General features: G+C 53.0%; 51 protein-coding genes (1 of these 51 running past the window's edge). 25 read left to right on the plus strand and 26 right to left on the minus strand.

Features of this window, described 5'->3' with window-relative positions; translation table 11 throughout:
• From sanA to J1782_RS11165, 9 genes are all read right to left on the minus strand, one after another.
• On the minus strand, nucleotides 1-524 hold the 5' portion of the coding sequence (gene sanA / locus J1782_RS11125) for an outer membrane permeability protein SanA (protein ID WP_217153158.1). It extends 400 nt beyond the left edge of the window; only the first 524 of its 924 coding nucleotides appear in the window; it begins with the start codon at nucleotides 522-524; its stop codon lies beyond the left edge, outside the window.
• Between the two features lie 228 nt (nucleotides 525-752).
• Nucleotides 753-2,450 (minus strand): NAD-dependent malic enzyme, encoded by a 1,698-nt coding sequence (locus J1782_RS11130; protein ID WP_152324224.1) that lies wholly within the window; start codon nucleotides 2,448-2,450, stop codon nucleotides 753-755.
• A gap of 158 nt (nucleotides 2,451-2,608) precedes the next feature.
• Nucleotides 2,609-3,493, minus strand: a complete 885-nt coding sequence (gene cdd, locus J1782_RS11135) for a cytidine deaminase (protein WP_152324223.1) — start codon at nucleotides 3,491-3,493, stop codon at nucleotides 2,609-2,611.
• Between the two features lie 350 nt (nucleotides 3,494-3,843).
• The gene (locus J1782_RS11140) at nucleotides 3,844-4,578 is read right to left on the minus strand and encodes an arginine ABC transporter substrate-binding protein (RefSeq protein ID WP_165058129.1); all 735 of its coding nucleotides are present in this window, start codon (nucleotides 4,576-4,578) and stop codon (nucleotides 3,844-3,846) included.
• 225 nt (nucleotides 4,579-4,803) lie between these two features.
• Complete coding sequence (artM, locus tag J1782_RS11145; protein WP_013574752.1) at nucleotides 4,804-5,472, minus strand: arginine ABC transporter permease ArtM; 669 nt, start codon at nucleotides 5,470-5,472, stop codon at nucleotides 4,804-4,806.
• Nucleotides 5,472-6,188, minus strand: a complete 717-nt coding sequence (artQ, locus tag J1782_RS11150) for an arginine ABC transporter permease ArtQ (protein ID WP_152324221.1) — start codon at nucleotides 6,186-6,188, stop codon at nucleotides 5,472-5,474. Before artQ ends, artM begins: the two co-directional genes overlap by 1 nt.
• A 12-nt stretch (nucleotides 6,189-6,200) precedes the next feature.
• Entirely contained in the window at nucleotides 6,201-6,932 is a 732-nt protein-coding gene (gene artJ / locus J1782_RS11155; RefSeq protein ID WP_101075960.1) for an arginine ABC transporter substrate-binding protein, read from the minus strand.
• Between the two features lie 48 nt (nucleotides 6,933-6,980).
• Nucleotides 6,981-7,709 carry an arginine ABC transporter ATP-binding protein ArtP gene (artP, locus tag J1782_RS11160; protein WP_152324717.1) on the minus strand — a complete coding sequence of 243 codons (729 nt, stop codon included), beginning with the start codon at nucleotides 7,707-7,709 and terminating at the stop codon, nucleotides 6,981-6,983.
• A gap of 211 nt (nucleotides 7,710-7,920) precedes the next feature.
• Nucleotides 7,921-8,502 carry a lipoprotein gene (locus tag J1782_RS11165; protein WP_152324220.1) on the minus strand — a complete coding sequence of 194 codons (582 nt, stop codon included), beginning with the start codon at nucleotides 8,500-8,502 and terminating at the stop codon, nucleotides 7,921-7,923.
• Between the two features lie 176 nt (nucleotides 8,503-8,678).
• On the opposite strand from J1782_RS11165, the gene J1782_RS11170 reads away from it, so the two are divergent.
• A complete protein-coding gene (locus J1782_RS11170) occupies nucleotides 8,679-9,005 on the plus strand; it encodes a heavy metal-binding domain-containing protein (RefSeq protein ID WP_013574757.1) in 327 nt (108 codons plus the stop codon).
• Nucleotides 9,002-9,847, plus strand: coding sequence for an N-acetylmuramoyl-L-alanine amidase (locus J1782_RS11175; RefSeq protein ID WP_152324219.1), 846 nt, complete (start codon nucleotides 9,002-9,004; stop codon nucleotides 9,845-9,847). The genes J1782_RS11170 and J1782_RS11175 overlap by 4 nt, the downstream gene beginning before the upstream one ends.
• Before the next feature lie 20 nt (nucleotides 9,848-9,867).
• Here the strand turns inward: J1782_RS11175 and J1782_RS11180 are convergent, their stop codons facing one another.
• The 7 genes from J1782_RS11180 to J1782_RS11210 form a co-directional block, all read right to left on the minus strand.
• Nucleotides 9,868-10,902 (minus strand): NAD(P)-dependent oxidoreductase, encoded by a 1,035-nt coding sequence (locus J1782_RS11180; RefSeq protein ID WP_152324218.1) that lies wholly within the window; start codon nucleotides 10,900-10,902, stop codon nucleotides 9,868-9,870.
• A gap of 267 nt (nucleotides 10,903-11,169) precedes the next feature.
• Nucleotides 11,170-12,606, minus strand: a complete 1,437-nt coding sequence (locus tag J1782_RS11185) for a DUF2867 domain-containing protein (RefSeq protein WP_254303048.1) — start codon at nucleotides 12,604-12,606, stop codon at nucleotides 11,170-11,172.
• 81 nt (nucleotides 12,607-12,687) lie between these two features.
• Nucleotides 12,688-13,701, minus strand: coding sequence for a low-specificity L-threonine aldolase (gene ltaE, locus J1782_RS11190; RefSeq protein ID WP_152324216.1), 1,014 nt, complete (start codon nucleotides 13,699-13,701; stop codon nucleotides 12,688-12,690).
• A 90-nt stretch (nucleotides 13,702-13,791) separates the two neighbouring features.
• On the minus strand, nucleotides 13,792-15,513 hold the full coding sequence (poxB, locus tag J1782_RS11195) for a ubiquinone-dependent pyruvate dehydrogenase (protein ID WP_152324215.1): 1,722 nt from the start codon (nucleotides 15,511-15,513) through the stop codon (nucleotides 13,792-13,794).
• 213 nt (nucleotides 15,514-15,726) lie between these two features.
• Nucleotides 15,727-16,740, minus strand: coding sequence for an NADH oxidoreductase (hcr, locus tag J1782_RS11200; protein ID WP_217153159.1), 1,014 nt, complete (start codon nucleotides 16,738-16,740; stop codon nucleotides 15,727-15,729).
• A 7-nt stretch (nucleotides 16,741-16,747) separates the two neighbouring features.
• Complete coding sequence (hcp, locus tag J1782_RS11205; protein ID WP_217153174.1) at nucleotides 16,748-18,400, minus strand: hydroxylamine reductase; 1,653 nt, start codon at nucleotides 18,398-18,400, stop codon at nucleotides 16,748-16,750.
• Nucleotides 18,401-18,569: 169 nt separating this feature from the next.
• Nucleotides 18,570-19,469: a lysine exporter LysO family protein gene (locus tag J1782_RS11210; protein WP_152324213.1), complete on the minus strand. Its 900-nt coding sequence runs from the start codon at nucleotides 19,467-19,469 to the stop codon at nucleotides 18,570-18,572.
• 189 nt (nucleotides 19,470-19,658) lie between these two features.
• Between J1782_RS11210 and J1782_RS11215 the strand changes: the two genes are divergently transcribed.
• Nucleotides 19,659-21,392 (plus strand): ATP-dependent endonuclease, encoded by a 1,734-nt coding sequence (locus tag J1782_RS11215; RefSeq protein WP_152324212.1) that lies wholly within the window; start codon nucleotides 19,659-19,661, stop codon nucleotides 21,390-21,392.
• On the opposite strand, the gene J1782_RS11220 is transcribed toward J1782_RS11215, so the two are convergent.
• A complete protein-coding gene (locus J1782_RS11220) occupies nucleotides 21,389-22,378 on the minus strand; it encodes a VirK/YbjX family protein (RefSeq protein WP_217153160.1) in 990 nt (329 codons plus the stop codon). The genes J1782_RS11215 and J1782_RS11220 overlap by 4 nt on opposite strands.
• Nucleotides 22,379-22,685: 307 nt before the next feature.
• Nucleotides 22,686-22,907, minus strand: a complete 222-nt coding sequence (cspD, locus tag J1782_RS11225) for a cold shock-like protein CspD (RefSeq protein WP_152324210.1) — start codon at nucleotides 22,905-22,907, stop codon at nucleotides 22,686-22,688.
• Nucleotides 22,908-23,301: 394 nt separating this feature from the next.
• Between cspD and clpS the strand changes: the two genes are divergently transcribed.
• Both clpS and clpA read left to right on the plus strand, forming a co-directional pair.
• Nucleotides 23,302-23,622, plus strand: coding sequence for an ATP-dependent Clp protease adapter ClpS (clpS, locus tag J1782_RS11230; protein ID WP_104924673.1), 321 nt, complete (start codon nucleotides 23,302-23,304; stop codon nucleotides 23,620-23,622).
• Nucleotides 23,623-23,649: 27 nt separating this feature from the next.
• Nucleotides 23,650-25,932 carry an ATP-dependent Clp protease ATP-binding subunit ClpA gene (gene clpA / locus J1782_RS11235; RefSeq protein WP_152324209.1) on the plus strand — a complete coding sequence of 761 codons (2,283 nt, stop codon included), beginning with the start codon at nucleotides 23,650-23,652 and terminating at the stop codon, nucleotides 25,930-25,932.
• Nucleotides 25,933-26,152: 220 nt separating this feature from the next.
• Here clpA and infA read toward each other — a convergent pair whose 3' ends face one another.
• The 5 genes from infA to trxB all read right to left on the minus strand — a co-directional run bounded on the left by infA (nucleotide 26,153) and on the right by trxB (nucleotide 31,860).
• Entirely contained in the window at nucleotides 26,153-26,371 is a 219-nt protein-coding gene (gene infA / locus J1782_RS11240) for a translation initiation factor IF-1 (protein WP_002211347.1), read from the minus strand.
• A 93-nt stretch (nucleotides 26,372-26,464) separates the two neighbouring features.
• On the minus strand, nucleotides 26,465-27,199 hold the full coding sequence (gene aat, locus J1782_RS11245) for a leucyl/phenylalanyl-tRNA--protein transferase (RefSeq protein ID WP_165058117.1): 735 nt from the start codon (nucleotides 27,197-27,199) through the stop codon (nucleotides 26,465-26,467).
• A 52-nt stretch (nucleotides 27,200-27,251) separates the two neighbouring features.
• On the minus strand, nucleotides 27,252-28,973 hold the full coding sequence (gene cydC, locus J1782_RS11250; RefSeq protein ID WP_217153161.1) for a cysteine/glutathione ABC transporter ATP-binding protein/permease CydC: 1,722 nt from the start codon (nucleotides 28,971-28,973) through the stop codon (nucleotides 27,252-27,254).
• 2 nt (nucleotides 28,974-28,975) lie between these two features.
• A complete protein-coding gene (cydD, locus tag J1782_RS11255; RefSeq protein ID WP_152324206.1) occupies nucleotides 28,976-30,742 on the minus strand; it encodes a cysteine/glutathione ABC transporter permease/ATP-binding protein CydD in 1,767 nt (588 codons plus the stop codon).
• Nucleotides 30,743-30,891: 149 nt separating this feature from the next.
• On the minus strand, nucleotides 30,892-31,860 hold the full coding sequence (trxB, locus tag J1782_RS11260; protein ID WP_120161190.1) for a thioredoxin-disulfide reductase: 969 nt from the start codon (nucleotides 31,858-31,860) through the stop codon (nucleotides 30,892-30,894).
• 270 nt (nucleotides 31,861-32,130) lie between these two features.
• On the opposite strand from trxB, the gene J1782_RS11265 reads away from it, so the two are divergent.
• The 13 genes from J1782_RS11265 (at nucleotide 32,131) to J1782_RS11325 (ending at nucleotide 49,446) form a co-directional block, all read left to right on the plus strand.
• A complete protein-coding gene (locus tag J1782_RS11265) occupies nucleotides 32,131-32,295 on the plus strand; it encodes a hypothetical protein (protein WP_165058113.1) in 165 nt (54 codons plus the stop codon).
• Between the two features lie 285 nt (nucleotides 32,296-32,580).
• Entirely contained in the window at nucleotides 32,581-33,075 is a 495-nt protein-coding gene (lrp, locus tag J1782_RS11270) for a leucine-responsive transcriptional regulator Lrp (RefSeq protein ID WP_013574775.1), read from the plus strand.
• A 122-nt stretch (nucleotides 33,076-33,197) separates the two neighbouring features.
• A complete protein-coding gene (locus tag J1782_RS11275) occupies nucleotides 33,198-36,692 on the plus strand; it encodes a DNA translocase FtsK 4TM domain-containing protein (RefSeq protein ID WP_217153162.1) in 3,495 nt (1,164 codons plus the stop codon).
• A 194-nt stretch (nucleotides 36,693-36,886) separates the two neighbouring features.
• Nucleotides 36,887-37,498: an outer membrane lipoprotein chaperone LolA gene (lolA, locus tag J1782_RS11280; RefSeq protein ID WP_208950637.1), complete on the plus strand. Its 612-nt coding sequence runs from the start codon at nucleotides 36,887-36,889 to the stop codon at nucleotides 37,496-37,498.
• A gap of 7 nt (nucleotides 37,499-37,505) precedes the next feature.
• Complete coding sequence (locus J1782_RS11285; protein ID WP_129638968.1) at nucleotides 37,506-38,849, plus strand: replication-associated recombination protein A; 1,344 nt, start codon at nucleotides 37,506-37,508, stop codon at nucleotides 38,847-38,849.
• 107 nt (nucleotides 38,850-38,956) lie between these two features.
• Nucleotides 38,957-40,249 (plus strand): serine--tRNA ligase, encoded by a 1,293-nt coding sequence (serS, locus tag J1782_RS11290; protein WP_217153163.1) that lies wholly within the window; start codon nucleotides 38,957-38,959, stop codon nucleotides 40,247-40,249.
• A 201-nt stretch (nucleotides 40,250-40,450) separates the two neighbouring features.
• Nucleotides 40,451-42,907: a selenate/tellurate reductase subunit YnfE gene (gene ynfE, locus J1782_RS11295; RefSeq protein ID WP_217153164.1), complete on the plus strand. Its 2,457-nt coding sequence runs from the start codon at nucleotides 40,451-40,453 to the stop codon at nucleotides 42,905-42,907.
• Between the two features lie 83 nt (nucleotides 42,908-42,990).
• The gene (dmsA, locus tag J1782_RS11300) at nucleotides 42,991-45,438 is read left to right on the plus strand and encodes a dimethylsulfoxide reductase subunit A (RefSeq protein ID WP_217153165.1); all 2,448 of its coding nucleotides are present in this window, start codon (nucleotides 42,991-42,993) and stop codon (nucleotides 45,436-45,438) included.
• 11 nt (nucleotides 45,439-45,449) lie between these two features.
• A complete protein-coding gene (locus J1782_RS11305; protein ID WP_104921445.1) occupies nucleotides 45,450-46,067 on the plus strand; it encodes a DMSO/selenate family reductase complex B subunit in 618 nt (205 codons plus the stop codon).
• Nucleotide 46,068: 1 nt separating this feature from the next.
• Complete coding sequence (locus J1782_RS11310) at nucleotides 46,069-46,926, plus strand: dimethyl sulfoxide reductase anchor subunit family protein (protein ID WP_217153166.1); 858 nt, start codon at nucleotides 46,069-46,071, stop codon at nucleotides 46,924-46,926.
• A gap of 61 nt (nucleotides 46,927-46,987) precedes the next feature.
• On the plus strand, nucleotides 46,988-47,599 hold the full coding sequence (gene dmsD / locus J1782_RS11315) for a Tat proofreading chaperone DmsD (protein WP_217153167.1): 612 nt from the start codon (nucleotides 46,988-46,990) through the stop codon (nucleotides 47,597-47,599).
• Nucleotides 47,599-48,168 carry a ferredoxin-type protein NapF gene (locus tag J1782_RS11320; RefSeq protein WP_208950633.1) on the plus strand — a complete coding sequence of 190 codons (570 nt, stop codon included), beginning with the start codon at nucleotides 47,599-47,601 and terminating at the stop codon, nucleotides 48,166-48,168. Before dmsD ends, J1782_RS11320 begins: the two co-directional genes overlap by 1 nt.
• Before the next feature lie 132 nt (nucleotides 48,169-48,300).
• Complete coding sequence (locus J1782_RS11325) at nucleotides 48,301-49,446, plus strand: MFS transporter (protein ID WP_208950651.1); 1,146 nt, start codon at nucleotides 48,301-48,303, stop codon at nucleotides 49,444-49,446.
• Between the two features lie 90 nt (nucleotides 49,447-49,536).
• On the opposite strand, the gene pflA is transcribed toward J1782_RS11325, so the two are convergent.
• The 3 genes from pflA to J1782_RS26375 form a co-directional block, all read right to left on the minus strand.
• Nucleotides 49,537-50,277: a pyruvate formate lyase 1-activating protein gene (gene pflA / locus J1782_RS11330; protein ID WP_015689580.1), complete on the minus strand. Its 741-nt coding sequence runs from the start codon at nucleotides 50,275-50,277 to the stop codon at nucleotides 49,537-49,539.
• A gap of 97 nt (nucleotides 50,278-50,374) precedes the next feature.
• Entirely contained in the window at nucleotides 50,375-51,361 is a 987-nt protein-coding gene (locus J1782_RS11335) for a tyrosine-type recombinase/integrase (RefSeq protein WP_152324196.1), read from the minus strand.
• 102 nt (nucleotides 51,362-51,463) lie between these two features.
• Nucleotides 51,464-51,763, minus strand: coding sequence for a helix-turn-helix transcriptional regulator (locus tag J1782_RS26375; RefSeq protein ID WP_254303049.1), 300 nt, complete (start codon nucleotides 51,761-51,763; stop codon nucleotides 51,464-51,466).
• A 92-nt stretch (nucleotides 51,764-51,855) separates the two neighbouring features.
• Between J1782_RS26375 and J1782_RS11340 the strand changes: the two genes are divergently transcribed.
• The 7 genes from J1782_RS11340 to J1782_RS11370 are packed head-to-tail and all read left to right on the plus strand — an operon-like array spanning nucleotide 51,856 to nucleotide 55,721.
• Nucleotides 51,856-52,209, plus strand: a complete 354-nt coding sequence (locus J1782_RS11340) for a Cox family DNA-binding protein (protein WP_371819772.1) — start codon at nucleotides 51,856-51,858, stop codon at nucleotides 52,207-52,209.
• Nucleotides 52,210-52,223: 14 nt separating this feature from the next.
• Nucleotides 52,224-52,391 (plus strand): hypothetical protein, encoded by a 168-nt coding sequence (locus J1782_RS11345; RefSeq protein WP_217153168.1) that lies wholly within the window; start codon nucleotides 52,224-52,226, stop codon nucleotides 52,389-52,391.
• The gene (locus J1782_RS11350) at nucleotides 52,388-52,888 is read left to right on the plus strand and encodes a replication protein B (RefSeq protein WP_217153169.1); all 501 of its coding nucleotides are present in this window, start codon (nucleotides 52,388-52,390) and stop codon (nucleotides 52,886-52,888) included. The genes J1782_RS11345 and J1782_RS11350 overlap by 4 nt, the downstream gene beginning before the upstream one ends.
• 59 nt (nucleotides 52,889-52,947) lie before the next feature.
• A complete protein-coding gene (locus J1782_RS11355) occupies nucleotides 52,948-53,190 on the plus strand; it encodes a DUF2732 domain-containing protein (RefSeq protein WP_217153170.1) in 243 nt (80 codons plus the stop codon).
• Nucleotides 53,191-53,201: 11 nt separating this feature from the next.
• Entirely contained in the window at nucleotides 53,202-53,408 is a 207-nt protein-coding gene (locus J1782_RS11360; protein WP_371819773.1) for a TraR/DksA C4-type zinc finger protein, read from the plus strand.
• Between the two features lie 2 nt (nucleotides 53,409-53,410).
• Entirely contained in the window at nucleotides 53,411-53,689 is a 279-nt protein-coding gene (locus J1782_RS11365) for a DUF5405 family protein (RefSeq protein WP_217153172.1), read from the plus strand.
• A 7-nt stretch (nucleotides 53,690-53,696) separates the two neighbouring features.
• Nucleotides 53,697-55,721, plus strand: a complete 2,025-nt coding sequence (locus J1782_RS11370; RefSeq protein ID WP_254303055.1) for a replication endonuclease — start codon at nucleotides 53,697-53,699, stop codon at nucleotides 55,719-55,721.
• Nucleotides 55,722-55,877: the final 156 nt, after the last annotated feature.

Here is a 55,877-nt window from a genome sequence, read left to right on the forward strand (position 1 = left end):
ATATTTTTCGGTGAAGGCACGGCAAAACACTGCGCCTGAATACCCATGTGCAGTGCGATAAACAACGCACGTTCACAATGGAAACGCTGGGTAATGATGATGAAATCGTTGGTGTCGAAAACTTTACGGGTGCGCACGATGGAGTCGAGCGTCCGGAACCCGGCATAGTCGAGCACGATGTCACTGGCTGGAATGCCGGCGGCGATCAGATCCCGGCGCATGGTGCTCGGTTCGTTGTAGCTTTGCTGTGCATTGTCGCCGCTCAGCAGCAGGTATTTCACTTTGCCGCTGTTGTAGGCGTTGATCGCGCCCTGAATGCGGTAAAGGTAATACTGATTGATGACGCCGGTACGGTAATACTTGGAAGTGCCGAGAACGACGCCAACCTGGCGGTGAGGCAGGGTCTGCACTTCGTCATAAATGTAAGGCTGGGTGCGCAGGCTTATCCACTGATCAAGCCCGATAGCGACCGCCAGCATCAGAATAACGATGCCGGTAACGCCAGCTATAAGTCGCTTAATCATAGGTATCCCTGTTTATGATCGGATTGAAAACGGATCCAAGGCTACTTTACCTGTTTAGGGGACGCAATACGTCGCACTCTGTAACCACCGGCATCGCGGGTTTTTTCAGCACTTTTCAGGCAATTACTTTCGAATCTGCGTAACGGGCTGCAATTTAGACGAAAAATAAGACCAATGCACAAGGCATTGGTCTGGATCATGGTCAGTCAGCTTATGACCTAAACGCTATCAGAATGAAGTGCGTTTATAACTGCGATATTGCGGTGCCCAGAAGTTGTGTTCAATCGCTTTCGACAGCGTATCTTCCGATGTCACCATCGCCACACCCTGCAACTGCGCGGCTTTACCCACTTCCAGCGCGATGCATTTGGACACGCCCTGAATATCATCGACGTCCGGCAGCAGCGAGCCTTTACCTTCGGTTGCCAGCGGTGAACATTCGGCCAGCGTTCGGCTAGCGGCCATCAGCATACCGTCAGTCACGCGCGTTGCGCCTGAGGCAATGACACCCAGACCGATGCCCGGGAAGATAAAGGAGTTGTTGCACTGGGCGATAGGGTAAAGCGTGCCTTTATGGCTTACCGGCGCAAACGGGCTGCCGGTGGCGACGAGCGCCGCACCGTCCGTCCAGTTGAGGATATCGGCGGGTGTCGCTTCTACGCGTGATGTCGGGTTACTCAGCGGCATCACCACCGGACGTGCACAGTGTTTGTGCATTTCACGGATGATTTCTTCGGTGAACAGACCCGGCTGGCCGGAAACCCCGATAAGCACCGTCGGCTTGGCATGACGCACCACGTCCAGCAATGAAATGCTGTCGTTAGCCATGCCCCAGTTTGCCAGTGCGCTGCTTTTCTGCACCAGTTTGCTCTGGAAATCCAGCAGGTTAGGCAGTTTGTCGGTTAGCAGGCCGAAGCGGTCAACCATGAAGACTTTCGCACGGGCTTCTTCTTCACTCAGGCCTTCGGATTTCATCTGTGCAACAATTTGCTCTGCGATACCACACCCGGCAGAACCTGCACCGAGGAAGGCAACGGTCTGGTCACTCAGCTTACCGCCGGCGGCTTTGCTGGCAGCAATCAGGCTGCCCAGTGCCACGGACGCTGTGCCCTGAATATCATCGTTAAAGCAGCAAAGTTCGTCGCGGTAACGTTCGAGGATCGGCATGGCGTTCTTCTGCGCGAAATCTTCGAACTGCAACAGCACGTTCGGCCAGCGGATTTTTACCGCCTGAATGAACTGGTCGACAAAGGCTTCGTACTCTTCGCCGGTGATGCGCGGGTGACGCCAGCCCATGTACAGCGGATCGTTGAGCAGTTGCGGGTTGTTGGTGCCTGCATCCAGCACAACCGGCAGGGTATATGCCGGGCTGATGCCGCCGCACGCGGTATACAAAGACAATTTACCGATAGGAATGCCCATACCGCCGATACCCTGATCGCCCAGGCCCAGAATACGTTCGCCGTCAGTCACCACGACCACTTTGACGTGTTGTTTGGTGGCGTTTTGCAGCATGTCGTCGATGTGCGCGCGGTTCGGATAAGAGATAAACAGGCCACGGGCGCGGCGGTAGATATCAGAGAAATGCTCGCAGGCTTCGCCGACGGTCGGAGTATAAATCACCGGCATCATTTCGCTGAGATGGCTGTCGAGAAGGCGGTAAAACAGCGTCTCGTTAGTGTCCTGAATATTACGCAGATAGATATGTTTATCGATGTCAGTTTTGAAATTCTGGAACTGGCGGTAGGCGCGATCGGCCTGTTCTTCAATCGTTTCAACGGCTTCAGGCAACAGGCCGTGAAGGTTGAAATTGCTGCGCTCTTCTTCGGTAAAAGCGCTGCCTTTATTCAGTAACGGGAATTCTAACAGGATTGGGCCAGCGTGAGGGATGTACAGGGGACGTTTGCTTTCGTATTCAAGTTCCATCGTTTTACTCTTCCGGTGCTCAGAATGTTAATTTTTATAGTTTAGAGACGAAAGGGTAACAGAGAGGAAACGGGGAATTCAAATCAGACAATGTTATGTAACTAATGACTACAGGAACGTAGTCATTAGTGTTAGGTAGATCACGAAACCCGGTAGTTTCAGCAGTTCAGTGTGGTGACGTCTTCGCAGCCGATGGCTTTCAGCGTGGCGCGGGTGGCGTCATTTTGGGTGATCAATGCGCCTTCCTGTTCGACCAGCACGGCGCGACGGACTTTCAGGCAGTCTTCGCCGGACAGGTTCAGCAGGATTAATGCCGCCTGTAGCGGAGGCAGGCTTGGGTTGAAAGCGGCGTTTTCCGCGTAACGCCCGGCAAACTGTTTGCCGTTAAGCGTTTCCAGTGCCACGCCGCTGTGCGATTTGCTGTACGGTGCATGGCTCTGGTTGCAGGCATCCAGCGCATGCGCAGCCAGCGCATCGTGGGTTTTCAGCGTGTAACCGTGATCGACTTTATCCATCAGCAGCGTGGTGATATCCAGATCCTTCGGCCCGAACGAATGCGGCAGATAGTCGCCGAGCGTGGCGACATCGCGATCCGGCAGATGGATATCCAGCGCCGTGCCGCTGGTCAGTTCATTCATAAACTGACGGCAATGGCCGCAAGGCGTGTAATTGACGGTGATTGAGGCCAGACGCGTTTCGCCACGCAGCCAGGCGTGTGTGACCGCAGATTGTTCGGCATGAACGGTTTGCTGCATCGGCGCACCGGCAAATTCCATGTTGGCACCGAAATACAGATTACCGGAGATTCCGCGGGCAATTGCGCCCACGTTGAAATGCGAAATCGGCGTGACGGAACAGGCTGCTGCCAGCGGTAACAGGGCGAATGCCAGCGCGTCGTCATTCAATCCTGTCTCTTGTTTTATCTGTGCAACATCCGCCGCAGAGAACATTGCCGGAAAGTCGTCATGTCGCAGAAATGGCTCAAGCGCGGAGGATAAATTTTCAGTGAGTGCCGCAAAGGCGGTATGAAAACGTGCGTGCATAAACATTCGATCTCGACAGTGATTACGGTTGAACAGTGTAAAAGTCATTCCATGAATGTAGTGTGATGAATGTCACTTTTTCGATGTAATAAGTTCTGAGTCATTACATTTTTGAGAGATGTTACGCAGAACAGTCGCCTTTTTATTCCTTTCCCCAACATCATCCGAGTTGAATCCAGGTGGCAACTGAGTGAACCCCGGGAGCATACATCAGTATGTGACCGGGGTGAGTGACCCATCTGCCGGGAGCAGACTGGAACGCTGCTTTGAGCGGCTCCTTCAGGAGCGAGGCCCATGGATGGGCCGGGTAACGCGGCCAAGGCAGAGTCAGCTCGAAGGATGACGGGGAATCAGTGGGAAGGGAACCACTTGTCATTGATCTTCTGGAATTCGCCGTTGGCTTTAATACCTTCCAGCGCCGTATTCAGTTTCGCCAGCAGTTCCTTATTATCAGGACGCACTGCCATACCCACGCCGGTACCAAAGTATTGCGGATCTTTAATCAGTTCGCCGACTTCACCGAGATTCGGGTTGGATTTCAGCCAGCCATTCAGCACGGCGGTATCGCCCAACAGTCCGTCCAGACGACCACTTTTCAGATCCAGAATCGCATTCTGATAGCTGTCATACCCGACGGTGGTGATCTCAGGATGTTTTTCCATCAGGTATTTCTGGTGGGTAGTGCCGTTTTCAAGACCGACACGTTTGCCTTTCAGATCGGCGATGGAAGAGTATTTTCCTTTTGGCCCGATGATCATCGCGGTATTGGCGTAGTAAGGTCGGGTAAACGTGACCTGCTTGCTGCGCTCTTCGGTGATGTCCATGCCGGAAATAATCACATCGAAACGACGGAATTTAAGCGCCGGGATCAGACCGTCGAACGGCTGATTGGTAAAGGTGCAGGTTTCCTGCATCTGCTTACACAGCGCATTAGCCAGATCGATATCAAAACCGATAATCTGGTTATCAGCACCGATCGATTCAAACGGCGGATACGTAGCGGAAGTCCCGAAACGAAGGGTATCCGCAGCGGTGGCAGCAAAAGCAGTGGCAGACAAAAGGGCAGCGAGGATCAGCTTTTTCATGCAATACATTCCTGTTTAAAAAATGACATTCCCTTCACGGTACAGTTTACTGATTTTATTAATGTAATCGGGTAACTGGCAGGAAGTGAGACCGGTAATTAAATTGCCATCAAATGAATTTATATGCAATTAATTTGATTAAAAAATTATAAATCGGCGCGGGAACGGTTTTACAGGCACAAAAAAAGGGACGATTTCTCGTCCCTTCAGATATTTTCTGCTTAATCAGTTGCGGCGTTCAAATGCCAGCGCGCGGCGTTCAATCAGACGCATCATCAGGGTCAGCAATCCGTTGACGCACAGATAAACCACACCGGCTGCGCCGAAGACCATCACGTCATAAGTCCGGCCATACATCAGCTGGCTGTGGCCCATCACATCCATCAGCGTAATGGTGTAGGCCAGCGAGGTACTTTTAAAGACCAGCACCACTTCGTTGGAATACGACGACAGTGCGCGCTTAAACGCGTACGGCAGCAGAATGCGCAGGGTCTGCGGTTTGGACATGCCCAGTGCTTCGCAGGACTGCCACTGGCCGGAAGGAATAGCGCGAACCGCACCGGTAAAAAGCTGCGTGGTATACGCGGCACTGTTGAGCGCCAGCGCAAACATCGCACAAAGCCACGGCTGCGACAGCACTTCCCACAACCACGGGATTTCACGAATAGACGGAAACTGACCCGGCCCGTAATAAATCAGGAAGATTTGCACCAGCAGCGGCGTACCGGTAAACAGCGTGATATAGCCTTTCACAATCTGGCTGGCGACCGGCACTTTCAGCGTCAGAATCACGGTGAAAATCATCGCCAGCAGCAGCGCAACAATCAGCGCCGCCACGGTCAGTGTCAGGCTGGTGTGCAATCCTTTCAGGACTTCAGGTAGATATTCCCACATCAGGAAGCACTCCGTTCAAAGCGGGTGGTACGCAGTTCGATGCGCTTAATTACGAACTGGCTGAACAGGGTGACAATCAGATAAATGCAGGCCGCAATCACGTACCAGGTAAAAGGTTCTTGTGTCCGCGTGGCGATGCTTTTGGTTTGCAGCATCAAGTCATTCACGCTGATCAGCGACACCAGCGCGGTGTCTTTGAGCAGAACCAGCCACTGATTGCTCAGGCCCGGCAGCGCGTGACGCCACATTTGCGGCATGATCAGGCGGAAGAAAATCGCCGATTTTTTCATGCCCAGCACCTGACCGGATTCCCACTGGCCTTGAGGGACGGCTTTCAGCGCTCCTCGCAGTGTCTGCGAAGCATAAGCGGAATACAGCAGCGAAAGGGCGATGACACCACAGACAAACGGGCTGACTTCAAAGTTTTCGATGGGCAGCTTTATCGGCACTGAGAACAGGCCGAGGTTAAGGCTAAAGCCATCCGCGAGCACCATCAGCAATTGTGACGACCCGAAGTAGATGAACAGCACCACCAGAATTTCCGGCAGACCGCGCAGCACAGTGACCCACGCCGTACCGAGCCAGCTAAGTGGCTTCCACGGCGCAGATTCCCAAACTGCGAAGATCATCGCCAGAATCAGGCCGAGGACCAGCGCACAAACGGCAAGGCCGACGGTCATCCCGGCGGCGCTTGCTAAAGGTTGGAATTCAGTCATTGATAGGCAAACTTATTGCTGGAACCATTTTGAATACAGCGTCTTGTAAGTGCCGTCTGCTTTCACTTTTGCCAGAGCATCATTGAGTTTAGTCAGCAGTTCGGTGTTGTTCTGACGAACGGCAACACCCAGACCGGTACCGAAGTAAGTTGGATCAGTGATTTTGTCACCTACAGCGGCCAGATTTTTGTTCTGCTTCAGCCATTCGTTGACTACGGCGGTATCACCGAACACAGCGTCCAGACGACCATTTTTCAGATCCAGCACGGCATTTTGATAGCTGTCGTAAGGCACGGCAGTAATTTCCGGATGTTTATCCATCAGGAATTTCTGGTGAGTGGTGCCGTTTTGCATCCCGACGCGTTTGCCCTTCAGCGCCGCAACGTCAGCGAACTGGCCAGCGTGAGCGATGAAAATAGCGGAGTTATCATAGTAAGCGTTGGTGAAAGACACTTGTTTTTCACGTTCTGGCGTGATGTCCATACCGGAAATAACCGCATCAAAACGACGGAATTTCAGGCTTGGGATCAGACTGTCGAAGGCCTGGTTTGTGAATGTGCAGGTAGCCTGCATCTCTTTACACATGGCGTTGGCCAGATCGACATCGAAGCCCTGAATCTGATTGCTGGAGTCTACAAACTCAAACGGAGGATAAGACGCTTCCATCGCGAAACGGATGGTATCAGCAGCGCTGGCAGACAAACTGACGGTCGCCAGAACCGCGGCAATTACTAATTTTTTCATCGCTTACTCCGTAGAAAACATCAATCAATATGTTGATAGGAAACAGTTTTAGTGGGAAAGATAGCTCGCAAACTCTTTGGTTTTCGGCTGAGCGAAAATCGACGCGTCACCTTGTTCCACGATGCGGCCATTCTCCATGTACACCACGCGGCTGGCGGTTTTACGTGCCACTTCCACTTCGTGGGTCACAATCACCTGAGTAATCCCGGTGCCTGCCAGTTCGCGAATAATACTGACGATCTGGGCGGTAATTTCCGGGTCAAGCGCGGCGGTCGGTTCGTCAAACAACAAAACCTGAGGCTCCATCATCAGCGCACGGGCAATCGCCACACGCTGCTGCTGGCCACCGGAAAGGTGCAGCGGAAAACGATCGGCGTAATCGGTCAGGCGCAGACGGGTCAGCAATTTCTGGGCACGTTGCATCGCGACATCTTTTGTCAGACCCAGAACACGCATCGGGGCTTCCAGTAAGTTGTCGAGCACGGTGCGGTGCGGCCACAGATTGTATTGCTGGAAAACCATGCCGACGTTCTGACGCAGCTCGCGGATCGCTTTTTCATCCGGTTTGCGGGTGAAATCGAAGGTGTTACCGGCGATTTGCAGAGTGCCTGAACGGGGCATTTCCAGCAGGTTCAGAACACGTAACAGAGAGCTTTTACCTGCACCACTGGGACCCAGTAAAACGAGGGTTTCACCGGCAGGGCAGTCGAGCTGAATGTCAAAAAGCGCCTGATGCACGCCATAGAAGCAGTTGATGCTATTAAGTTGAATACTCATGCGCAAATAGTGAATAGCCATTGATGCCGCAGATGGTAACTTCCACAGCATAGTTATGCAACGATCACGGCTTAAAAATTATGTGTTGCCGCAGGAAGGCTAAAGTCTAGCACAACATATTGTTAACTATCTGTGACAGGGGTGTTGGTCAATGACGTTATTCATCACTGACCAACCGTTTTTGCGTGGTTTTTTTAGAAAGCCGGGCGCGTTACTGGTGTTCCAAAACCTGGCGTAATGTGCCGCTGGAAGCAAAATCAAGATTCGCCATGTAGCGGACATCATCGACTGTCCAGCATTTGCCTTCGCGCACCATTAACACTTCATCTTTCCAGCTCGTGGATGCGCCTTTGTCTTTCTCATGCGTGAAGGTTACGCGCAGAGGAATATTGCGGGCGTCGGTGTTTGGAATGGTCGATGCGCTGTCCACGGAGGCTGACGTCGGGCCATCAAACAGGCTGGAGAAAATGTCGCCATCGCCTGAACCTGCACCGGCTTTCTCATTTGGTGAGGCCGCGATATCGACTTTTGGCTGCGACTGCGCTTTAAGCAGCGCCGCGTAAAGTGCGGTGCTCAGATAAGGCCGGTAAGCGGCGAGCTGGCCGGAGTTCGGGATCCCGCTGCCGCCCTGTTTGATACGAAAATCATAGAATTGTTGGGCGACGCTGTCGGGGCCACCGTCGATACATGGCGCGCTGCGGCTACCAATATCCTTATAGGCAGGGTCGACCGTGGTACAGGCATTTAACATCAATACCAGAGGGATGGCGGCGACAAGAATTTTCTTTTTCATCGTATTCCTTACTGAAAGATTGAACGTTTTCACCATGACTTTCTTAATCCTACAGTATAAAACCGATTTGGCTTAATGCATGGCACAGAGAAATGATACGTTCAGGCGGGATACATCGTTTATGCTATCCGGGTGCTTTTCTCCGACATGTGGACGACAACTGATAAGGAATACTCATGCAAATTTCAACGACTCCGACCCTGGAAGGTTTTACCATCGCGGAATATTGCGGTGTGGTCACAGGCGAAGCGATTTTAGGTGCGAACATTTTTCGTGATTTCTTCGCAGGCGTACGCGATATCGTCGGTGGCCGTTCCGGCGCGTATGAAAAAGAACTGCGTAAAGCGCGTGAGATTGCCTTTCGCGAGCTGGAAGAACAGGCGAAAGAACGCGGTGCTAACGCCGTGGTCGGCATTGATATCGATTATGAAACCGTGGGCAAAGACAGCAGCATGCTGATGGTGAGCGTCTCCGGTACGGCTGTTATTGTGCATCGCAAATGACGCGTTCGGGCATCAGAAGCGGCGTCATTGCTGCGCTTTTTCTGGCCCTGACGGGCTGTCAGAGCAGTGATCAGGCGAAAAATTTACCTTACCGGCTGGAAACCACGCGGCAGGCGCAGGGCATGGATCAGCGGGTGCGCTTTCTGGTCATCCACTACACGGCTGAAGATTTCCACAACGCATTAAATACGCTTACCGATGAACACGTCAGTGCGCATTACCTGATCCCGGCGCAACCGCCGCTTGAAAACGGCAAACCGGTCGCGTGGCAACTGGTGCCGGAAAACATGCGTGCCTGGCATGCGGGAGCCAGCGGCTGGCGCGGACGCACCAATCTGAACGATACGTCCATCGGTATTGAGCTGGAAAACAAAGGCTACAGCACGACGCTGCTGGGAAAAAAATTCTATCCGTTCCCGCCCGCGCAAATCGATTTGCTGGCTGAACTGAGCAAAGGCATTGTCGCGCGCTATCAGATTGAGCCGCGTAATGTGGTCGCTCACAGCGATATCGCACCGCAGCGTAAAGACGATCCGGGGCCTTTATTCCCGTGGCAACAGATGGCGGAGCGGGGGATTGGTGCCTGGCCGGATGCGGCGCGGGTCAGCCATTTTCTGGCGGGCAGAAATCCGCAGCAGCCGGTAGATCAGGCGCATCTTCTGAATTTGCTGAAACAGTACGGTTATACCGTGACGGAAAACATGACGCCTGAGCAGGCGCGCCGTGTGATTTCGGCGTTCCAGATGCATTTCAGGCAGAGTGATTATCGCGGGAATGCGGATGCGCAGTCAGAAGCCATTGTTCTGGCGCTGTTGCAGCAATTCCCGGATTCGAATAACTGAGTAAGCGGCTGACCCGGCGGTCAGTCGCGTTTCGGGCCGATGCCGTGCAGGCCCTGAAGTTTACCGTGGTCGCGCAGCCAGGTGGCGGTGCGGATAATTCCCTGATCCAGCGAAATCACCGGCACATATCCCAGCTCTTTCTGTGCGCGCTGTGTGTCGAGCGTGAGATCGAAATTCAGTTTCGCGACGCTGTAATGTGTCAGCACCGGTTCTTTGTGTGAGCTTTTGCTGATCCGCTCCATGCCGCGCGCCATCATATCCAGCAGCGGATAAGGCACGGAGCGGATGCGGTATTTGATGTCCAGACTTTCCATCAGCTGTTTCACCATGGTGCGCAGCGGGCGTGGTTGCTGATTGGTGATGTTAAACGCGCGCCCGGATTCTGTAGATTCGGACTGCGTCGCCAGCCACATCGCGTGAACCGCGTTTTCCACGTAGGTCATGTCGACCAGCGCTTCGCCACCGCGTGGCAACATCAGCGTGCCGCCGTATTTCAGCATTTGCAGCAGACGGGGCAGCAACACGTTATCGTGCGGCCCGAACAAACCCTGCGGGCGTAAAATGGTGAAATGCGTTTGCGGGTTGGACATCGCCAGCGTGTGGATCACCTGTTCACCGGCGGCTTTGCTTCGGGCGAAGGAGTTGGCGAAACGGTGAGGGCGGAAGTCTTCCGGAATGTCGCGGTGATGATGGAAATCGAAATAAATCGCCGGTGACGAAATATGCACGAAATTTTCCACGCCGTACGCTGTAGACCATTCACCCAAACGACGCGTCGCGCGGACGTTCGCCAGTTCAAATTCCTGTTCGCTGCCCCACGGCGACATCAGCCCGGAACAGTGCCATACGGTATCGACATCGGCGAGCAAGGCTTTGGCCTGTGCCGATACCAGCGTGGTGAGATCGGCATGAATGAATTCCGCGCCCATTTTTTGCAAAAGTGAACCCATGGCGGCATTGCGACCCGTCGCCCGGACTTTAATCCCTTTATTTCGCAAAAACTCGACCGCATTGCGCCCTAAACCGCTGCTAGCGCCGGTAACCAAAACTCTCATAACTACTCTTCATCCTTCACGTTGCAGCGGTGTTCGCTGCTCTCATTCACCCGAATCACTGACTCCAGTCAGCTCATCGGGATTCATTCGTTTGCTGCCTTGCTGCAACCCGAATGATTTTGAGTACATCCCAATGAGTGAAATTACTGAGGCTGGGGCGCCTCTCAGCAATAAGCGCGCCATTCTTTCGTGAAATTGTGCGGGTTGCAATGGGAAAGGGGGGCAGCAATGTCTGAAACTGTGCGATTGCGCTTTAAATAAACCCTTTCAGCTTCCGCAGCGGTCTTTCTGACGGGCCAGACTGGCGATGCGTTTCGCCATGCCTCGAAAAATAAACTGATGAGCGGGCATCATACTGAACCAGTAGAGCAAACCGCTGAACCCGGCCGGATGCCACCACGCGCGAACGTCCAGACTGCGGCTTTCGCCGTGATCGGTGATCGTGAACGTCAGCCGCCCGAGCCCCGGCGCTTTCATCCCGAATAACAGCGCCAGTTCGCGCTGGGGTTTCAGGCTGATCACTTTCCATCCGTCAATTTTATCGCCGATTTTCAGCGCATCCCGGTCAGGGCGTCCATACTGCACGCCACCGCCGAGCAGATCGTCGATGCGTGCCCGCGTCTTCCATAATCCGTTAGCGTAAAAATAGCCTTCCGCGCCACCGAGTTTCTGCACCACTTTCCACAGAGATGCTTTTGATGCCGACGTTTCCAGCGTAAAGCCTGCCTGTTTCGGGTAGTAACCGTAGCCTGGCCGCCAGCGCGCACGTGCGTCCGGGTCATAGCCCCAGTCGGGCGAATCCATGACCTGCTGTTGTTCCTTTTTCAGCGTACGGCGAATCGCCTCATCAATCGAAATCAGCTCCTGCGGGATCAGCGCCTGAAGCGCATCACTGTCGGCGGGCAGATCGTGGTTCAGCCCCTGAATCAGCGCTTTAGCGAGCGATGTGGGCACTGAGGTAATGAGGCTGAGGAAATACACCGAAACAAAAGAGGTCGGCAGCGGAACGGGGATCAGCCAGCGACGTTTCCCGCTCAGGGCAATAAAGCGCTCGAACAGCGTCTGATAGCTAATGTACTCCGGCCCGGCGGCGTCAAAAATACGGTTTCCGCTGGCAGGTAAAGTCACCAGACCCTGCAAATAATTCAGCAGATTTTCCAGCGCCACCGGCGAGGATTTCGAGCGAACCCACTTCGGCGGCGTGAGAACGGGCAGGTTGTACACCATGTCGCGCATGACTTCGAACGCCGCTGAACCTGCGCCGATCACAATGCCGGTACGCAGTTCGGTGACCGGAATATTGCTCATCCGCAGCAAATCACCGGTCAGTTTACGCGCCTGCAAATGGGGGGAATGGTTGCCTTCCGGCTGCATGGAACCGAGATAAACAATGTGTCTGATGGAGGAGTCGCGCAGCGCCAGCAAGGTGTGCTGCGCGGCCTGGCGCTCTTTTTCCAGCAGGTCGTCATCTTCTGACATCGCGTGAACCAGATACACCAGCACGTCGGCACCTTCGAAGGCGCGGGCCAGCGTTTTACTCTGGTAGACATCCGCAAAACAGCAACGGACGTGAGGCCATTTTTGTTGTTGCAGCCATTCGATGCGCCGCGCAGCCGCAGTGACCTGAAAACCGTGCTGGCTCAGGTGGGCAGTCAGATGTTGTCCGATATATCCGCTGGCGCCGAGGACGACAATTCTTGGCATAATCCGTTTGCTCTGAGTGTAGGGGAAATCCTGAAAATACGGCGGCAGCCGGAGGGCTTGCCGCCGCAGACAGGTTGACTGTCAGGCGTGCTGGTGCAGGAATTCCTGCCACAGGGCGACGACTTTTTGCAGGTCATCACGGCTGATGTTGATGTGAGTCAGCACGCGGGTCAGCGGTCCGGCGCTGATGATGACACCGCGCTCACGCATCCACGGGCCCATTTTTTCGGCCAGTTCTGCGCTCTGTTTGATGTACAGAACGTTGGTCTGCGGGCCGGGCTCAGCGATTTCTACGCCGATATTGCTCAGCTGTTCAGCCAGCCATTGCGCGTTGTCATGGTCATCTTTCAGACGCGCTACGTTGTTTTCCAGCGCATAAATGGCCGCTGCGGCCAGAATACCGGACTGGCGCATCCCGCCGCCGGTCATCTTGCGCCAGCGGTTCGCACGATGGATGTACTCTTTGCTGCCGACCAGCAGGGAACCAATGGGTGCGCCCAGACCTTTTGACAGGCAAATGGTCAGGGTGTCGCAATATTGGGTGATTTCGCTCAGCTCAACGTTCAGCGCTACTGCGGCATTCATGATGCGCGCGCCATCAATGTGCAGCGCCAGCCCTTTTTCGCGGGTAAACGCGTAAGCTTTTTGCAGATAATCGAGCGGAAGCACTTTGCCGCTGTGCGTATTTTCCAGGCTCAGAAGACGGGTGCGGGCAAAGTGAATGTCATCGGGTTTGATGGCAGCGGCGACTTTATCCAGCGGAATGGAACCGTCGGCGGCCATATCTAGCGGCTGCGGCTGAATGCTGCCGAGAACGGCGGCACCGCCGGCTTCATACATATAGTTGTGGGCTTTCTGGCCGACAATATATTCTTCTCCGCGCTGACAGTGCGTCAGCAGGGCAACCAGATTGGCCTGTGTGCCGGTCGGTAAAAACAGCGCGGCTTCTTTGCCACACAGTTTCGCGGCCAGGTCCTGCAAAGCATTTACCGTTGGGTCATCGCCGTAGACATCATCGCCGACTTCAGCGCTGGCCATCGCCTGACGCATAGCTTCGCTGGGGCGGGTTACAGTATCACTGCGTAAATCGATCAACGTAATAATCCTTCTACCAGGTGAATGTTAAGTGGAGGAAAAAGCGGGCAACCTGTGCCCGCCTGACTCTCCACTATATCCCTGTCGGGGTTACCGCAGCCAGTTGGTTTTTGCCAGTTCGATGACTTCGTCACCCCGGCCGCTGATCACCGCCCGCAGCATGTAGAGGCTGAAGCCTTTTGCCTGCTCAAATTTAATCTGCGGCGGCATCGCCAGTTCTTCGGTGGCGGTGATGACATCCACCAGCACCGGCCCCTGATAAGCAAACGCGTCCTGCAATGCCGCGTCCACGTCGGAAGCTTTTTCCACGCGGATCCCTTTGATCCCTGCCGCTTCGGCAATGGCCGCAAAATCCGGGTTCTTCAGCTCGGTGCCGTCGGTCAGATAACCGCCGGCTTTCATCTCCATCGCCACAAACCCCAGCACGCTGTTGTTGAATATGACAATTTTCACCGGCAGTTTTTGCTGCGCCAGCGTCAGGAAATCGCCCATCAGCATGGCAAAACCGCCGTCTCCGCACAGCGCCACCACCTGACGCGTGCGGTCAATCGCCTGCGCCCCGATGGCCTGCGGCATGGCGTTGGCCATCGAGCCGTGGTTAAACGAACCGAGCAGACGGCGCTGGCCGTTCATTTGCAGGTATCGGCACGCCCAGACGGTAGGCGTGCCGACGTCGCAGGTAAAGATGGCGTTGGCATCGGCGAAACGGCTGATTTGCTGTGCCAGATATTGCGGATGGATCGCCTGTTTGTCGTTCGGCGTTGCCAGCGCATCGAGATCTTTGCGTGCTTCTTCATAATGCTTCAGGGCTTTGTCGAGGAACTTACGCCCGGTTTTCACCTGCAATTGCGGCAGAACGGCGGTCAGGGTGGATTTGATATCACCGACCAGCGCCATATCAACGTGGCAGTGCGCGCCGATACTGCCCGGATTGATATCTATCTGAATGATTTTTGCGTCCGTCGGATAAAACGCGCGGTACGGGAATTGCGTGCCGAGCAGGATCAGCGTGTCGGCATTCATCATGGCGTGGAAACCGGAGGAAAAACCGATCAGCCCGGTCATCCCGACGCTGTACGGATTATCCCATTCAATATGTTCTTTGCCGCGCAGGGCATGGACTACCGGCGCTTTCAGGGTTTCCGCCAGCTTGATCACTTCGTCGTGTGCACCGGCACAACCGCTGCCGCACATCAGGGTGATGTTGGTCGCCCCATTGAGCAGTTCGGCCAGCTTATCCAGTTCGGTCTGCTGAGGCTGTACTTTCGGCAACTGCGGCGGATACCAGCTGACTTTGGCGTCTTCCGGTGCCGGTTTCAGCGCAACGTCGCCGGGCAAAACAATCACGGAAACGCCGCGGTTCAGGATCGCCTTGCGCATGGCGATCGCCAGCACCTGCGGGAGCTGTTCCGGATTGGTGACTAATTCACAATAGTGGCTGCATTCGCGGAATAATTCGGTCGGATGGGTTTCCTGAAAATAGCCGCTGCCGATTTCGCTGGAGGGAATATGCGCCGCGATGGCGAGCACCGGGACGTGGTTGCGATGGCAGTCGAACAGGCCGTTGATCAGATGTAAGTTGCCGGGGCCGCAGGAACCGGCGCAAACCGCCAGTTCACCGGTGATTTGTGCTTCGGCACCGGCGGCAAAGGCGGCGACTTCTTCATGACGCGTGCCGAGCCATTCGATGGTGCCCATGCGGTTCAGGCTGTCGCTCAGCCCGTTAAGCGAATCGCCGGTTACGCCCCAGATTCGTTTTACGCCTGCTGCTTCAAGAGTTTTCGCCAGATATGACGCTACACTTTGTTTCATCAACTGATTCCCTCCGGTGTGCCCGTGCTCTTCGTTATGCACGAAGTCTTCGGGCGGGTTTTAAATAAGTGGATTAAGCATAGTCCACTGATTACATCCATGAATGCACAGCCTTAAACCATACAAAATTACGCGGGGAGGGAAGGTGAAGTTTTGTAAATCTGCCCGCGCAGACTGTAAAAAGTCATGAGCGGGCAGTGGGAGGCGCGGGGATCAGGCGAGCGTGACGTCGCCCTGAAGCTGACAGCTGCACGCCAGAACGTAGCCCTGCGCGACTTCCTCGTCGGTGAGCGTCATGCGGCTGGTGGTCGTGTAGTCACCGGACAGCACGCGGGTTTTGCAACTGCCGCAAACGCCCGCGCGGCAGGCCGCCATGACCGGCAGTTTATACTGTTCCATGGCGGCCAGCAGCGTTGAACCGACCGGTACGCGGAAATTTGCAAGCGGCGTCAGGCGGGTCAGCGTCAGTTGCTGGTCTGCGGAAACAACCACTTCTGTGGCCTGGAACTGTTCCTTAACGATGTTTTGTGGCGGAACACCCAGCTCGGCTGCCCATTTCCCGGCCAGTTCCATATAAGGCGCGGGCCCGCAAATCATCACCCGGCGCGCAGTGATATCCGCCACCTGGCTTTGCAGTGAGTCCTGACTGAGACGCCCTGCAATCTGGCCCGGTGCCGCGTCATTTTCAGCCAGAATGGTCAGACGAAGTTGCGGATATTGCGCCGCCATACGCTGCCATTCTTGCGCAAAAATGACGTCCTGCGGGCTGCGGACGCTGTAAAACACCTGCACGCTTTGTGCCGGAGAATGCGCCAGAACACGGCGTGCGATGGACATTACCGGCGTTACGCCGCAACCGGCGGCCAGCAGTAATAAAGGCTGCGGTGTTTCACAGGTGAATTCGCCCTGAGCGTCCGAAAGCCACAGGTAATCGCCCGGTTTAACCTGTTGCGTCAGCCACCCGGAGCCTTCACCGCCGTCAATCCGGCGCACCGTCAGCTGGATAAACCGGCTCAGGCCCGGCGTGGAAGAGAGCGTATACGCGCGCTGTATGTCACCGCTCTGGCCGATATTCACCAGCGCAAACTGACCCGGCTGATACGGATAAACGTCGTGACTAATCAGCGACAACGTCCAGACATCGGGCGTTTCCTGCGTAACGGAATACACCTGCATGCGGTTCTGGCACAGCGCTGTCGGCTGGTCAGGATATAAAGGAAAGTTCATCTCAGATTTACTCCGCCAGCATGGTTTTCAGATCCTGCTCAACCGACGTAATCGAACGCAGGCCGAACTGTTCGTTGAGCACCGCCAGCAGATTGTCGGTCAGGAAGGCCGGAGCCGTCGGTCCGGTGGCGATGTTTTTCACGCCCAGTGACAACAACGTCAGCAGGATCACAATCGCTTTCTGCTCGAACCATGAAAGCACCAGACTCAGCGGCAAATCATTCACGCCACAACCGAGTTTTTCGGCCAGATTGACCGCCAGAATAATCGCGGAGTAAGCGTCGTTACACTGACCGACGTCCAGCAGACGCGGCAGGCCTTCAATTGTGCCGAAGTCCAGTTTGTTGAAGCGGTATTTCCCGCAGGCCAGCGTCATGATCGCGCAGTCTTGCGGCACGCTGCGCGCCAGATCGGTGAAGTAACTGCGTTCGCCGCGGCTGCCGTCACAACCGCCGATCAGGAAGATATGGCGCAATTTTTTGGCGGCAACTAAATCAATCACGGTATCGGCCGCACTGAGCAGCGTCTGGCGACCAAAGCCGACGGTAATTTCCTGTTCGATTTCGCTGTAAGGGAAACCGGCCAGTTGCAACGCCTGGCTGATCACCGGCGCGAAATCCTCGCCTTCCAGATGCTGTACGCCCGGCCAGCCAACGATGCTGCGGGTCCAGATACGGTCGCCGTAGTTGCCGACGTTAGGGTCAATAATACAGTTGGAGGTCATCACCACCGGGCCGGGGAATTTGGCAAACTCAACCTGCTGATTCTGCCAGCCGCTGCCGTAGTTACCGGCCAGATGCGGGAATTTTTTCAGTTCCGGATAACCGTGCGCAGGCAACATTTCGCCGTGGGTATAAATATTGATGCCGGTGCCGGCGGTCTGTTCGAGCAGCATCTGCAAATCTTTCAGGTCATGGCCTGAAATCAGAATCGCTTTCCCTGCCAGCGGGCGCACATTGACGGACGTCGGGCGCGGATGGCCGTAAGCGTCCGTTTCGCCTTTATCAAGTATCGCCATCACGCCGAAGTTCATTTTGCCGATCGCCATCGCGTTTTCGAGCAGCACGCCCATGTCGGAAGGTTGCGTACCGAGCCACGCCATCAGACGGTGATATTCGGCATAAATCGCGGTATCCGACTGGCCGAGTACGTGCGCGTGTTCCATGTAGGCCGCCGCACCTTTCAGGCCGTACAGGCACAGCATGCGCAGCCCGTGAATGTCATCGCCGATCTGCGCTTTGTCGCCGTTAAGCGCAAATTGCTGAGCCTGTTGTTGCAGATCATTCAGGTTATCGCTGACCAGTTCCAGTACCGCCAGCGGGTGATCCACGGTGATTTCCGGATCCATCAGACGACAGCGAACCGCCAGCGCTTCACGGTGAATAATCGCTTCACGCGCGTAGCCGACGATACGGTCAGAATCGAAGTTGACGTTGGTCAGCGTGGAGAAAAAGGCCCGTGGCGCGAAGCTGTCAATGTCTTCATCGACAATGCCGTAACCGCGCGCCGCCAGCGCCCAGGCCGATAAGCCCTGTAAAACGGCGACCAGCAAGTCCTGCAAATCGGAAGTTTCAGCGGTTTTACCACACATACCCTGCGCATAAGCGCAGCCATTGCCCGCCGGGGTACGGACTGTTTGTTCACATTGCACACAAAACATCATGAGGTCCTTTTATAAAGTTGCATTTTAAATGCTTGTTTTAATGCAAGCCTAAGACCGGCGGTAAAAGAAATGAAGGAGTTTTTAAGACAAAGTGGGGGGAAGTTGATTTAAAGCAATTTTTGCAGGGGTATTTCCCGCTGTCAGAAAACAGCGGGAAGGGCAGACATCAGGCGGAGAAAAAGGCCATCAGCACCGGTGCGATCAGGCTTAACACAAAACCGTGAACCACAGCGGGCGGCACCATATCCAGCCCGCCGCTGCGTTGTAAAACCGGCAGGGTGAAATCCATCGACGTTGCGCCGCACAGGCCCAGCGCGGTCGAACGGCTGCTGCGGACCAGCGTCGGGATCAGCATGATGGCGCAAAGCTCACGCGCCAGATCGTTGAAGAACGCGGCGCTGCCAATCACCGGCCCGAACGAATCCGTCAGAACGATACCGGAAAGGGAATACCAGCCGTAACCTGAGGCCAGCGCCAGACCGGTTTTCAGCGGCAAACCGAGCAGCAGGGCGGCAATTGCACCGCCGATTAACGCACTGACTGCCACCACGAGCGCGACCATCATGCCGCGGCGATTGAGGATAATCTGGCGCAGCGTCATGCTGCTGTTGCGCAGTTGCAACCCCACCAGCGCCAGCAGGAATAACAGGGCGATTTCACTGGCCTGCGAAGCGAAGGTCAGCCAGTGCCATTGCGTCAGGCCGAGTGCAAAACCGACGATGACGACGCCGCAAAGTTTCAGGGATTCCAGCGCCATGTGGACGCGTGAAGGCAGCTTTTCCTGCTTGTGCTGGGTTTTCCATGGACGGCGGCGTTCGAGCAACCATAACGCGGCGTAGTTCATCACGAAAATGCACAGGAAGCAGACGGCGGCATATTTGAAAATCAGTAATAAATTCGCGCTGAGATTGTCGAGGAAAGCCAGACTGATGCCCATAATGAAAAGAATGACGTACACCATCCAGCTCAGCAATTGGTTAACCAGATGCAGCAGGGACCGGTTTTTGAGCGGAATGAGATAACCGACAATCAGCGGCAAAAGAATAATTAACAGCCCGGAATACATAATGCAAAAATCCCTGAAAAGTGAGGTTCCATGAACGGAGCGCGACACAGAAAATGCCGCCCGACACGCTAACGAAAAGTAACCAGACTGTAAAGCGGCTTCCGCACGCAGTGCGCGTTCTGCGGGCTTGACCTGAACCCTTTTTTAACGCCATGCTCAGGGAAGCACTGAGCGCACAGGAGGCGTCTGATGTATCTGGAACATATTGATATTGTCGGTTTTCGGGGTATTAACCGGCTGTCTTTGACACTGACTCAGCCCGTGCAACGCGGCGCTTCAATTACCGGTTCTGCCAGTCAGGGACAGGCAGAATCCTTCCTGACCAATACGGTTCTGATTGGTGAAAACGCCTGGGGTAAATCCAGCCTGCTCGACGCCCTCACACTGCTGCTTTCACCTGAACCCAAACTTTACTGCTTCAAAGAGGAAGATTTCTACTTTCCCGCCGGGGAACAGGAATCCAAATCACAGTATCTGCACGTCGTGTTTACGTTTTGTGAAAACCAGGCAGGGCACCATACGTCACCGCGATTTAATCCGTTATCCCCTTTATGGGTGAAATGTGCCGACAAGCTGAACCGGATTTATTACCGGCTGGAAGGCGAACTGGACGATGACGGCAGCGTGATGACCTTGCGCAGTTTTCTGTCGTCAAACGGTCAGCCGTTAAATCTGACAACGATCGACCCGCTGGCGCAGGCGCTGATCCGTCTCAATCCGGTACTGCGTTTACGCGATGCACGCTTTATCCGCCGTCTGCGCAGCGAAACGCTGGCACCTCGATTGGCGGTGAATAATGAAGAACTGGCGAAACAGCTCGATGAACTGACGCGCGGACTTGTGCATAACCCGCAAACGCTGACCAACAGCGAACTGCGCAGCGGGCTGTCGGCGATGCAGCAGTTACTGGAGCACTATTTTGCCGAGCAGGGCACATCAAACAGCATGCCGTGGCAGCAAAAACGGCATGGCCGCGCCGAGAGCCGCCGGGCGTGGCGCTCGCTGGATAACATCAACCGCATGATTGCAGAGCCGAACAGCCGCAGCATGCGCGTGATGCTGCTGGGAATGTTTTCCACGTTATTGCAGGCGAAGGGTTCCGTGGTGTTGCATCCGGACGCACGACCTTTATTGCTGATTGAAGACCCCGAAACCCGTCTGCATCCGATCATGTTGTCGGTGGCGTGGGGATTGCTGGATCAACTGCCGTTGCAACGGATCACGACAACTAATTCGGGCGATTTGCTTTCCCTGGTGCCGGTTGAGCAGATTTGCAGGCTGGTGCGTGAATCCGGGCGCGTCGCGGCTTACGGTATCGGGCCGGAAGGGCTGAGCATGGAGGACAGCCGCCGGATTGCTTTCCATATCCGCTTTAACCGGCCTTCGTCTTTGTTTGCGCGCTGCTGGCTGCTGGTGGAAGGCGAAACGGAAGTGTGGCTGCTCAATCAGCTGGCGCGTCAGTGCGGTTACCATTTCGAATCTGAAGGCATCAAGGTTATTGAGTTTGCGCAGTGCGGCCTGAAGCCTTTGCTGCGTTTCGCCCGGCAGATGGGCATCGAGTGGCATGCGCTGGTCGACGGCGACGAAGCCGGACGCAAATACGCGGCGACGGTCATTGCTAACGTGGAAAATCACGACGATACGCTGCGTTACCGCCTGACGGCGTTACCGGCGCAGGACATCGAGTATTTTCTGTATCGCGAGGGGTTTGAAGATGTGTATCGCAAGAATTCGGCGATAGCGGCGAATGTGCCGATGGCGCCGCGACGAATTATCGATAAAGCGATTCACCGCAGCTCGAAGCCGGATCTGGCCATTGATGTGGCGATGGCGGCGTCTTTGCGGGGAACCGCGTCGATACCTCCGCTGCTGCGGCAAATGTTTTCCCGCGTGGCCTGGCTGGCGCGCGGCAGGGCGGATTAAGCCGCCCGTGCTTCCTGTTTCCCGACCGGATTACCGTGTCCGCGGGTGAAGGTCTGGCGGATCTGGCTTTCAAGATCATCGAGCAACTGATAGCGACGGCGGTATTCGGAGCGACGTTTACTGGCGATTTCTTCCAGCGGCCGGTGGGCAATCTGGCGCGGCAGATGGAAATATCCGTCTTCGCCCGGTTTTGCCTCCATCGTTTCCCAGAAGCTGTCGTAATCGGCAAATACCATGCCTTTGCGTTTTTTATAGCGCGGATTTTCATAAATGTGCGTGCGGTTGCCGACCGCCACAATCTGCGTCATGCCGGTGACATCCGCGAGCGTCGTCAGTGCTTCAATCACCAGACGCTTTGGAAATAACCCGTGGCAGGCTTTGGTCGCGCGCTGAATTTCCTGATGGTCCACATTCGCCTTCGGTCCCTGCAATGCGCCAATAAACAGCGTCGGTTTCCCCTGATATTCAATAAATGAAAACGTCACGATGGCAATGGAAACACCTTCGGCATTATGGAATGTCAGCGTGGCTTCGCCTTCTTTATCCAGGCGCGCGATAGCGTTGAAGGTGATGGCATAACGCTGCTCTTCTTTGCCGGTCAGCGTGGCGATCGCCATCTCTTTTTTGCTGAGATAACCGTGATTAATCGCATCCGGCAGGCAGTGGCCGATCATGTCGTAGTGATCGGTAATGCGCTTCATCGCCTGTTCCGGCGTGATATTGGCGGTCTGATAAATACGGTGCAATTTGCACGGCAGGCTAGGCATTGCCGCCAGAATTTCATCGCGCTGCGAATGATGCGCGAGATAATCGAGCATTGCGAATGTCCGGCGCGGATGCAGCAGCGCACGGTACAGGAATTTGAACCGGTATCGCGGCAATTTCCATGACGGACCCGGCACCGTGCGGCAAAAGAGTAACGCCGTCATCAACTGAAGGCCGGAAAGCGGAGCCTTTTCTGCGGAAGGGTAGCTGAAAGTGGTCATGGGATTACCTGTCAAAGTGAACCGGATATCGGTAACGGTTATTTCAACAGGGAGCGAATAAACAGGTGCGCAACGGGGCAAATTATGGAGAAATTGAACGTGATTTGTTGAGATTGTGTTTAGACTTAATTTGTTTTATGTCCTGTCTTAGCAATCGGTGTTTAAAAAATGACCTTTTTTTTGCATGCAGGGCTTGAAGCCAGAAGCATTCTCCCCCATAAATAAAAATGCCAGTCAGAGAGTGACCGGCATTTGATTTGTTAATGAACACACGCTGAGCGTGATTCGAGTCTGTGTGCTGAACTGGTCAGGCGACCGCTTCGCTTTCCACCGGAACAATGAGGCTGGCATGATTCCCCTTTGGGCCTTCATGAACGTCAAAATTGACCTGCTGTCCGGCCTTGAGTGTCCGGTAACCCTCCATCTGGATTGTGGAGTAGTGAGCGAAGATGTCTTCACCGCCATTTTGCGGGCAAATGAAGCCAAAGCCTTTAGCATTATTGAACCATTTAACAGTACCCGTCTGCATGCTGCTACATCCCTCTCATGACTAGTCTGGTAGTAAATAGATAAAGCCAGTTGAGTGAGCACGAAGGCCAGAACGCAGCAGATAAACACCTGTTCAGGCCTGTTTACTATCCGTTCAGCTCACGAATTTACACTCTAGTGGAATAGAGTTGGACGTCAAGGAAACGGCATTTGTCCCAAGGGAGCAGATAACCAAACTTTGAAGCAGGTAACGCTATTGACATATTTTGTTAAAATTTCGGTAGCGGAGTCGGGTGCAGGGAAGACATTTTGTGCAGCGGCAAGGTGAAGCCAGAAATGGTAAAATACCGTAATTACAACATGAGACTCCGCAGAAAGTCTTTATGTCGGTGTATTTGGCTTCCAATACGATCTTCACAGGTGATGAACAGGCAATGGGCAATAATCAAGACTGGCTAAACTTTGAACATTTGACGGCGAATAAACAAAAGGATGAGGTAAAACCGCCATCTATGTATAAAGTTATATTAAACAACGACGATTACACTCCAATGGAATTTGTGATTGACGTTCTGCAAAAGTTCTTTTCTTATGATATTGAACGTGCAACGCAACTGATGCTCCAGGTGCACTATAGAGGTAAAGCGGTCTGCGGTGTATATACCGCAGAAGTCGCGGAAACCAAAGTCGCACATGTGAATGAGTACGCCAAGGAGAATGAGCATCCGTTGCTGTGTACGCTGGAAAAAGCCTGATTAAGGCAATCTATTTGGGAGGTGCCTATGCTCAATCAAGAACTTGAACTCAGTCTCAACATGGCTTTCGCAAGAGCCCGTGAGCACCGGCATGAGTTTATGACCGTGGAGCACCTGTTGCTGGCGTTGCTCAGCAACCCTGCTGCCCGTGAAGCGCTTGAAGCTTGTACAGTAGATCTCGTGGCCTTGCGCCAGGAGCTGGAAGCCTTCATCGAGCAAACCACACCCACCTTACCTGCCAGTGAAGAGGAACGTGATACCCAGCCAACGCTGAGTTTCCAGCGCGTTCTGCAACGTGCGGTTTTCCACGTCCAATCTTCCGGTCGCAGCGAAGTGTCTGGCGCCAATGTTCTGGTCGCGATTTTCAGCGAGCAGGAATCACAGGCCGCCTACCTTCTGCGCAAACATGATGTCAGCCGCCTTGATGTGGTGAACTTTATTTCGCACGGTACCCGTAAAGATGAAACGGGCGGCCAGGCGCAAAACAATGCGGAAAACCCAGTTAACGAAGAGCAGTCGGCGGGGGAAGATCGTATGGAGAACTTCACCACTAATCTTAACCAGTTGGCGCGCGTAGGTGGCATCGATCCGCTGATTGGACGTGATAAAGAACTTGAGCGCGCGATTCAGGTGCTCTGCCGTCGCCGTAAAAACAACCCGCTGCTGGTGGGCGAGTCCGGTGTTGGTAAAACTGCCATTGCCGAAGGTCTGGCATGGAGAATCGAGCAGGGCGATGTGCCGGAAGTGATGGCCGACTGCACGCTCTATTCGCTGGATATCGGTTCCTTGCTGGCGGGCACTAAATACCGCGGTGATTTCGAAAAACGTTTCAAATCTCTGCTGAAACAGCTCGAGCAGGATAAAAACAGCATTCTGTTTATTGATGAAATCCACACCATCATCGGTGCCGGTGCGGCGTCGGGTGGTCAGGTGGATGCGGCTAACCTGATTAAACCGTTGCTGTCGAGCGGTAAAATCAGAGTGATCGGCTCAACGACGTATCAGGAATTCAGCAATATCTTTGAGAAAGACCGTGCTCTGGCACGTCGCTTCCAGAAAATTGATATTACTGAGCCAAGTGTTGAAGAGACCGTTCAGATTATCAATGGCCTGAAAACTAAATACGAAGCGCATCACGACGTGCGTTATACCGCGAAAGCGGTGCGTGCAGCGGTTGAGTTGTCGGTTAAGTATATCAATGACCGTCACCTGCCGGACAAAGCTATCGACGTCATTGACGAAGCGGGCGCCCGCAGCCGGTTGATGCCGGTCAGCAAACGCAAGAAAACCGTTAACGTCAGCGACATTGAAAGCGTGGTTGCGCGTATTGCCCGTATACCGGAAAAAACCGTTTCGGCCACTGACCGCGATGTACTGAAAAACCTGGGCGATCGTCTGAAAATGCTGGTCTTCGGGCAGGATCCTGCCATCGAAGCACTGACTGAAGCGATCAAAATGAGCCGCGCCGGTTTGGGTCAGGATCATAAACCTGTCGGTTCATTCCTGTTCGCCGGGCCTACGGGTGTTGGTAAAACAGAGGTCACGGTTCAGCTGGCCAAAGCGCTGGATATCGAATTGCTGCGCTTTGATATGTCGGAATATATGGAGCGTCACACGGTCAGCCGGTTGATTGGTGCGCCTCCGGGATATGTCGGGTTTGATCAGGGCGGTTTGCTGACGGATGCGGTGATTAAACATCCTCACGCCGTGGTGCTGCTCGATGAAATCGAGAAAGCCCACCCTGACGTCTTCAACCTGCTGTTGCAGGTTATGGATAACGGGACGCTGACCGACAACAACGGCCGTAAAGCGGACTTCCGTAACGTCATTCTGGTGATGACCACCAACGCCGGTGTGCGTGAAACGGAACGTAAGTCGATTGGTCTGGTTCATCAGGATAACAGCCCGGATGCAATGGAAGAGATCAAACGTACCTTTACGCCGGAATTCCGTAACCGTCTGGACAACGTAATCTGGTTCAACCATCTGTCTACGGATGTTATCCAGCAGGTTGTTGATAAGTTTATCGTTGAGTTGCAGGCGCAGCTGGATGCCAAAGGCGTTTCACTGGAAGTCAGTGATGAAGCCCGCGACTGGCTGACGGTGAAAGGCTATGACCGTGCTATGGGCGCGCGTCCGATGACCCGTACCGTTCAGGAAAACCTGAAAAAACCACTCGCCAACGAGCTGTTGTTTGGTTCTCTGGTGGATGGCGGTTCTGTCTCTGTGGCACTGGATAAAGAGGCCGACAAGCTGACTTATCACTTCATGAGTGCGCAGAAGAAAAAACCGGAAGGCGCGGTGCACTGATTTTTTATCCGTGACGAAAAAACAAAAGGCGATGTGAAAACATCGCCTTTTTTCTTTCTGAGATTCTTTATTTAATTACAGGAATTAGTGAGGGATTTCAGAAAGGATAATGAAACAAATGCCGGATTGCGGATACCACAAAACGCCCTTGCAAAAGCAGGAAGGGCGAAGAGGGTATCCTCAGGGATCGCCGGAAAATCAGCGATGAGTGAGCCGCTTATTAACGGCTACGGAAGACAATGCGGCCTTTGCTCAGGTCGTACGGGGTCAGCTCTACAGTGACTTTGTCGCCCGTCAGGATGCGGATGTAGTTCTTACGCATTTTACCGGAGATGTGAGCGGTAACTACGTGTCCGTTTTCTAATTCTACGCGGAACATAGTGTTTGGCAGCGTATCAAGTACGGTGCCTTGCATTTCAATGTTGTCTTCTTTGGCCATCGAATCCTCTAGGTCTAACTACCATAGTTTTTAACCGGCAAGATAATGCCGAAAAACCCACATTATGTAAAGAAGTATGGTCCATGACCGCACCTATTCCCTATCCTTCGGGAACACCGGCAGGTCTTCGTCATGTGGGGATAAGTCTTGTGGCAACCAGCAATCCGGTGCTAGCGCGCGTTGCGAAAGTTCGGATAACTGCTGCAAAAATTGGCGGCGGGGGATCTCTCTCGCACCCAGCGACGCAGTGTGAGGGTTGAGCACCTGACAGTCAATCAGTTCTCCTCCATTGCGGGAAAAATGTTGGCAAAATACCATCAGTGCACACTTGGAGGCATTTTCCCGGCGGCTGAACATCGACTCACCGCAAAATAATCCGCCGACGGATACGCCGTATAAACCACCGACCAGCTCATCATTTTCCCAAACCTCAACGGAATGCGCGCGGCCTGCTTCATGCAATTCCTGATAGCCGCGCTGCACCAGAGGGCCAATCCACGTACCGTCTTCACGCTGCATAGCACACGCGCGGATGACCTGCTCAAAACGCTGGTTGATTGTGTAACGGTAAGGTTTTTTACGCATGAAACGTTGCAGGCTGCGGCTGGCGTGACGTTCTTCGGGAACCAGAATGGCGCGCGGATCGGGCGTCCACCAGAGGATCATCTCGCCGGGTTCAAACCAGGGAAAAATCCCATTCTGATAAGCTGAAAGCAGGCGCGGCGCGGTAAGATCCCCGCCGATAGCCAGCAGGCCATTCGGCTCCAGTAATGCAGTGTCCGGATCCGGAAAATGAACTGAATTGGCCTCAAGCTTAACTAACCGCATAGATCTCCTTATCCGGCGACCTGAAGGCCGCCGCTAAAAAACTGGAACAACATCAACCTCGTGACAGAAAGCGTGCGTAACGCCCCTGTGCGGCGGCCAGTGTCTGGTGATCACCTTGTTCCACAATCTGACCCTCTTCCATGACACAAATTCTGTCGAAAGTTTCCAGACCGTGGAGGCGGTGCGTCACTAAGAGTAGCGTCTTATTCTGACAATGCTTGTGCAGCAGTGCCAAAATATGTTGTTCCGTTTCGGCGTCCAGCCCTTCAGTTGGTTCATCGAGCAACCACAGCGGCGCATCGTGCAAAAGGGCGCGGGCAAGGCCTAAACGACGCTGTTCGCCGCCGGAAAGCTGACGGCCACCTTCGCCCAGCCACGCGTTCAGCCCTTCGTTTTCCAGAAGGATGTGCAAATCAACTTGTTTCAGAACGTCGGTAATCTGTTCATCGGAACATTTTGGCGAAGCCATCCGCAGGTTTTCACGCAACGTGGTGTTGAAAACATGTACGCGCTGGCTGACGACGGTGATCGTTTGGCGCAGCGTCGCTTCATCGTATTCCGTGATGTCATGTCCGTTAAGCATCAGCGAACCACTGCTGATGTTCCAGCCGCGCGTCAGCAACTGCAACAGCGTAGATTTACCACAACCGGTCTGGCCGAGCAGCGCGATATGTTCACCCGCGCAGACATCCAGCGTGATATTTTTCAGCACCGGCAACGGCTGGCCCGGATAGGTGAAATTAACGTCTTTTAGCGAAAGGCTAACCTGCTCAGCCGCAAGCGGACCTTGTGCAGGGAAATTCACGTCGGCAGGCTGATCGATAATCTGGCTGACGCGCTGAGCCGAAGCGATAACCTGCCCGAGATGCTGGAAGGCCGCAGCAACCGGCCCGAGCGCTTCAAACGCCGCTAACGGCGTGAAGACAAACAACGCAATCAGCGCGCCGGGTTGCGGGAAGGCACTCAGACCACCCGCTGCCAGCCACAGTATCAGCGTCACGGTCAGACCGGCTGCGGCAATGACCATCGCCTGTGACAAACCGGTCAGCTTTGCCTGCTGTTGCTGGCGCAACATCCAGCGGCGTTCAATATCATCCAGTTGCTGACGAAATTGCGGCTGAGCGCCAAAAACCACCAGCTCACCTTGCCCCTGCAACCATGCAGTTAGCTGCGTACGGTAATCGCTGCGCAGCGCCGTGAGTTCGCGGCCCGCAGGTTTTCCTGCGCGGTAGAACATCACCGGCAGAACCACCATCATCGCCAGCATGATGGCACCCAGCGTCAGGGCCAGCGTGACATCGATAAAACTCAGGCCGAAGGTCACCAGAATAATCACCACCATCGCACTGATAAGCGGCGATATTACGCGCAGATACAGGTGATCCAGCGTATCGACATCGGCGACGAGGCGGTTGAGCAAATCAGCCTGACGAAAACGCGCAATACCGCCCGGTGTCAGTGGCATGATTTTGGTGAATGTGAACACGCGAAGGTGAGCCAGTACGCGGAAAGTCGCATCATGGCTGACCAGCCGCTCGGCGTAACGTCCTGCGGTCCGGGTAATAGCCCCACCGCGCACGCCTGCCGCAGGCAACATGTAGTTAAACGTATAGAGCCCCGCCAGCCCGGCAACGGCAGAGGCCGCCAGGAACCAGCCGGAAAGCGTGAGCAGCCCGATGCTGGCCATCAGCGTGACGATGGCCAGAATGACGCCCAGCGACAGGCGGAACCAGTGACGGCGATATAACGCGAGATAAGGCAGAAGAATTCTCATGATTACAGCTCCTTACTGCGCTGAGATAACAGACTGGCGAACAATCCACCCTGAGCAACCAGTTGCGTGAATGTGCCGCGCTCTGCGATTTGCCCTTTATCCATGACCCAGATTTCGTCGTAGTCGCGTGTATCTTCCAGCTGATGGGTAACCAGCAGCGTAGTCTGCGATCGGGACGCCTCGTTTAAGGCACTCATCACGCGTTTTTCGCTGTGTGCGTCAAGGCTGGCCGTCGGTTCATCTAGCAGCAATAACCGGCAGGGAGAAAGCAGGGCGCGCGCAACAGCGACACGCTGCGCCTGACCCACCGACAGTCGCGCCGCGCTGTCGCCCAGTTCAGTTTCCAGTCCCTCAGGCAGCAGCGGCAGGAATTCATTCACATACGCACGGTTAATTGCACTTTGGAGTTGTGCTTCGCTGATATCTGGCTGATTCAAAAGAATATTCGAACGCAGCGTCTGCTCCGGCAGATGTGGGTTCTGGCCGACCCAGCTAAGTTGTTTACGCCATTCATCATTGCGCAACGATTTCACCTCAATGCCGCTGGCACTCAGGGAACCCTGATATGGCAGAAAACCGAGGAGCGCACTGAGCAGGGAGCTTTTGCCCGCACCGCTCAGCCCGACAATCGCAATGCGCTGTCCTGCCGGAACAGTAAAGGTCAGCGGCCCTGCCAGCGTTTTCCCCTGCGGCGACTTAACCAGCAGGTCTCGCGCCTCAAGTGAAACGTCATAACCCTGCGGCCAGCTTTTATCACCGTCACCCATTTCGGCTTCTTCGGCGCTCAGGAAGGTCAGCAGGCTTTCAGCCGCGCCGACCGCCTGCGCTTTAGCGTGATAAAACGCGCCTAAATCACGCAGGGGCTGGAAGAATTCTGGTGCGAGGATGAGCACCAGGAAGCCCGCAAAGAGCGTGACCGGCGTACCGTAGCTGCCAAAATTGAGCTCGCCAAGGTAGGAAAAACCGAAGTAAACGGCGACGACGGCGATGGAAATCGAAGCGAAAAACTCCAGAACCGCAGAGGACAAAAATGCCAGACGTAAAACGTCCATGGTGCGCGCACGGAAGTTCTCAGTGGAGCGTTTGATTTTCTCCACTTCGGCAGAGCCGCGGTTGAAGAGGCGTAAGGTGTCCAGACCCCGCAGGCTGTCGAGGAAATTACCGCTCAGACGCGCGAGGGCGACAAAGTTACGACGATTTGCATCCGCCGCGCCCATGCCAACCAGCGCCATAAACAGCGGGATCAGCGGGGCAGTGACGAGCAGAATTAATCCGGCAGCCCAGTTAATTGGGAACACGCTGACCAGAATCAGCAGGGGAATAATCCCGGCCAATGCAATTTGCGGAAGGTAGCGGGCATAGTAATCTTGCATATCTTCGATTTGTTCAAGAATGATGCTGGCCCAGCTACCGGCCGGTTTACCCTGAATCCACGCGGGTCCCAGTTTTTCGAGGCGGTCCAGAACCAGTTTACGCATTTCCTGACGAATAACCCGCCCGCAGATAAAGCCAACCTGTTCACGTAACCAGGTCACGACGGCGCGCAGAATAAACGTCAGGGCCATCAGCAGGAAGCTTTGTAAGAGCGTTTCACGCGGCGCATGTTCAATGATCAGACTGTGCAGTAATCCGGCCATCAGCCAGGCCTGTGCGAGGATCAGCAAACCAGAAAGCAGGCCCAGCATCATAGACAGTCGGATCCAGCCTTTAGCGCGGGAGCTTTGTTGTTTTAACCAGCGGATAAGTTCTTGTTGTCGTGTTTTATTCATCAGGCATCAGTCTGCGCAGCAATCCGGATGGGAGGGCGCTCATGTTACATGCTCAGACCACAAACTGAAAATAATAAGGCGGCAATTACGCCGCCTTATTCGTTACTCTTTGTATGGACTCTATGTCCAATAACTACCCGAAGGAGTAATTATAAATCCGGGGCTTGCGATAAACCGTCCAGATAGCGTTCGGCATCCAGCGCGGCCATACATCCGGTTCCCGCAGAGGTAATTGCCTGACGATAGATATGATCCATGACATCGCCGGCAGCGAAAACGCCCGGAATGCTGGTCTGTGTTGCGTTGCCATGCGAGCCGGACTGCACTTTGATGTAGCCATCTTTCAGTTCCAGCTGACCTTCGAAAATGCCGGTGTTCGGGCTGTGACCGATAGCGATGAACACGCCAGCCACGTCAACCTGCGATTTTTCGTCAGTACGGACATCAAGCAGGCTCGCGCCGGTGACGCCCATCTGATCGCCGACCACTTCGTTCAGCGTTTTGTGCGTGTGCAGAACGATGTTGCCGCTGGCGACTTTATCGTTCAGACGGTCAACCAGAATTTTTTCCGCACGGAAACTGTCCCGACGGTGAATGAGGTGAACCTCGGAGGCGATGTTCGCCAGATAAAGCGCTTCTTCTACAGCCGTGTTGCCGCCGCCGACTACCGCAACTTTCTGATTGCGGTAGAAGAAGCCGTCACAGGTTGCACAGGCAGACACACCGCGACCTTTAAATGCTTCTTCAGAAGGCAGACCGATATAACGTGCCGAAGCACCGGTGGCGATAATCAGCGCGTCACAGGTATATTCGCCGCTGTCACCGGTCAGGCGGAAAGGACGGTTCTGCAAATCAACTTTGTTAATATGGTCGAAAATGATTTCGGTATTAAATTTGGTCGCGTGCTCGTGCATACGTTCCATTAAGCCCGGACCGGTCAGACCTTCCGGATCGCCCGGCCAGTTTTCCACTTCCGTGGTGGTGGTCAGTTGACCGCCTTTTTCGACACCGGTGATTAAAACCGGGTTGAGGTTAGCGCGTGCAGCATAAACTGCCGCGGTATAACCCGCCGGGCCAGAGCCCAGAATCAATAATTTACTGTGTTTAACCGTACTCATGCGTAATTCATCTCCGCGATGGCGACTAGCGATAGACCGATTGTAGGGAAAATAGCGCGTTAAAAAAAGCAAACTCAGATGTTGTTAACGATTTGTCTGATAGTTTTTACTGCCGAACCCGCGTAGAAAGGATTTCGCTGCAGGTAACTGTTTGATGGTTAGAGTAAAAAAACAGCGTAAAGACATGAATGCGCTGGCAGGTTGTTTGCCCGTACGCGGACTTTTGATGACAAATCACGGCAGTTTGTGTGGATTTGACTGAAATAAGGCGTGAACGGAATTGTTATTGTTCAAAGATTAAAGATAGCTAAAAAGGCGCGCTGGCTTTTCAATCTGGCACGTTCTTCTGATTTTGCTTCTTTTACTTTGACAATCCGCTGTGCATTTGCGAAAACATCAGGGGAAGAAGAAATTAACTGCCTGTCTGTGACTTGAATTTATGCAATTGGCTGCTACCAGACCCGTTCTGGTCTTGCTTTTTGACTTTTTAGTTACAGCAGGGTTTAGTGAATCAGGTTGGCTGTTTACAACCTATTAATTTCGCACGGTTATTTCTTTTGAGTATCCGCTTATACGGCCGTGTTCCTTTTGACAGGGGATCAACACGACTTTTGGATGCGTAAACCTTAATAATCGGGTCTTCGCTTGGGACAACCCTTAGACATTGAAGTTGGCTGGGGTATGGCAGGTGCAGGGAAGGACAGCAGAGAGACAATAATAATGGTAGACAACAAAAAACGTCCGGGAAAAGATCTCGACCGTATTGACCGTAACATCCTCAACGAATTGCAAAAGGATGGCCGGATTTCAAACGTCGAGCTTTCCAAACGTGTGGGATTATCTCCGACTCCATGTCTGGAGCGCGTTCGTCGTCTGGAACGTCAGGGCTTCATCAATGGCTATACCGCATTGCTCAACCCGCATTATCTGGATGCTTCGTTGCTGGTATTTGTTGAGATCACTCTCAACCGCGGCGCGCCAGATGTGTTTGAGCAGTTCAATGCGGCAGTACAAAAACTCGAAGATATTCAGGAGTGTCATTTGGTTTCTGGGGATTTCGACTATCTGTTGAAAACCCGCGTACCTGATATGTCGGCTTACCGTAAGTTGTTAGGTGAGACTTTGCTTCGTCTGCCGGGCGTTAACGACACCCGTACCTATGTGGTAATGGAAGAAGTGAAACAGACGAATCGCCTGGTCATTAAGACACGGTAATTGTCAGGTGCAAAACCTTGCATTTTTAGCTACACTCCTGTGTATCTATACAGCTATGGCGCCGGGGTCTACTCTCGGCGCTGTTGCTTTTTCTCAGTTCACAGGAACCTGGAGAGCCTTTCTTGAGCCAGGAATATACAGAAGATAAAGAAGTTACCCTTAAAAAACTGAGCAATGGTCGCCGTCTCCTGGAGGCTTTGCTGGTGGTGGTAGCGATTTTTGCTGCTTATTTAATGGCGGCATTGGTGAGTTTTAACCCCTCTGATCCAAGCTGGTCTCAGACCGCATGGCATGGGCCTATTCACAACTGGGGCGGTGGTGTGGGTGCCTGGATGGCCGACACGCTGTTCTTCATTTTTGGCGTATTTGGTTACGCTATTCCCCCTATTATCCTGTGTCTGTGCTGGGCGGCTTTCCGTCAGCGGGATAATCAGGATTTTGTCGATTATTTTGCTTTGTCGCTGCGCCTTATCGGGACGCTGGCGCTTATTGTCACGTCCTGCGGTCTGGCATCCGTCAACGTCGATGACCTTTACTACTTCGCGTCGGGCGGTGTGATAGGCAGTTTGCTGAGCACAGCGATGACGCCGTACTTCAACAACGTCGGGGCAACGCTGGTTCTGCTGTGCGTCTGGGCGGCCGGGCTGACGCTGTTCACCGGCTGGTCATGGCTGACGATCGCTGAAAAAATCGGCGGTGCAGTGCTTGGTGTCACTAATATCGTGACCAACCGTTCACGCCGGGATGAAGATTACGAATACGACGAGCAGGACGATCCGTTACTGGAAGACGATGACGAAAAACCGGTAGCGAAAGTGGCTCCTGCCGCGGTTGCTGCTACTGCGGCGGCGGCTGTGCCAGAGGCTGTCGCGGCTTCAGAAGCTGACGAAGACGACGTTCTTTTCTCTACGCCTTCCGTGACTAATCCGGCAGTACAAACGCCTCCGGTTACGCCGGTTATTGCGGCCGAACCAGCTCCGGCTATGGCGGCAGAAACAGTGAATCCGTATGCGGCTGAACCGCCGGTGGCAGAAATAGCTCCGTCTCCGCAAGCACCGCAGCCTGCGGCTCCGCCGTTATATAACTTCGAAATTCCGGAAGAGACACCTGTGCCACGTCATCCGCAGCCGGTACAGCAATCACCTTCTCCGGCACCGGTTCAGCGCAGCGATGACGATGGTCCGAGTATGGGTAACTGGCAGACGGCGGTTGAGCATTCACGTTCTCCGTTTGATTTCAGCTCTGCGGCACCTGATGCGGCGCAAATTGCGAGCGTCGCGGCCACCGCAGCACTGGCAACCGGCCTTGCGCAGGCAGGGCAGTCGGCGGCAACGTCTGCCGGCAATACGTTTATGCCAGCGTTCAGCGCCGTGAGTGATGAAAATCCTCAGGTGAAGAAAGGCTTCGGGCCGGAATTGCCGCGTCCAAATCCGGTGCGTATTCCAACGCGTCGTGAACTGGCTTCCTACGGGATTAAATTGCCGTCGCAGCGCATCGCCGAACAGCAGGAAAATGCACAAGCTGCCGCGCAAAAAGAGGCAGAACACGCTGACTGGCATAACGATCCTCTGGCGCAGGCTGATGAGGAAGCCCGACAAGAAGCGGCGTTACAGGAAGCTTTTGCGGCTCAGCAACAGGAACGCTACGGTGAATCTGTCACCGAAGATGAGCCTGATGAAGAAGCAGCGTTGCAGGAAGCGGAATTACGCAACGCGTTTGCAGCGCGGGAAAACGCCCGTTATCAGCAGGACGTCGAACCGCAAAGTGGTCTGGTTCAGCATCATCACTCGCAGAGTCTGCCGCCAGAGGCGACAAATACCGTTGCGGATGATTTCGCTGCCGCTGCGATGAAACTGAGCCAGCACGATGCGTTTAGCTTCTCGCCAATGGCCGATCTGGTTGATGATACGCCGTCAGAACCGTTATTCACGTTGCCAGCTCAGGCAGAAGAAGAGCCGCAACCTGCTGCGTTTGCACAACAGCCGCCTTATCAGCGTCAGGCCGCTTCAGAGCCTGTGCAGCATGCGCAGGAATATGAAGCGCCACGTCAGTCATCGCCGTCTGCACAGCCTGATATGGACAGCCTGATCCACCCGTTCCTGATGCGTAATGAGCAGCCGCTGGTCAAGCCGACAACGCCGCTGCCGTCCCTGGATTTGCTGACCTCGCCACCGGCGGAAGCAGAACCTGTTGACGAGTTCGCCCTCGAGCAGATGGGCAATCTGATTGAAGCGCGCCTGAACGATTACCGCATTAAAGCGGATGTCGTCGGAAAATTGCCAGGTCCGGTCATCACACGTTTTGAGCTGGATCTTGCGCCGGGCGTGAAAGCCGCGCGAATTTCTAACCTGTCGCGTGACCTTGCCCGTTCATTATCCGCCGTCGCCGTGCGCGTCGTGGAAGTGATCCCCGGCAAGCCGTACGTTGGTCTGGAGTTGCCGAATAAAAAGCGCCAGACAGTGTATCTGCGTGAAGTGCTGGACTGCGCGAAATTCAAAGAAAGTACCTCTCCGCTGACGATCGTGTTGGGTAAAGACATTTCAGGCGAACCCGTTATTGCCGATCTGGCGAAAATGCCGCACTTGCTGGTGGCCGGTACAACCGGTTCCGGTAAGTCTGTGGGTGTGAACGCCATGATCCTCAGCATGTTGTATAAATCCAAGCCAGAAGATGTGCGCTTCATCATGATTGACCCGAAAATGCTCGAGTTGTCCGTGTATGAAGGGATCCCGCATCTGCTGACCGAAGTGGTTACCGACATGAAAGATGCAGCGAATGCGCTGCGCTGGTGTGTCGGTGAAATGGAGCGTCGCTATAAACTGATGTCCGCGCTGGGTGTGCGAAATCTGGCGGGTTACAACGAACGCATTCTTGAGGCGGAAGCGATGGGCAGACCGATTCCCGATCCATTCTGGAAGCCTGGCGACGGTATGGCTGCAGAACCGCCATATCTGCAAAAAGAACCGTTTATTGTGGTGATGGTCGACGAATTTGCTGACCTGATGATGACCGTCGGTAAAAAAGTGGAAGAGCTGATTGCACGTCTGGCACAGAAAGCCCGTGCGGCCGGTATCCACCTGGTGTTGGCAACACAGCGTCCTTCCGTCGACGTCATTACCGGTCTGATCAAGGCGAACATCCCGACCCGTATTGCCTTCACGGTTTCGAGCAAAATTGACTCCCGCACCATCCTCGATCAGGGCGGCGCAGAATCGTTACTGGGTATGGGTGACATGTTGTATATGGCGCCAAACTCGTCGATTCCGGTTCGTGTTCACGGCGCATTTGTTCGTGATCAGGAAGTGCACGCGGTGGTTCAGGACTGGAAAGCCCGCGGTCGTCCTAAGTACATCGAAAGCATCGTTTCCGGTGGCGACGATGGCGAAGGCGGCGGTCTGGGTCTGGACGGTGATGAAGAACTCGATGCCCTGTTTGATCAGGCCGTTGCGTTCGTCGTCGACAAACGTCGTGCGTCCATCTCAGGGGTTCAGCGTCAGTTCCGTATCGGGTATAACCGTGCGGCGCGAATTGTGGAACAGATGGAAGCGCAGGGCATTGTCAGTGCACCGGGCCATAACGGTAACCGCGAAGTGCTGGCTCCGCCATCACACGAATAAATCATTGGGTTTTGCCGGGTTTTGTTAAGAGGGGTCGCGAATGCGGCCCTTGTGCAAAGATGCGTAAAATGACTGCTTTTCAGATGATTGAGCTACCACCAGGGCGTTGCCTCGGATAGAGTTCGCACCCTACGTCTTTTGTCTTCGTGAAAGGCATCGTCTGAAGTTTAAGAATTTTTGAGGTAATTATAAGAATGAAAAAATTGTTATTGGTAGGGTGTTTACTGACTGCATTTACCTCCGCTTCCGTTATGGCTGATGCCAGCAGTGATCTCAAATCCCGCCTGGGTAAACTGAATACTTTCCACGCCAGCTTTACTCAGACTGTGACCAGCGATGACGGTTCTGCCGTTCAGCAGGGTGAAGGCGAACTGTGGGTCAAACGTCCAAACCTGTTTAACTGGCATATGACGACGCCGGACGAAAGCATTCTGGTTTCTGATGGCAAAACACTCTGGTTCTACAACCCGTTTGTTGAGCAGGTCACTGCAACCTGGCTGAAAAATGCTACAGGAAACACGCCGTTCATGCTGATTACCCGCAACGACAGCAGCGACTGGTCAAAATATAACGTGAAACAGCAGGGTGATGATTTCCAGCTGACGCCGAAAGCGTCCACAGGAAATTTGAAGCAATTTGCAATCACGGTTACGCCATCAGGCACCATCAAAAGCTTTACTGCGGTTGAGCAGGATGGCCAAAAGAGCGCTTATACCCTGAAGGGTGAGCAAAACGCGTCTGTTGATGATGCGAAGTTTAAATTTACTCCGCCGAAAGGTGTGACGGTGGACGACCAGCGTCAGTGAGGTAAGCTTGAGTAATCTGTCACTCGATTTTTCCCAGAATGAATTCCAGCCACTGGCCGCGAGAATGCGGCCGGTAACACTTGCAGAATACATTGGTCAGCAGCATCTCCTCGCTCCGGGCAAACCTTTGCCGCGTGCCATCGAGGCGGGTCAGTTGCACTCGATGATTTTGTGGGGGCCGCCAGGAACCGGGAAAACCACGCTGGCAGAACTCATTGGCCGTTATGCAAATGCCGATGTTGAGCGTATTTCAGCGGTGACCTCAGGGGTGAAAGATATCCGTGAGGCTATCGAGCGCGCCCGGCAAAATCGTGATGCCGGGCGTCGTACCATTTTGTTTGTTGACGAAGTCCACCGTTTCAACAAAAGTCAGCAGGATGCTTTTCTGCCGCATATCGAAGACGGTACTATTACGTTTATTGGTGCCACGACAGAAAACCCGTCATTCGAACTCAATTCTGCCTTGTTATCCCGTGCCCGTGTTTATCTCCTTAAATCGCTGACGGCTGAAGATATCGAAAAAGTCATCGATCAGGCGCTGACGAACGCTGAGCGTGGCTATGCCAACGAAAAAATTCGTGTCCCGCCTGAAACGCGTCGCATGCTCTCTGAGTTGGTTAACGGTGATGCCCGTCGTGCGCTGAACAGCATCGAAATGATGGCTGATATGGCTGAGATTGATGCCAAAGGCTACCGCACGCTGACGCCGGAACTGCTTACCGAGATTGCCGGAGAACGCAGCGCGCGCTTCGATAACAAGGGTGACCGTTTTTACGATCTGATTTCTGCGTTACATAAATCCGTGCGCGGTTCCTCGCCGGATGCGGCGCTGTACTGGTACGCACGCATTATTACCGCCGGTGGCGATCCGTTGTATGTCGCACGGCGTTTACTGGCGATTGCGTCTGAAGACGTCGGTAATGCCGATCCGCGTGGTATGCAGGTGGCTATTTCGGCCTGGGACTGCTTTACGCGCGTCGGCCCGGCAGAGGGCGAACGTGCCATTGCGCAGGCCATTGTTTATCTGGCGTGTGCGCCGAAAAGTAATGCGGTTTATACCGCTTTCAAATCGGCAATGCGCGATGCGCGTGAAATGGCTGATTACGATGTACCGGAACACCTGCGTAATGCACCAACCAAACTGATGAAGGAAATGGGCTTGGGCGCGGAGTATCGTTATGCGCATGATGAGCCTAATGCCTACGCCGCCGGTGAAGATTATTTCCCGCCAGAAATGGCCCGAACGCAGTATTATTACCCGACTTCACGGGGGCTCGAAGGCAAGATCGGTGAAAAGCTGGCATGGCTCGCTGAACAAGATCAAAATAGCCCGACAAAACGCTACCGCTAATTTTATCGTTGCGGTAAGGTTATCGGTGATAACTCTTTGACACGCTGCTATTTCAGGCAGCGTGCACCGTCAAATTAACATTCAATAACGACACGTACAGGATTAGCATGCTGGATCCCAATCTGCTGCGTAATGAGCTAGACGCAGTTGCAGAAAAACTCGCTCGCAGAGGTTTTAAACTCGATGTGGAAAAGCTGCGTTCTCAGGAAGAGCGCCGCAAAGTCTTGCAGGTAGAAACGGAAACTCTCCAGGCTGAACGTAACGCACGATCGAAATCTATCGGTCAGGCAAAAGCCCGTGGCGAAGACATCGAACCCCTGCGTCTGGAAGTGAATACGCTGGGTGAGAAGCTGGACGCTGCGAAAGCTGAGCTGGATGCATTGCAGAACGATATCCGTGATATCGCTTCCGCTATTCCAAACCTGCCAGATGATTCGGTACCTGCCGGTAAAGACGAGAACGATAACCAGGAAGTCAGCCGCTGGGGCACACCGCGTCAGTATGATTTCGCCGTCCGCGATCACGTATCGCTGGGTGAAATGGCAGGCGGTCTTGATTTCGCTGCCGCAGTGAAACTGACCGGCGCTCGTTTTGTGGTTATGAAAGGGCAAATCGCCCGCATGCACCGCGCGCTGTCCCAGTTCATGCTGGACCTGCACACCGAGCAACACGGTTATCTGGAAGCCTACGTGCCGTATCTCGTTAACCACGAGACGCTGTACGGTACAGGCCAGTTGCCGAAATTTGGCGAAGACCTGTTCCACACCAAGCCTTTGGATGAAGAGGCCGGCAGCAGCAACTATGCGCTGATCCCAACCGCAGAAGTGCCGCTGACAAACCTGGTTCGTGACGAAATTCTCGAAGAAGAATCTCTCCCACTGAAAATGACCGCCCATACACCTTGCTTCCGTTCAGAAGCCGGTTCGTATGGTCGTGATACCCGTGGCCTGATTCGTATGCACCAGTTTGATAAAGTCGAAATGGTTCAGATTGTTCGTCCGGAAGATTCAATGGACGCGTTGGAAGAACTGACCGGTCATGCGGAAAAAGTGCTTCAGTTACTTAATCTGCCATACCGTAAAATGTTGTTGTGTACCGGCGACATGGGCTTCGGTTCAAGCAAAACTTACGATCTGGAAGTGTGGCTGCCTGCGCAAGACACTTACCGCGAAATCTCCTCATGTTCAAACATGTGGGATTTTCAGGCGCGTCGTATGCAGGCTCGCTTCCGCAATAAAACCGACAAAAAACCACGTCTCGTTCATACCCTGAACGGCTCGGGTCTGGCAGTCGGTCGTACGCTGGTGGCTGTGCTGGAAAACTATCAGCAAGCCGATGGCCGCGTCGAAGTACCGGAAGTATTACGTCCTTATATGGGCGGTTTAGAATATATCGGCTAACCCCGTTATATATGCACTAATATAGCGAAAAAGCGCCTAATGGCGCTTTTTTTATGCATAAAATCGTGCGCTGCGTTAAGAATTCGCCATTTCCCTCGCTTCAACCCCGCCTTTATTGATAGCAGACAAAGTTTCCTACCTCTTAATTAGTAGTATCCCTGCATTCTGAGTGGGTAACTACTCCAGCACCGGAGCGGGAAAATGTCGGAAATTAAACCAGAAGTCCCCACAGCAAAAAGTGGCATCAGCCGAAGGATGCTGATGAAAACATCAACGTTGGCAGGGCTTGCCCTTGCCGCAGGCGGTTTATCTCTTCCTTTTAGCCGTAAAGCACTGGCGCAAGCCGTGGATGAAGCGAAAATTTCAGCACCCGAAGATAAGGTGGTCTGGGGAGCTTGCTCGGTTAACTGCGGCAGCCGCTGCGCACTGCGTTTGCATGTACGTGATGACGAAGTTTACTGGGTTGAAACAGATAACACCGGCAGCGATATCTACGGAGATCACCAGGTTCGCGCTTGTCTGCGCGGTCGCTCAATCCGCCGGCGGATGAACCATCCTGAGCGTTTGAATTACCCGATGAAACGCGTCGGCAAACGCGGCGAAGGTAAATTCAAACGGATCAGTTGGGAAGAAGCTTTTGATGAAATAGCCAACAACCTGAAGCGTATCGTCGCTAAATACGGCAATGAGGCCGTTTATATCAATTACACTTCCGGCGTTATAGGCGGAAATATAACGCGCTCCTCTCCTTACGCCTCGCTGGTGACCCGCCTGATGAACTGTTACGGCGGTTTCCTTAGCCACTACGGCAGCTACAGTACCGCGCAAATCTCCTGCGCGATGCCATACACCTATGGCAGCAACGACGGTAACAGCACATCTGATATTGAAAACAGCAAGCTGGTTGTATTTTTCGGTAACAATCCGGCTGAAACGCGGATGAGCGGCGGGGGGATCACCTACTATCTGGAAGAGGCGCGCCAGCGTTCCAATGCCCGCATGATCGTGATCGACCCCCGTTACACAGACACAGCAGCCGGACGTGAAGATGAATGGGTTCCGATCCGTCCGGGAACGGATGCCGCGCTGGTTGCAGGCCTGGCGCATGTGCTGATCACCGAAAATATGGTCGATCAGGCTTTCCTTGATTCGTATTGCGTAGGTTACGACGAAAAAACCTTACCGGCAGATGCGCCAGCTAACAGCCATTACAAAGCTTATATTCTCGGCCAGGGGGCGGATGGCACGGCCAAAACGCCTGAATGGGCTTCACGCATCACTGGTATTCCGGTAGACAAAATCGTGAAACTGGCGCGGGAAATCGGTCAGGCTAAACCGGCCTATATTTCTCAGGGCTGGGGGCCACAACGCCAGGCCAACGGTGAACTGACTTCACGCGCGATCGCCATGCTGCCGATTTTGACCGGTAACGTCGGGATTAACGGTGGTAACAGCGGGGCGCGGGAATCCACGTATACCATCACCATTGAACGTATGCCGGTGCTGGACAATCCGGTTCAGACGCAGATTTCCTGTTTCAGTTGGACAGATGCGATTGCGCGTGGCCCTGAAATGACGGCTAAGGCAGATGGTGTTCGTGGCAAAGACAAGCTGGATGTACCGATTAAGTTCATCTGGAATTATGCCGGTAATACCATCACCAACCAGCATTCCGATATCAATAAAACTCACGATATTCTGCAGGACGACTCGCAGTGCGAGTTGATCGTTGTGCTGGAAAACTTCATGACCTCTTCGGCTAAATACGCCGATATCCTGTTGCCGGATCTTATGACTGTCGAACAGGAAGACATTATTCCTAACGAATACGCCGGCAACATGGGATATCTGATTTTCATCCAACCCGCGACTTCTGCCAAATTCGAGCGTAAAGGCATTTACGAGATGATGAGTGAAGTAGCGCGTCGTCTTGGCCCGGATGTTTACGACAAATTCACCGAAGGCCGTACTCAGCGGGAATGGCTGCAGTATTTGTACGCCAAAATGCTGGCGAAAGACCCGGCGTTACCTGCGTATGAAGAACTGCGCGAGATGGGTATTTATAAGCGTAGAGACCCAGCCGGTCATTTCGTGGCCTACAAAAAATTCCGGCAGGATCCTGTTGCTAACCCGTTGAAAACGCCTTCCGGAAAAATCGAAATTTACTCTTCCGCGCTGGCAGAAATCGCCAGCGAATGGGAACTGCAAAAAGACGAAACCATCAGCCCGTTACCCATTTATGCCGCCACTTTCGAGGGCTGGGATGACCCGAAACGCAGCCAGTTTCCGCTACAAATGTTCGGTTTCCATTACAAGGCGCGTACTCATTCAACGTACGGCAACATCGACGTTTTGCAGGCCGCGTGCCGTCAGGAAGTCTGGATCAACCCGATTGATGCGCAAACCCGTGGCATTCAAAACGGCGACAAAGTGAAAGTCTTCAACGACCGTGGCGAAATCCGTGTGGCCGCAAAAGTCACGCCCCGGATCATGCCCGGCGTTGTTGCTATGGGGCAGGGCGCATGGCATCAGGCCAATATGAGTGGTGATCGTATTGACCATGGTGCCTGCATGAACACGCTGACGACTCAGCGGCCTTCGCCTCTCGCGAAGGGGAATCCTCAACATACTAATCTGATTCAAATAGAAAAAGTCTAAAGAAGCGACGGACAAAGAGCCAGGCTCAGTGACACGGTTGTTAAATTTTCGCTCCTTAAACCGGGGCGTATGTGGAGTATGTAATGTCGGATCAAAACAGAACTAAATCCGGTTCAGGTATCGGGATCAGCCGCCGTGACCTGGTTAAAGGAACTACGCTGGCCGGGATGGCCGCTGCAGTTGGAGGCATTTCGCTGCCGTTCAAATCTGTGCGAGCAGATTCAGACCCGGCGACGGCAAAAATGGGCGATGAGAAAATCGTCTGGAGTGCGTGCACTGTCAACTGTGGCAGCCGTTGTCCGCTCAGAATGCACGTTGTGGACGACGAAATTCGTTACGTCGAAACCGACAATACCGGCGACGATGATTATGAGGCGCTGCATCAGGTGCGGGCCTGTTTGCGCGGGCGTTCAATGCGCCGCCGTGTTTACAATCCCGACCGTCTGAAATATCCGATGAAGCGTGTCGGCAAACGCGGTGAAGGAAAATTTAAGCCAATCAGCTGGGATGAAGCGTTCGACACGCTGGCCGGCAGCCTGAAAGATATTATTCAGCGTTTTGGCAATGAAGCAATTTATCTCAACTACGGCACCGGTACGCTGGGCGGTACCATGACGCGTTCGTGGCCGCCGGGTAAAACCCTGATTGCACGCCTGATGAACTGCTGCGGCGGCTATCTCAATCATTACGGCGATTACAGCTCCGCACAGATTGCCGCCGGTCTGAATTATACCTACGGAGGCTGGGCGGACGGCAACAGCCCTTCAGATATTGAAAATAGTAAGCTGGTGGTTCTGTTCGGGAATAATCCGGGCGAAACCCGCATGAGCGGCGGTGGCGTGACGTATTACCTCGAGCAGGCCCGCCAGAAGTCCAACGCCCGCATGATCATTGTCGATCCACGTTACACCGATACCGGTGCAGGTCGTGAAGATGAATGGGTGCCGATCCGCCCGGGGACTGACGGGGCACTGGCGGCTGCGCTGGCTCACGTGATGATTACCGAAAATCTGGTCGATCAGCCGTTCCTCGACAAATATTGCGTCGGTTACGATGCGAAAACTTTACCGACCGGTGTCCCGCAGAATGCGCATTATAAAGCCTATATTCTCGGCGATGGTCCGGATGGTATTGCGAAAACGCCAGCGTGGGCGGCAAAAATTACCGGCATTTCTGTCGATAAAATCGTGAAGCTGGGGCGTGAAATTGGTCAGGCAAAACCGGCCTTTATTACTCAGGGCTGGGGGCCGCAGCGCCATGCAAACGGTGAAATTGCAACCCGTGCCATTGCGATGCTGGCGATTCTCAGCGGCAACGTTGGCGTTCACGGCGGGAATTCCGGTGCGCGCGAAGGTTCGTACGAAATCCCGTTTGTACGTATGCCGACGTTTGAAAATCCAATTCAGACCAGCATTTCCATGTTCCTCTGGACCGACGCTATCGTCAGGGGGCCGGAAATGACGGCCACCAAAGACGGTGTTCGCGGAAAGACTAAACTGGATGTGCCCATCAAGTTTATCTGGAACTATGCCGGTAACTGTCTGGTCAATCAGCACTCTGATATCAACCGTACGCATGACATTCTGCAGGACGATACGCAATGCGAAATGATTGTGGTGATTGATAACCACATGACGTCGTCAGCGAAATATGCAGACATTATTTTGCCGGACTGTACGGCCTCAGAGCAGATGGATTTTTGCCTGGATGCTTCCTGCGGCAACATGGACTACATCATTTTTGCTGACCAGGCAATCAAGCCACGTTTTCAGTGCAAAAATATTTATGAAATGACCTCTGAACTGGCGCGTCGTATGGGCGTTGAACAGACGTTTACGGAAGGGCGCACGCAGGAAGAGTGGATGCGTCATCTGTATCAGCAATCCCGAGAAGCACTGCCGGAACTGCCGGATTTCGACACATTTCGTAAACAGGGCATGTTCAAGAAACGCGATCCTGAACAGCATCACGTGGCGTATAAAGCGTTCCGTGAAGATCCTGCCGCCAATCCGCTGGATACCCCTTCCGGCAAAATCGAAATCTACTCGGCTGAGCTGGCAAATATTGCCGCTGAATGGGAACTCGCCAAAGACGATGTGATTGATCCGCTGCCGGTTTATGCCGCCGGTTTCGAGAACTATGACGACCCGCTGGCCAGCAAATATCCCCTGCAACTGACCGGCTTCCATTACAAAGCGCGCACCCATTCAACCTACGGCAACGTCGACGTACTCAAAGCTGCCTGTCGTCAGGAAATGTGGATCAACCCGATGGATGCTTCACAGCGGGGTATCGCGAACGGCGACATGATCCGCATTTACAACGACCGCGGCGAAGTGCGCATTGCCGCCAAAGTGACTCCTCGCATGATGCCGGGTGTTGTCGCGCTCAGTGAAGGTGCCTGGTATTCCCCCGACAGCAAAAAAATCGACCGCGCGGGCAGCATCAACGTACTGACGTCTCAAAGGCCTTCACCGCTGGCGAAAGGTAACCCCTCTCACACCAACCTTGTGCAAGTGGCTAAGGTTTAATGGAGCAAAACATGACAACTCAATATGGATTTTATATTGATTCAAGCCGCTGCACAGGCTGCAAAACCTGCGAACTGGCCTGTAAGGATTTCAAAAATCTGACGCCTGACGTCAGTTTCCGACGGGTATACGAATATGCCGGTGGCGACTGGCAGCAGGACGGCGATGGCTGGCATCAGAACGTCTTCGCCTATTACCTGTCGATTTCCTGTAACCATTGCGCAGATCCGGCCTGTACCAAAGTTTGCCCGAGCGGCGCCATGCATAAACGGGAAGATGGTTTCGTAGTGGTCAACGAAGACGTATGCATCGGTTGCCGTTACTGCCATATGGCGTGTCCGTACGGTGCGCCGCAGTACAACGAAGCCAAAGGTCATATGACGAAATGCGACGGCTGTTATGAGCGGATCGCAGAAGGCAAGAAGCCCATTTGTGTTGAATCCTGCCCGCTACGTGCGCTGGATATGGCACCGATCGAAGAACTGCGTGCGAAATACGGCGAACTGGCTGAAGTCGCGCCTTTACCCGCAGCACATTTTACTCACCCAAATATCGTCATCAAACCCAATGCGAATTGCCGTCCGGTAGGCGATACCACGGGTTATCTGGCTAACCCGAAGGAGGTTTGAGATGGGAAACGGATGGCATGAATGGCCTTTAATGGTCTTTACGGTTCTCGGGCAATGCGTGGTTGGCGCATTTATCGTGCTGGCGATTGCATTGCTGACCCGGCGTAGCGAAGAAGAATATCGCCGGATCCACCTGTCGATGTTTTTCCTCTGGGTGCTGATGGCGGTAGCTTTTATCGCCTCGGTTCTGCACCTGGGCTCACCGCTGCGCGCTTTCAATTCTCTCAATCGTCTGGGCGCCTCACCACTGAGTAATGAAATCGGCAGTGGATCACTCTTCTTTGCCTTAGGCGGGATTTACTGGTTGCTGGCTGTCCTCAACAAAATGCCCCGCGCATTGGGAAAAGGCTGGCTGATCGTGACCATGGTGGCCGGTGTGGGTTTCGTTTATGCCATGTGCCGTGTTTACGAAATCAATACGGTGCCGACCTGGGATAATGCTTACACCGCGTTCCACTTCGGGCTGACGGTGCTGATTGGTGGCCCGGTTCTGGGGTATCTGCTGCTGCGCGGCGCTGATATTAACGGCTGCGCGCTTCGCCTGCTGCCGGTTATCAGTGTCACGGCGCTGGTCGTCAGTATGAGTGTGGTGGTAATGCAAAGTGCCAGCCTTGCCTCGATCAACAGCGCCGTTCAGGCGGCTTCTGCGCTGATCCCGCAATACGGCATGTTGTCAGTTTCACGGCTGGTGCTGATTGCTTTGGGGCTGGGTTGCTGGATTTGCCCGCTGATACTGCGCAAGCGCCCTGCGATCGCTTCAATGGTTTTAGCTTTCGTGCTGGTCTTTGCCGGGGAGCTGATTGGACGTGCAATTTTCTATGGTTTGCATATGACCGTGGGTATGGCCGTCAGCGGCTGATTTCAGTTTATCAGGGAACGCGCCGTCGGTAGTGATGTGCACCCAAAAGAAAGAGTTAACTATGTCAGCAGAATCAATAAGTTTATCCGCGAAGGTACTGGGCGCGATGCTGTTTTATCCCCCGGATTCAGAACAAGTTCAGCCTCTGATTGCCTTGCTCAAAAACAATGACTGGGTGCCGATGTGGCCCTGCGCAACGCCGGAGGCGAAAGCCTGTGCCGCAGAGTTGTTCGCTGAGGCCAATGTTTCAGCGGAAGAGTTAAATGACGCATGGCAGCGCCTGTTTGTCGGGCCTTATGCCTTACCGGCCCCGCCGTGGGGCTCAGTCTATCTCGATAAAGAATCCGTCATTTTTGGCGATTCCACACTGGCATTACGCCAGTGGATGCGTTTAAACCATATTGAACCGCATCTTAAGCAGGCTGAACCGGAAGATCACATCGGGCTGATGCTGATGTTGTCCGCCTGGCTTGCTGAAAATTCGCCGCAACTGCTGGGTGAATTTCTGACTGTACATTTGATGCCATGGGCAGGGCGTTATTTCGAATTGCTGGGAATGAAAGCTGAACATCCGTGGTATGAGGGCGTGGCCGTTCTGGCGGAATCAACGCTTAGCGGATGGCGAGAGGCACTGGTGCTGGAAGCTATTCCGGCGAAGGAACTGTATTTCTGATGAGTGATCCACGGGATAGCCGTTACTATCACGCCTGGATGAGCAGCCGGGTTGTCAGCCGCCGGGGGTTATTCCGTGGATTATTGTCATCCGCAAAGCCGTCTGCAGAAGTAAATACGGTCGCCGGAGATTTGCGTCAGCAGGCCGTGCCGCGTCCACCGCAGGCGCTGGCAGAACCGCTTTTCCTTAAGCAATGCAACGGGTGCGGGCATTGCGCGGATGCTTGTCCTGTAGGTTTACTCAGTATTGAGTCCGGTAAGGCCGTACTCATTATCGATTACGCGGAATGTGATTTTTGTAGTGCCTGTACTCAGGCCTGTGAACGCGGTGCGCTTGACCTGAGCATTTCGCCGGACACGGGCCTGCGTCCGGTAATTCTGCCTCCCTGTTTAGGTCGCATGGATGATTTGTGCAGGATGTGCGAAATTGCGTGTCCGCGCTCGGCAATATTTTTTAATCAACAGAATCAACCTTCCGTAGATAACCAGAAGTGTGACGGCTGCGGTAAATGCAAACTTGTTTGTTATCATGGTGATATTCAATTGTCATTGAAGCGTCATGATTCCTGATCTCTTTGCTTGATTAGCGATTTCAATCATCACCCCGCAGTTTGTGCGCAGGCCTCTTTTTGCCAGATTGACATTTTTTTGGCCGGTGGCATGATGCGCGCAATTTCTCCGATTTTTGGTCGTCAACAACCTATGTCCGCCTATTCCCGTCCCGTCGCTCTACTGTTGTGCGGACTTCTCCTGCTGACGATTTCTATCGCCGCTTTAAACACGCTGGTGCCGTTGTGGCTCAGTCACGAACAACTGCCAACCTGGCAGGTCGGGCTTGTCAGTTCATCGTATTTCACTGGCAATTTGCTGGGTACGCTGATTGCCGGCAGCCTGATCAAACGTATTGGTTTTAACCGCAGCTATTATCTTTCCTGCATCATGTTTGCTGTCGCAACCGCGGGTCTGGCGCTTTCCATGGACTTCTGGAGCTGGATCACCGCACGCTTTGTCGCCGGTGTAGGCTGTGCGCTGATCTGGGTTGTGGTGGAAAGTGCCTTGCTGCGCAGCGGTACAGTGAAGAACCGTGGTCAGCTGCTGGCGGCCTATATGATTATGTATTACATCGGTACAGTGGTCGGGCAACTGCTGGTCGGCACCGTACCAACAGCAATCTTCAGCGTGTTGCCTTGGGTGACCGCGTTGATTGTGATAGCGATGCTGCCACTGCTGTTAACGCATATCGAAAATCAGGACAGCGAACAACCCCGTCACGCGGTGCTGCCGATGTTCCGACGTCGTAACGCACGTCTGGGGATAAATGGCTGTATTATTTCCGGAATTGTCCTTGGGTCACTCTATGGTCTGATGCCGCTTTTCCTGACCCATCAGGGAATGAGTGATGCGAATGTGGGTTACTGGATGGCATTGCTGGTCAGCGCAGGAATTATCGGACAGTGGCCGGTAGGGCGACTGGCCGATCGTTACGGACGTCTGATGGTGCTGCGTATTCAGATTTTCGCCGTGATCCTCGGCAGTATCGCCATGCTGAGCGGTTATGCGATGGCGCCGACGTTGTTCATTCTCGGTTGCGCGGGCTTCACGTTGTATCCGGTTGCGATGTCATGGGCTTGCGAAAAAGTAAATTCTGAAGAGCTGGTCGCGATGAATCAGGCATTACTGATGAGTTACACCATCGGCAGCCTGGCAGGCCCGACAATGACTGCGATACTGATGCAGAGCTATTCTGACCGGTTGTTGTTTGTGATGATTGCTGTGGTTTCACTGGTTTATCTGGTGATGCTGATGCGCAAAGCCGACCATCATCATAATCCCGTGGCAACGGCCTGAGAGCTATTCAGTACGAAAGCCTTAAATGCAAAAAGACGCCATGAGGCGTCTTTTTTATGGGCAAAAATTTGACAAGAAACAATCAGTTCATTAATAAATGACTTTGTGTCCGTAGCTGGCAAGAATGTTTTTTACGCGTTCCATTATTTCTTTGGTCGGTGGGTTCACGCCATCCAGACCATATTTCTCACCCATCGCAGTCCATTTGTGTTTGCCCAACTCGTGATATGGCAACAGTTCAATCTTCTCGATGTTCGTCATATCTTTGGTGAACTCACCGAGTTTGTGCGCGGAATCATCATCATCTGACCAGCCCGGCACAACCACATAACGGATCCAGGTACGCTGATTTCGTTTAGCCAGATAGCGGGCAAAATCCAGGGTACGGTGGTTAGAGACGCCGACCAAATTCTGGTGAATATCATCGTTCATCTGTTTCAGATCGAGCATTACCAGATCTGAGACGTCCAGTAATTCGTCGATCACCGGATCATAACGTCGGACAAAGCCGTTTGTGTCCAGGCAGGTGTTAATGCCTTCTTTCTGACATGCGCGGAACCAGTCACGCACGAATTCAGCCTGAAGGATTGCTTCGCCGCCAGAAGCCGTTACGCCGCCGCCAGAAGCATTCATAAAGTGGCGATAAGTCACCACTTCTTTCATTAAGTCATCGACATTGATCTCTTTCCCGCCATGTGTATCCCAGGTATCGCGATTGTGGCAATACATGCAACGCATCAGGCAACCCTGGAAAAATACAATGAAACGGATACCTGGGCCGTCAACGGTGCCACAGGATTCATATGAGTGGATGCGACCTTGAACGGACATATGCCCCCCCGGCTCGTTGGTGCTTTCCTTAGAAATACAATCAGTTAAGTTACTCATAAGGTTTCACTTAGTCCTAAATAGTGCTGATTCGTGGACATTATATGGACACTCCGTTAAGTGGGTTTAATGAGACTGCATCCTGCAAAAAGTCCGGTGCAAAGTGCGCATAAACCATGGTCTGTTGTACGGTGGAATGTCCTAAAATTCGCTGTAGTGTAATAATATTACCTCCATTCATCATAAAATGCGTGGCGAATGTGTGCCGCAGAACGTGGACAGCCTGTCCGGCTGGTAGGTCTGGCTTCATAGTTCGCAGTGTGTTTCGCACCGTGTCGTAATTGGGCGTAAACAGTTTCCCGGTACTACGTTTTTTCACCATTTTAACCAAGCCCTCTGACAGCGGTATTGTTCTGCGTCTACCATTCTTCGTTTTCATGAATGTCAGCATGCAGTTGATAATGTGCTCAGCTTTAAGATCTGCAACTTCACTCCAGCGACCACCGGTGGCCAGACAAAGCAGCACAGCGTTGCGGTTGTCTCCTTCCAGCATTTCGAGCAACTGCGTGATTTCTTCCGTAGAAAGAAACGCCATTTCTGGCTCAGCCTCTTTAAGCTTTTTCACACCTCTGAAAGGATGCTCGCTGTGATATTCATTGGCATCAATCAGCTTGGTAAACATGCCGCTGAATATAGCCTGATGACGGTTCACACTGGCTGGTTTCAAGCCTTCATTCATCATCTTGACCCGATAATCCGTTATAGCTTTCTTGGTTATCTGGTCAGCTCTGGTCACCCCGATTTCAGCAAACTTAATCATGATTGCTGAAAGCCTGCCTTTTTCTATCAGACCACGGTTATGGTGCTTACCGTGGTATAGCCACCACAATTCCAGCAAATCAGTCAGTTTGCGGCGGTCTGCCGGTTTCTCTAACCACTCTTTATTATGGTAGTTAACCAGCACATGACGCTCATAAATCTGAGCCTCACCTTTCGTATTAAATTTACGCCGGATTCTTCTTCCCTCGGAACCCTGCGGCCTTACGTCCACTTCATATCGACCATCATCAAGCTTCTTAATTGACATAGCGAAGCCCTCCAATGGTTACAACTTTGTTCGGTACTGTCTGTTTGTGGCTGTAACAGTCGGCCACGGTACAAAAATCACATATTTGTGCTGCGTAAATCGTTAGCCAGTCTGTTGGTCTGAGCGGGACGAGGTTGGATTTTCTTGCCCAAAGTGTGCGAGTGCCGGCGCTATTTGGCCGGATGCTGGGTCGGTTTCATCAAACATGAACCAATCGCGATACTTACGAAAACGCGGGTGTTTGAAGAGCTTGATCCCACCCTCCATAGGCATCTTTGATTTTCCAGACTCCCATCCAAAATATGTATAGTAATTAACTCCAATTAAATCAGCTATTTCCTTGGATTTTAGGCGTTCGGAATCACGTATAAGCTTAAGTTTCTCGGATTGCTCTGTTGACATGTAATGTGTAATCTCCAATTATATGTGTATTGAGACATAATAAATCCATCCAATTAGTCCTAAATAGTGCTAATTGGTGAACTGATAAGAAATTGGAGAATAGCAAAGCTCAAAACCAACAGACAGAAGAGTTGGAGGGTGCCGTTAAGCGCAAACCAATCAGCTTGTCGGAAAAACCCGGCAACCTACTTTCAAAGGAGGGCTTTGCGCTTTACGTGGGTAAAACCCCTGACGCAATTGTAGCCATGGCCAAGGCTGGAAAACTCCCAGCTTTTTACATGGCTGATCCACTAAAGCCCGGAGGACATGCAGAGTTATGGATTAGCCGTAAAGAGTGGGACAAGTTTGCTGATCAGCTTGTTGAAGATGCACCGGCAGAGTGGCACGGATGGAAAGACCGCATTAGTGCAAGAAAGCCTTGCCGTGGACGCGGCCGCGCAGCATAGAAGAGGACAGTGATATGCAAAACCCAATCTCTTTAGCACCACTGCTCTGGAATCATCAAACCGCACGTCCCATGAATAATTCAATTACACATGGGAAAGGCCGCAAAGGAATCATTATCTGCTCACGCCGTTTTATGCGCGCGGTAGCAGTAAAACGGTTTTTATCATGGGGGAAGAAATGACAGTAATCACTGCGGCTATCGTAATGAATCAGCCTGCCGGGCTTCGCGCTGCTGTTGGTGAGCGCCTTGCGCCCGCTCGCTGGCAAACCTCTTGTGATTTTTATAACAAGATGAGCGAACGTGAGCGTCTGACCATCTGTTTTCATGCTCAATTAAGACAACGGCATTCAGTTATGAAATTGCAGGAAATGAACGATTGTGATCGTGAGCGTATTGTCTGCGCAATTGATGAACTTCGTGCTGCTTTTGCAAAGTACCGTAGTTTCAGGATCATCAAGTCATGTTTTATCGGACGTTTAAATATTAGCGAACGCCGCACTTTATATTTTCATGCAGGATTAACGGAAGAAGAATTCAGCCAGCCATATTGGCGAATCGATGACGAAACCTGCTCATGGAGAGAGGCTTTATTCCGGGCACTACGGGAATTATTTAGCCTGTTCGAAAATGCGCCGACTGTATTAACGTCGGTTCGCCCCGAAACTTACCTCCACTAATTAACCATTTTTAATTCTGCGCTTGATTGCGTAGGGAATCCCTTTGTCTGGAGCCAGAGATGAGCTTAACAGTTGGTCAGGAAATGAGAAATAAAGCAGACAGCGAAGCAACGAATTGGATGTTAAATCAGGCACGAAATCAGGCTAAGGCTGATGCAGCAATCACCTTTTCCTCGCATCTGGATTCGCTAATTAGTCACGCGATTCAAGAGAAATTAGACAGGGTTGAAATTCTTGAATTACTCGGACAAGAGTCCATCCGTTTTCACAACGAAGGTTTAGAAAATAAAGGGGTGATGTAATGCCAGATTTAATGGATTCCGTGCAGGAAAGAAATCTCGAAATTCTGACTCATCAGGTAGCTGCACATCGTATTCATAGCAATGGGATATCGGCCTCAGTCTGTGAAGACTGCGACCAGCCAATCCCTTTGGCTCGCCGTGCCGCATTTCCCGGTGTAGTGCGTTGTGTGCCATGCCAAGAAATCACCGAACAACAGAAAAAACATTTCAGGAGCTAAGCATGATTCGAATTTCTGTAGGTGACAATTGGGTTGTGACGAGTGACTGCTACCAGTTCATTCTCAACAAAAAGAAAACTGTTCTTTCTGGTGATAAGAAAGGGCAGGAATATTTAGAAGCCACGGCTTACTACGCCAAAATTGACCAGTTGGTGAAAGGATTACTGCATTTTCATATCAGAGATTCTGATGTCCGTACCCTTGCGAAACTGGCTGATGAGATAACTAATATTGGGGATCTTTGCCGGGTTGCTTTTAACGTGACGCAGTCCGGTAAATAACGTGCTGATGAATGCAAGAGGGCGTATCGCGCCCTCGCCACCACCTAAACTAATAAAAGCCGACAAGGTTCCTTTTGTCGGCGCATACCCTTGGAATGCTCCCCGTCCAGCAATCTCAAAAGAAAGACCTCTTACCCGTGATGAATTCCATCAGGGGCAAGATGCCTTACGCAAGATCCACGCGCTGCCATTTTTTCTAAGTGGCATCTTCTCTAGCCGGTATGAATATCTTAAAGAAAGCTCAGGGCTGCTGGCTGCACATCGTTACCTCATCAATGTTTTTATGCCACGGATTTGGCCTCGCATCGAGGTTGTACAGACTAAATATGCGTTGGCCTTAAGTGGCAGAGCTAATGAAATTTTTACTGATGAGGCTGAGAGTTATCGCCAGTTAGCTGGAATGAATGATAAAGCGCTGAAACGTCTCGCTATGCAAATTTCATCCCGGCTGTTCACAGAATATGAAGAGCAGAGCGATCGGCTTCTTAGTCAGCACAACGGGGTTCAAGCCAAGTTATTCACCGATAACGCACAGCAGAAAATTTATGGTGAGGTTGCCGGTGCTGCCCGCGTTTTTAATATCACTCCAATGCACTGGCAAAAATACTGTAAACGCAAACTGGATATGCGCTCAGCGTTCTCCAGCATCGCGCGATTGGTAAATGATGAGTGGTGGATTCGACAGTTAAAAGCGCAACGCACTCAATGGCGCGAATCTCTCCTGATTGCTGTTGGCGAGGTTAGTCTGCAAAAGTCTGGCTATGCCAGCAAACAGGCTATCCGGGATGTTCGGGCGCGCCGCTTAGCAAACATGGAATATCTGAAATCCTGTGATTTAGAAAACATCGAAACAGGGGAACGTATAGATCTCATCGATAAGGTAATGGGGAGTATTTCTAACCCTGAAATCCGTCGTATGGAGTTGATGAGCACTATTGCAGGTATTGAAAAATATGCCTCAGAAGTTGGTCATGTTGGCATGTTCCTCACGATAACCACTCCCTCAAAATACCATCCAACACGCATGGTCGGGAAAAAGACTGATCGCCGCGTTAATTTCAATCATAAGTGGGATGAAGAGGCGTTTTCACCAAAGGATGGCCAGCGCTATCTGGTGAAAATCTGGGGCAAGATGCGTACAGCATTCAAAGATAACGGCATCAAGGTATACGGAATGCGCGTAGTTGAGCCTCACCACGACGCTACACCTCACTGGCATATGATGCTGTTTTGCGATAAAGCTCACCGTCAGCCTGCCGTTGACATCATGCGCCGCTATGCACTCCAAGAAGATGGTGATGAACGGGGGGCACAAGCTCAGCGTTTTGAGTGTAAGCATTTAAATAAAGGCGGGGCGGCAGGCTATATCGCTAAATACATAGCCAAGAATATTGATGGTTATGCTCTGGAAGGTGAGATAGACCATGAGACTGGCCGATCATTGTCAGAGGCTGCCGCAGCCGTTACTGCGTGGGCTTCTACATGGCGTATACCGCAATTTAAATCTATCGGTGTACCAACAATGGGAGCTTATCGCGAGCTGCGCAGATTGCCGCGTGGCGTGAGTATCGCTAGCGAGTTTGACGAACTTGTCGAAGCTGCAAGAGCAGCGGCAGACGGTGGTGATTTCGCCGCATATATTTCTGCGCAGGGTGGGGCGAATGTCCCACGCGATGAGCAAACGGTAAGAACTGCCCGCCAAGTGATTGATGAGTTAAACGAGTACGACGAAGAGATCCAGAAAATCATCGGCGTTTATGCCCCTCATCTTGGCACTGACCTCATCCACGAAACACGCACAACAAAATGGCGCATTGTCGCCAAGGCTGTTGAAGTTGCCGTTCATCCTTTGAATTTAATAAGCGCCTCCGGCGCGCCTCGGAGTCCTGTCAATAACTGTGGAACGGCCGAGTCGAACTCATTTCAGTCGTTGTCTTCCAGACCTGATGAATACTTGGATGAGGGCATAAACTCTAAGTTCTTCGCAAGCAAAGAGGCTATGGGAGCAAAATTTGAACATGAAAAGGTATAGATACACACGTATGATAAAAATTGTTATTTACTGAAGGTTGTGTTAAAAAATAGAATTAATAGTCATGAAAGGTCAGCTTATCCAAGCAAGGAATAATAATTCAGCTTGTTATTAATTTACAATGAGGTAAATAATGGGTGACATAAAAGAAGATAT

It is taken from the genome of Rahnella sp. BCC 1045 (assembly GCF_019049615.1).
Lineage (GTDB): Bacteria > Pseudomonadota > Gammaproteobacteria > Enterobacterales > Enterobacteriaceae > Rahnella > Rahnella contaminans.

What these genes read in the sequence shown, in the direction of transcription:
- J1782_RS11130 (WP_152324224.1), bottom strand. Translation starts at nt 2,450, where the DNA reads ATGGAACTTGAATACGAAAGCAAACGTCCCCTGTACATCCCTCACGCT.
- cdd (WP_152324223.1), bottom strand. Translation starts at nt 3,493, where the DNA reads ATGCACGCACGTTTTCATACCGCCTTTGCGGCACTCACTGAAAATTTA.
- J1782_RS11140 (WP_165058129.1), bottom strand. Translation starts at nt 4,578, where the DNA reads ATGAAAAAGCTGATCCTCGCTGCCCTTTTGTCTGCCACTGCTTTTGCT.
- artM (WP_013574752.1), bottom strand. Translation starts at nt 5,472, where the DNA reads ATGTGGGAATATCTACCTGAAGTCCTGAAAGGATTGCACACCAGCCTG.
- artQ (WP_152324221.1), bottom strand. Translation starts at nt 6,188, where the DNA reads ATGACTGAATTCCAACCTTTAGCAAGCGCCGCCGGGATGACCGTCGGC.
- artJ (WP_101075960.1), bottom strand. Translation starts at nt 6,932, where the DNA reads ATGAAAAAATTAGTAATTGCCGCGGTTCTGGCGACCGTCAGTTTGTCT.
- artP (WP_152324717.1), bottom strand. Translation starts at nt 7,709, where the DNA reads ATGAGTATTCAACTTAATAGCATCAACTGCTTCTATGGCGTGCATCAG.
- J1782_RS11165 (WP_152324220.1), bottom strand. Translation starts at nt 8,502, where the DNA reads ATGAAAAAGAAAATTCTTGTCGCCGCCATCCCTCTGGTATTGATGTTA.
- J1782_RS11170 (WP_013574757.1), top strand. Translation starts at nt 8,679, where the DNA reads ATGCAAATTTCAACGACTCCGACCCTGGAAGGTTTTACCATCGCGGAA.
- J1782_RS11175 (WP_152324219.1), top strand. Translation starts at nt 9,002, where the DNA reads ATGACGCGTTCGGGCATCAGAAGCGGCGTCATTGCTGCGCTTTTTCTG.
- J1782_RS11180 (WP_152324218.1), bottom strand. Translation starts at nt 10,902, where the DNA reads ATGAGAGTTTTGGTTACCGGCGCTAGCAGCGGTTTAGGGCGCAATGCG.
- J1782_RS11185 (WP_254303048.1), bottom strand. Translation starts at nt 12,606, where the DNA reads ATGCCAAGAATTGTCGTCCTCGGCGCCAGCGGATATATCGGACAACAT.
- poxB (WP_152324215.1), bottom strand. Translation starts at nt 15,513, where the DNA reads ATGAAACAAAGTGTAGCGTCATATCTGGCGAAAACTCTTGAAGCAGCA.
- hcr (WP_217153159.1), bottom strand. Translation starts at nt 16,740, where the DNA reads ATGAACTTTCCTTTATATCCTGACCAGCCGACAGCGCTGTGCCAGAAC.
- hcp (WP_217153174.1), bottom strand. Translation starts at nt 18,400, where the DNA reads ATGTTTTGTGTGCAATGTGAACAAACAGTCCGTACCCCGGCGGGCAAT.
- J1782_RS11210 (WP_152324213.1), bottom strand. Translation starts at nt 19,469, where the DNA reads ATGTATTCCGGGCTGTTAATTATTCTTTTGCCGCTGATTGTCGGTTAT.
- J1782_RS11215 (WP_152324212.1), top strand. Translation starts at nt 19,659, where the DNA reads ATGTATCTGGAACATATTGATATTGTCGGTTTTCGGGGTATTAACCGG.
- J1782_RS11220 (WP_217153160.1), bottom strand. Translation starts at nt 22,378, where the DNA reads ATGACCACTTTCAGCTACCCTTCCGCAGAAAAGGCTCCGCTTTCCGGC.
- cspD (WP_152324210.1), bottom strand. Translation starts at nt 22,907, where the DNA reads ATGCAGACGGGTACTGTTAAATGGTTCAATAATGCTAAAGGCTTTGGC.
- clpS (WP_104924673.1), top strand. Translation starts at nt 23,302, where the DNA reads ATGGGCAATAATCAAGACTGGCTAAACTTTGAACATTTGACGGCGAAT.
- clpA (WP_152324209.1), top strand. Translation starts at nt 23,650, where the DNA reads ATGCTCAATCAAGAACTTGAACTCAGTCTCAACATGGCTTTCGCAAGA.
- infA (WP_002211347.1), bottom strand. Translation starts at nt 26,371, where the DNA reads ATGGCCAAAGAAGACAACATTGAAATGCAAGGCACCGTACTTGATACG.
- aat (WP_165058117.1), bottom strand. Translation starts at nt 27,199, where the DNA reads ATGCGGTTAGTTAAGCTTGAGGCCAATTCAGTTCATTTTCCGGATCCG.
- cydC (WP_217153161.1), bottom strand. Translation starts at nt 28,973, where the DNA reads ATGAGAATTCTTCTGCCTTATCTCGCGTTATATCGCCGTCACTGGTTC.
- cydD (WP_152324206.1), bottom strand. Translation starts at nt 30,742, where the DNA reads ATGAATAAAACACGACAACAAGAACTTATCCGCTGGTTAAAACAACAA.
- trxB (WP_120161190.1), bottom strand. Translation starts at nt 31,860, where the DNA reads ATGAGTACGGTTAAACACAGTAAATTATTGATTCTGGGCTCTGGCCCG.
- lrp (WP_013574775.1), top strand. Translation starts at nt 32,581, where the DNA reads ATGGTAGACAACAAAAAACGTCCGGGAAAAGATCTCGACCGTATTGAC.
- lolA (WP_208950637.1), top strand. Translation starts at nt 36,887, where the DNA reads ATGAAAAAATTGTTATTGGTAGGGTGTTTACTGACTGCATTTACCTCC.
- serS (WP_217153163.1), top strand. Translation starts at nt 38,957, where the DNA reads ATGCTGGATCCCAATCTGCTGCGTAATGAGCTAGACGCAGTTGCAGAA.
- ynfE (WP_217153164.1), top strand. Translation starts at nt 40,451, where the DNA reads ATGTCGGAAATTAAACCAGAAGTCCCCACAGCAAAAAGTGGCATCAGC.
- dmsA (WP_217153165.1), top strand. Translation starts at nt 42,991, where the DNA reads ATGTCGGATCAAAACAGAACTAAATCCGGTTCAGGTATCGGGATCAGC.
- J1782_RS11305 (WP_104921445.1), top strand. Translation starts at nt 45,450, where the DNA reads ATGACAACTCAATATGGATTTTATATTGATTCAAGCCGCTGCACAGGC.
- J1782_RS11310 (WP_217153166.1), top strand. Translation starts at nt 46,069, where the DNA reads ATGGGAAACGGATGGCATGAATGGCCTTTAATGGTCTTTACGGTTCTC.
- dmsD (WP_217153167.1), top strand. Translation starts at nt 46,988, where the DNA reads ATGTCAGCAGAATCAATAAGTTTATCCGCGAAGGTACTGGGCGCGATG.
- J1782_RS11320 (WP_208950633.1), top strand. Translation starts at nt 47,599, where the DNA reads ATGAGTGATCCACGGGATAGCCGTTACTATCACGCCTGGATGAGCAGC.
- J1782_RS11325 (WP_208950651.1), top strand. Translation starts at nt 48,301, where the DNA reads ATGTCCGCCTATTCCCGTCCCGTCGCTCTACTGTTGTGCGGACTTCTC.
- pflA (WP_015689580.1), bottom strand. Translation starts at nt 50,277, where the DNA reads ATGTCCGTTCAAGGTCGCATCCACTCATATGAATCCTGTGGCACCGTT.
- J1782_RS11335 (WP_152324196.1), bottom strand. Translation starts at nt 51,361, where the DNA reads ATGTCAATTAAGAAGCTTGATGATGGTCGATATGAAGTGGACGTAAGG.
- J1782_RS26375 (WP_254303049.1), bottom strand. Translation starts at nt 51,763, where the DNA reads ATGTCAACAGAGCAATCCGAGAAACTTAAGCTTATACGTGATTCCGAA.
- J1782_RS11345 (WP_217153168.1), top strand. Translation starts at nt 52,224, where the DNA reads ATGCAAAACCCAATCTCTTTAGCACCACTGCTCTGGAATCATCAAACC.
- J1782_RS11350 (WP_217153169.1), top strand. Translation starts at nt 52,388, where the DNA reads ATGACAGTAATCACTGCGGCTATCGTAATGAATCAGCCTGCCGGGCTT.
- J1782_RS11355 (WP_217153170.1), top strand. Translation starts at nt 52,948, where the DNA reads ATGAGCTTAACAGTTGGTCAGGAAATGAGAAATAAAGCAGACAGCGAA.
- J1782_RS11360 (WP_371819773.1), top strand. Translation starts at nt 53,202, where the DNA reads ATGGATTCCGTGCAGGAAAGAAATCTCGAAATTCTGACTCATCAGGTA.
- J1782_RS11365 (WP_217153172.1), top strand. Translation starts at nt 53,411, where the DNA reads ATGATTCGAATTTCTGTAGGTGACAATTGGGTTGTGACGAGTGACTGC.
- J1782_RS11370 (WP_254303055.1), top strand. Translation starts at nt 53,697, where the DNA reads ATGAATGCAAGAGGGCGTATCGCGCCCTCGCCACCACCTAAACTAATA.